The organism is Rossellomorea sp. LJF3, from assembly GCF_037046045.1.
GTDB lineage: Bacteria > Bacillota > Bacilli > Bacillales > Bacillaceae_B > Rossellomorea.
Map to the genome: position 1 here is coordinate 57,672 of NZ_JBANLY010000010.1, position 57,671 is coordinate 115,342.

Annotated in this window: 51 protein-coding genes (2 of these 51 cut by a window edge); 40 read left to right on the forward strand and 11 right to left on the reverse strand. The window is 46.3% G+C overall.

Features of this window, described 5'->3' with window-relative positions; genetic code table 11:
• The 5 genes from leuD to thrB all read left to right on the forward strand — a co-directional run.
• Positions 1 to 223 carry the 3' end of a 3-isopropylmalate dehydratase small subunit gene (gene leuD, locus V8G47_RS11465; protein ID WP_336200224.1) on the forward strand. Its footprint begins 383 nt before the window's first position, so only the last 223 of its 606 coding nucleotides appear in the window; the start codon falls outside the window, past its left edge; the stop codon is at positions 221 to 223.
• Positions 223 to 1,206 carry a threonine ammonia-lyase gene (ilvA, locus tag V8G47_RS11470; RefSeq protein ID WP_336200225.1) on the forward strand — a complete coding sequence of 328 codons (984 nt, stop codon included), beginning with the start codon at positions 223 to 225 and terminating at the stop codon, positions 1,204 to 1,206. Before leuD ends, ilvA begins: the two co-directional genes overlap by 1 nt.
• Positions 1,207 to 1,673: 467 nt before the next feature.
• A complete protein-coding gene (locus V8G47_RS11475; RefSeq protein ID WP_336200226.1) occupies positions 1,674 to 2,972 on the forward strand; it encodes a homoserine dehydrogenase in 1,299 nt (432 codons plus the stop codon).
• A complete protein-coding gene (gene thrC, locus V8G47_RS11480; protein WP_336200227.1) occupies positions 2,969 to 4,030 on the forward strand; it encodes a threonine synthase in 1,062 nt (353 codons plus the stop codon). Before V8G47_RS11475 ends, thrC begins: the two co-directional genes overlap by 4 nt.
• Positions 4,027 to 4,962 carry a homoserine kinase gene (thrB, locus tag V8G47_RS11485; RefSeq protein WP_336200228.1) on the forward strand — a complete coding sequence of 312 codons (936 nt, stop codon included), beginning with the start codon at positions 4,027 to 4,029 and terminating at the stop codon, positions 4,960 to 4,962. The genes thrC and thrB overlap by 4 nt, the downstream gene beginning before the upstream one ends.
• Before the next feature lie 23 nt (positions 4,963 to 4,985).
• Here thrB and V8G47_RS11490 read toward each other — a convergent pair whose 3' ends face one another.
• Positions 4,986 to 5,294 carry an AbrB/MazE/SpoVT family DNA-binding domain-containing protein gene (locus tag V8G47_RS11490; protein WP_336200229.1) on the reverse strand — a complete coding sequence of 103 codons (309 nt, stop codon included), beginning with the start codon at positions 5,292 to 5,294 and terminating at the stop codon, positions 4,986 to 4,988.
• Positions 5,295 to 5,676: 382 nt separating this feature from the next.
• Here V8G47_RS11490 and V8G47_RS11495 point away from each other — a divergent pair, with 382 nt between their 5' ends.
• Positions 5,677 to 6,993, forward strand: coding sequence for an ATP-binding protein (locus tag V8G47_RS11495; protein WP_336200230.1), 1,317 nt, complete (start codon positions 5,677 to 5,679; stop codon positions 6,991 to 6,993).
• A 15-nt stretch (positions 6,994 to 7,008) separates the two neighbouring features.
• Positions 7,009 to 8,142: a DEAD/DEAH box helicase gene (locus V8G47_RS11500; protein WP_336200231.1), complete on the forward strand. Its 1,134-nt coding sequence runs from the start codon at positions 7,009 to 7,011 to the stop codon at positions 8,140 to 8,142.
• 58 nt (positions 8,143 to 8,200) lie between these two features.
• Here V8G47_RS11500 and V8G47_RS11505 read toward each other — a convergent pair whose 3' ends face one another.
• Positions 8,201 to 9,808, reverse strand: coding sequence for an amidohydrolase (locus V8G47_RS11505; protein WP_336200232.1), 1,608 nt, complete (start codon positions 9,806 to 9,808; stop codon positions 8,201 to 8,203).
• Between the two features lie 155 nt (positions 9,809 to 9,963).
• Here V8G47_RS11505 and V8G47_RS11510 point away from each other — a divergent pair, with 155 nt between their 5' ends.
• Positions 9,964 to 10,509 carry a GNAT family N-acetyltransferase gene (locus V8G47_RS11510; RefSeq protein ID WP_336200233.1) on the forward strand — a complete coding sequence of 182 codons (546 nt, stop codon included), beginning with the start codon at positions 9,964 to 9,966 and terminating at the stop codon, positions 10,507 to 10,509.
• Positions 10,510 to 11,498: 989 nt separating this feature from the next.
• Here V8G47_RS11510 and V8G47_RS11515 read toward each other — a convergent pair.
• Positions 11,499 to 11,732: a hypothetical protein gene (locus V8G47_RS11515; protein ID WP_336200234.1), complete on the reverse strand. Its 234-nt coding sequence runs from the start codon at positions 11,730 to 11,732 to the stop codon at positions 11,499 to 11,501.
• Positions 11,733 to 11,989: 257 nt separating this feature from the next.
• Between V8G47_RS11515 and V8G47_RS11520 the strand changes: the two genes are divergently transcribed.
• The gene (locus V8G47_RS11520; protein ID WP_336200235.1) at positions 11,990 to 14,239 is read left to right on the forward strand and encodes a UvrD-helicase domain-containing protein; all 2,250 of its coding nucleotides are present in this window, start codon (positions 11,990 to 11,992) and stop codon (positions 14,237 to 14,239) included.
• Positions 14,240 to 14,338: 99 nt separating this feature from the next.
• Here the strand turns inward: V8G47_RS11520 and V8G47_RS11525 are convergent, their stop codons facing one another.
• The 3 genes from V8G47_RS11525 to kynU all read right to left on the reverse strand — a co-directional run bounded on the left by V8G47_RS11525 (position 14,339) and on the right by kynU (position 16,509).
• On the reverse strand, positions 14,339 to 14,476 hold the full coding sequence (locus V8G47_RS11525; protein WP_179884835.1) for a hypothetical protein: 138 nt from the start codon (positions 14,474 to 14,476) through the stop codon (positions 14,339 to 14,341).
• Positions 14,477 to 14,586: 110 nt separating this feature from the next.
• A complete protein-coding gene (kynB, locus tag V8G47_RS11530; protein ID WP_336200237.1) occupies positions 14,587 to 15,210 on the reverse strand; it encodes an arylformamidase in 624 nt (207 codons plus the stop codon).
• Positions 15,211 to 15,231: 21 nt separating this feature from the next.
• A complete protein-coding gene (gene kynU, locus V8G47_RS11535) occupies positions 15,232 to 16,509 on the reverse strand; it encodes a kynureninase (protein ID WP_336200238.1) in 1,278 nt (425 codons plus the stop codon).
• 221 nt (positions 16,510 to 16,730) lie between these two features.
• Here kynU and V8G47_RS11540 point away from each other — a divergent pair, with 221 nt between their 5' ends.
• From V8G47_RS11540 to V8G47_RS11550, 3 genes are all read left to right on the forward strand, one after another.
• A complete protein-coding gene (locus V8G47_RS11540) occupies positions 16,731 to 18,110 on the forward strand; it encodes a sigma-54 interaction domain-containing protein (RefSeq protein WP_442970831.1) in 1,380 nt (459 codons plus the stop codon).
• 74 nt (positions 18,111 to 18,184) lie between these two features.
• Positions 18,185 to 19,570: a YjiH family protein gene (locus tag V8G47_RS11545; RefSeq protein ID WP_336200239.1), complete on the forward strand. Its 1,386-nt coding sequence runs from the start codon at positions 18,185 to 18,187 to the stop codon at positions 19,568 to 19,570.
• Between the two features lie 172 nt (positions 19,571 to 19,742).
• Complete coding sequence (locus V8G47_RS11550) at positions 19,743 to 21,065, forward strand: aspartate aminotransferase family protein (protein ID WP_336200240.1); 1,323 nt, start codon at positions 19,743 to 19,745, stop codon at positions 21,063 to 21,065.
• 41 nt (positions 21,066 to 21,106) lie between these two features.
• On the opposite strand, the gene V8G47_RS11555 is transcribed toward V8G47_RS11550, so the two are convergent.
• A complete protein-coding gene (locus tag V8G47_RS11555) occupies positions 21,107 to 21,958 on the reverse strand; it encodes a MurR/RpiR family transcriptional regulator (protein ID WP_336200241.1) in 852 nt (283 codons plus the stop codon).
• Between the two features lie 305 nt (positions 21,959 to 22,263).
• On the opposite strand from V8G47_RS11555, the gene V8G47_RS11560 reads away from it, so the two are divergent.
• The 8 genes from V8G47_RS11560 to V8G47_RS11595 all read left to right on the forward strand — a co-directional run bounded on the left by V8G47_RS11560 (position 22,264) and on the right by V8G47_RS11595 (position 30,198).
• Positions 22,264 to 23,607: a GntP family permease gene (locus V8G47_RS11560; protein ID WP_336200242.1), complete on the forward strand. Its 1,344-nt coding sequence runs from the start codon at positions 22,264 to 22,266 to the stop codon at positions 23,605 to 23,607.
• Between the two features lie 90 nt (positions 23,608 to 23,697).
• Positions 23,698 to 25,209, forward strand: a complete 1,512-nt coding sequence (gene gntK, locus V8G47_RS11565; protein WP_336200291.1) for a gluconokinase — start codon at positions 23,698 to 23,700, stop codon at positions 25,207 to 25,209.
• Between the two features lie 141 nt (positions 25,210 to 25,350).
• Entirely contained in the window at positions 25,351 to 26,070 is a 720-nt protein-coding gene (locus V8G47_RS11570; RefSeq protein WP_034761095.1) for a YebC/PmpR family DNA-binding transcriptional regulator, read from the forward strand.
• 181 nt (positions 26,071 to 26,251) lie between these two features.
• Positions 26,252 to 27,517: an ATP-grasp domain-containing protein gene (locus V8G47_RS11575; protein ID WP_336200243.1), complete on the forward strand. Its 1,266-nt coding sequence runs from the start codon at positions 26,252 to 26,254 to the stop codon at positions 27,515 to 27,517.
• A 60-nt stretch (positions 27,518 to 27,577) separates the two neighbouring features.
• On the forward strand, positions 27,578 to 29,542 hold the full coding sequence (locus V8G47_RS11580) for a hypothetical protein (RefSeq protein ID WP_336200244.1): 1,965 nt from the start codon (positions 27,578 to 27,580) through the stop codon (positions 29,540 to 29,542).
• A gap of 100 nt (positions 29,543 to 29,642) precedes the next feature.
• A complete protein-coding gene (locus V8G47_RS11585) occupies positions 29,643 to 29,837 on the forward strand; it encodes a hypothetical protein (protein WP_336200245.1) in 195 nt (64 codons plus the stop codon).
• A 12-nt stretch (positions 29,838 to 29,849) separates the two neighbouring features.
• Positions 29,850 to 29,996 (forward strand): hypothetical protein, encoded by a 147-nt coding sequence (locus V8G47_RS11590; RefSeq protein WP_336200246.1) that lies wholly within the window; start codon positions 29,850 to 29,852, stop codon positions 29,994 to 29,996.
• Position 29,997: 1 nt separating this feature from the next.
• The gene (locus tag V8G47_RS11595; RefSeq protein WP_336200247.1) at positions 29,998 to 30,198 is read left to right on the forward strand and encodes a hypothetical protein; all 201 of its coding nucleotides are present in this window, start codon (positions 29,998 to 30,000) and stop codon (positions 30,196 to 30,198) included.
• A gap of 50 nt (positions 30,199 to 30,248) precedes the next feature.
• Here the strand turns inward: V8G47_RS11595 and V8G47_RS11600 are convergent, their stop codons facing one another.
• The gene (locus tag V8G47_RS11600; RefSeq protein ID WP_336200248.1) at positions 30,249 to 31,775 is read right to left on the reverse strand and encodes a BCCT family transporter; all 1,527 of its coding nucleotides are present in this window, start codon (positions 31,773 to 31,775) and stop codon (positions 30,249 to 30,251) included.
• A gap of 319 nt (positions 31,776 to 32,094) precedes the next feature.
• Here V8G47_RS11600 and V8G47_RS11605 point away from each other — a divergent pair, with 319 nt between their 5' ends.
• Entirely contained in the window at positions 32,095 to 32,748 is a 654-nt protein-coding gene (locus tag V8G47_RS11605; protein WP_336200249.1) for an NAD-dependent epimerase/dehydratase family protein, read from the forward strand.
• Between the two features lie 47 nt (positions 32,749 to 32,795).
• On the opposite strand, the gene V8G47_RS11610 is transcribed toward V8G47_RS11605, so the two are convergent.
• Entirely contained in the window at positions 32,796 to 33,656 is an 861-nt protein-coding gene (locus V8G47_RS11610; protein WP_336200250.1) for a TetR/AcrR family transcriptional regulator, read from the reverse strand.
• A gap of 162 nt (positions 33,657 to 33,818) precedes the next feature.
• On the opposite strand from V8G47_RS11610, the gene V8G47_RS11615 reads away from it, so the two are divergent.
• The 9 genes from V8G47_RS11615 (at position 33,819) to V8G47_RS11655 (ending at position 47,869) form a co-directional block, all read left to right on the forward strand.
• Positions 33,819 to 36,950: an efflux RND transporter permease subunit gene (locus tag V8G47_RS11615; protein WP_336200251.1), complete on the forward strand. Its 3,132-nt coding sequence runs from the start codon at positions 33,819 to 33,821 to the stop codon at positions 36,948 to 36,950.
• A gap of 393 nt (positions 36,951 to 37,343) precedes the next feature.
• The gene (locus V8G47_RS11620) at positions 37,344 to 38,369 is read left to right on the forward strand and encodes a LacI family DNA-binding transcriptional regulator (protein ID WP_336200252.1); all 1,026 of its coding nucleotides are present in this window, start codon (positions 37,344 to 37,346) and stop codon (positions 38,367 to 38,369) included.
• Positions 38,370 to 38,474: 105 nt separating this feature from the next.
• Complete coding sequence (locus tag V8G47_RS11625; RefSeq protein ID WP_336200253.1) at positions 38,475 to 39,788, forward strand: ABC transporter substrate-binding protein; 1,314 nt, start codon at positions 38,475 to 38,477, stop codon at positions 39,786 to 39,788.
• An 80-nt stretch (positions 39,789 to 39,868) separates the two neighbouring features.
• Positions 39,869 to 40,768 (forward strand): carbohydrate ABC transporter permease, encoded by a 900-nt coding sequence (locus V8G47_RS11630; RefSeq protein WP_336200254.1) that lies wholly within the window; start codon positions 39,869 to 39,871, stop codon positions 40,766 to 40,768.
• A 144-nt stretch (positions 40,769 to 40,912) separates the two neighbouring features.
• Entirely contained in the window at positions 40,913 to 41,689 is a 777-nt protein-coding gene (locus tag V8G47_RS11635) for a carbohydrate ABC transporter permease (protein WP_336200292.1), read from the forward strand.
• 15 nt (positions 41,690 to 41,704) lie between these two features.
• Entirely contained in the window at positions 41,705 to 43,072 is a 1,368-nt protein-coding gene (locus V8G47_RS11640) for a GH1 family beta-glucosidase (protein WP_336200255.1), read from the forward strand.
• Positions 43,069 to 44,397, forward strand: coding sequence for a glycoside hydrolase family 30 protein (locus V8G47_RS11645; protein WP_336200256.1), 1,329 nt, complete (start codon positions 43,069 to 43,071; stop codon positions 44,395 to 44,397). The genes V8G47_RS11640 and V8G47_RS11645 overlap by 4 nt, the downstream gene beginning before the upstream one ends.
• A gap of 134 nt (positions 44,398 to 44,531) precedes the next feature.
• Positions 44,532 to 45,848: an oligosaccharide flippase family protein gene (locus V8G47_RS11650; protein WP_336200257.1), complete on the forward strand. Its 1,317-nt coding sequence runs from the start codon at positions 44,532 to 44,534 to the stop codon at positions 45,846 to 45,848.
• Positions 45,849 to 45,991: 143 nt separating this feature from the next.
• Complete coding sequence (locus tag V8G47_RS11655; RefSeq protein ID WP_336200258.1) at positions 45,992 to 47,869, forward strand: cation:proton antiporter; 1,878 nt, start codon at positions 45,992 to 45,994, stop codon at positions 47,867 to 47,869.
• A gap of 14 nt (positions 47,870 to 47,883) precedes the next feature.
• Here the strand turns inward: V8G47_RS11655 and V8G47_RS11660 are convergent, their stop codons facing one another.
• The gene (locus V8G47_RS11660; RefSeq protein WP_256503964.1) at positions 47,884 to 48,018 is read right to left on the reverse strand and encodes a hypothetical protein; all 135 of its coding nucleotides are present in this window, start codon (positions 48,016 to 48,018) and stop codon (positions 47,884 to 47,886) included.
• Between the two features lie 94 nt (positions 48,019 to 48,112).
• Positions 48,113 to 48,832: a TspO/MBR family protein gene (locus V8G47_RS11665; protein WP_336200259.1), complete on the reverse strand. Its 720-nt coding sequence runs from the start codon at positions 48,830 to 48,832 to the stop codon at positions 48,113 to 48,115.
• Positions 48,833 to 49,045: 213 nt separating this feature from the next.
• On the opposite strand from V8G47_RS11665, the gene V8G47_RS11670 reads away from it, so the two are divergent.
• From V8G47_RS11670 to V8G47_RS11715, 10 genes are all read left to right on the forward strand, one after another.
• Entirely contained in the window at positions 49,046 to 50,833 is a 1,788-nt protein-coding gene (locus V8G47_RS11670; RefSeq protein ID WP_336200260.1) for a M3 family oligoendopeptidase, read from the forward strand.
• A gap of 206 nt (positions 50,834 to 51,039) precedes the next feature.
• The gene (locus V8G47_RS11675; RefSeq protein ID WP_336200261.1) at positions 51,040 to 51,384 is read left to right on the forward strand and encodes a lmo0954 family membrane protein; all 345 of its coding nucleotides are present in this window, start codon (positions 51,040 to 51,042) and stop codon (positions 51,382 to 51,384) included.
• A 15-nt stretch (positions 51,385 to 51,399) separates the two neighbouring features.
• Positions 51,400 to 52,053: a PspA/IM30 family protein gene (locus V8G47_RS11680; RefSeq protein WP_336200262.1), complete on the forward strand. Its 654-nt coding sequence runs from the start codon at positions 51,400 to 51,402 to the stop codon at positions 52,051 to 52,053.
• A 134-nt stretch (positions 52,054 to 52,187) separates the two neighbouring features.
• A complete protein-coding gene (gene liaF / locus V8G47_RS11685; RefSeq protein ID WP_336200263.1) occupies positions 52,188 to 52,919 on the forward strand; it encodes a cell wall-active antibiotics response protein LiaF in 732 nt (243 codons plus the stop codon).
• On the forward strand, positions 52,916 to 53,965 hold the full coding sequence (locus V8G47_RS11690) for a sensor histidine kinase (protein ID WP_336200264.1): 1,050 nt from the start codon (positions 52,916 to 52,918) through the stop codon (positions 53,963 to 53,965). The genes liaF and V8G47_RS11690 overlap by 4 nt, the downstream gene beginning before the upstream one ends.
• Positions 53,958 to 54,590, forward strand: coding sequence for a response regulator transcription factor (locus tag V8G47_RS11695; protein ID WP_336200265.1), 633 nt, complete (start codon positions 53,958 to 53,960; stop codon positions 54,588 to 54,590). The genes V8G47_RS11690 and V8G47_RS11695 overlap by 8 nt, the downstream gene beginning before the upstream one ends.
• 225 nt (positions 54,591 to 54,815) lie before the next feature.
• On the forward strand, positions 54,816 to 55,742 hold the full coding sequence (locus tag V8G47_RS11700; RefSeq protein WP_336200266.1) for a hypothetical protein: 927 nt from the start codon (positions 54,816 to 54,818) through the stop codon (positions 55,740 to 55,742).
• A gap of 63 nt (positions 55,743 to 55,805) precedes the next feature.
• Positions 55,806 to 56,435: a DUF4129 domain-containing protein gene (locus tag V8G47_RS11705; RefSeq protein ID WP_336200267.1), complete on the forward strand. Its 630-nt coding sequence runs from the start codon at positions 55,806 to 55,808 to the stop codon at positions 56,433 to 56,435.
• Positions 56,436 to 56,467: 32 nt separating this feature from the next.
• Positions 56,468 to 57,595, forward strand: coding sequence for a DUF4350 domain-containing protein (locus tag V8G47_RS11710; protein ID WP_336200268.1), 1,128 nt, complete (start codon positions 56,468 to 56,470; stop codon positions 57,593 to 57,595).
• Positions 57,592 to 57,671, forward strand: the start of a protein-coding gene (locus V8G47_RS11715) for an AAA family ATPase (RefSeq protein WP_336200269.1). Its footprint extends 850 nt past the window's final position; only the first 80 of its 930 coding nucleotides appear in the window; it begins with the start codon at positions 57,592 to 57,594; the stop codon falls past the right edge of the window. The genes V8G47_RS11710 and V8G47_RS11715 overlap by 4 nt, the downstream gene beginning before the upstream one ends.

Genomic DNA, 57,671 nt, shown 5'->3' on the forward strand with positions numbered 1-57,671 from the left:
CCTCATGAAGAATGAGAGTCAAGTTGATTTATATAAAATTGAAGTGTCCCTTGAGCACCAGACCATTTGTGATTCTGAGGGGCTGCGTGTCTCCTTTGACATTGATCCTTATTGGAAAACGATGCTTCTGAAGGGTCTGGATGAAATCGATTTAACGTTGCATTACGGTAACCATATCGAAGACTACGAAAAAAAATATGAGGTGAGTGACTTGGGAATTTAATGGATAACACTGAAGTGGTAGAAGCAATGGAAAGAATCAGTCATCAGGTGCATCGAACACCGTTAAAGCAATCATCGACGCTGAATGCGTTCACTGGTGGAGAAGTCTATTTGAAAATGGAGAATCTGCAGCGGACAGGTTCCTTCAAAGTAAGGGGTGCCATGAATAAAATCATGTCATTGTCTGAAGAAGAAGCAGGGAAGGGGATCATTGCCGCTTCGGCAGGTAATCATGCCCAAGGGGTGGCGCTGGCTGCCTCCAAGCGAGGAGTCCCTTCAAAAATCTTCATGCCAAAGCGGACGCCTTCTACTAAAGTTGCGGCAACGAAACATTACGGAGCTGAAATCGTTTTGACTGGAGACACCTATCAGGAAGCCTACGGGGCAGCACTTGAGGAGAAAATCAAAAAAGGCTCGACGTATGTTCATGCATTTGATGATCATAAAGTGATGGCTGGACAAGGGACAGTCGCACTGGAAATGCTTCAACAGCTCAGTGATTTAGACATGATTCTCGTCCCCGTCGGTGGAGGCGGACTGCTGGCAGGGATGGCACTGGCCGTGAAAGCCTTTAATCCCCGCGTACAGATTGTTGGCGTGCAGGCTTTGGGAGCGCCGGCTACGTATAATTTTTTTACAGGAAGCAATAAGGGTTCCCTTGAGCATGTTCATACCATTGCTGACGGGATCCTCGTCAAGAAGCCTGGAGAGCTCACGTTTCCGATCATCCGGAAGTATGTGGACGACATGGTCACCGTGACCGATGAAGAAATCTCCTATAGCATCATGTTCATGCTTCAACGGGAGAAAACCCTCGTCGAAGGAGCGGGAGCCGCATCCTTGGCGGCAGCCATGTGTCAAAAAGTCAAGGTACAGGGTAAAAAGGTAGGCTGCGTCATCAGTGGCGGGAACGCCGACCCGAGTAAAATCCCTGTTTATCGGGATTTGTCCAAAATGGCCAGACAGCTGCATCATATTGTGTAAAGATGGGACGGCTCTAAACTGCGTGAGTAGTTGGGAGCGGTCCTCTGTTTTTACCGTTTGGTACAGGGTTTTGGTGAAATTCCTATAAATGGTAAAAAGCGCAATTACTATGTGAAATGACGCAATTATCGAGAAAATGACGCAATAAACATAATAATGACGCAATCCCCCCCCCTATAATGACGCAATTATCTACAAGTTGGGGTTGGGAGTGCCGTGATAATAGACAAAAGCACCACAACAATCCGAAAAAAAGATCAACAAATCATAGGTGATCCTTGAAAAGTACAAATCCAGCATGATTTTTCGTGGAGATAACTAGAACGATCATATTCAATTAAACTTGTAAGCTCTTACATTCTGAAAATACGCAAAAACCTATTGTAATAGGTAATTTTTTCAACTATAATGTCCACTATACAAATACAAATGTACACCAGAAATAAACAAATGGAGGTTTTCGGCTTATGGAATCAATTTCAATCGGACTTTTAGGACTCGGAACGGTGGGAGCCGGAGTGGTGAAGATAGTAGAGAATCATCAGGATAAATTGTCTCATCAGATCGGCTGCCCGGTGACGGTGAAAAGAGCCCTCGTTCAGGATTTAGAGAAAGACAGGGGACTGGAAATCGAAAACAGCATATTAACCTTAAATCCTGAGGAAGTCCTGTTTGACCCTGAAATTGATATTGTGGTCGAGGTCATGGGTGGAATCGAAGCAACGAAGGAGCATCTCCTGCATGCATTAAACGAAGGTAAGCATGTCGTCACTGCAAACAAAGATCTCATGGCCCTCCATGGACCTGAATTATTAAGAGCTGCCTCGGAAAATGGCTGTGACTTATTCTACGAAGCAAGCGTCGCAGGAGGCATCCCGATATTAAGAAGTTTAGTAGATGGCCTTGCCTCGGACCGCATCACGAAAATGATGGGAATCGTCAACGGGACAACGAACTTCATTTTGACAAAGATGACGAAAGAGGGACGGACCTTCGATGATGTCCTAAAGGAAGCCCAGGATCTCGGCTATGCTGAATCGGATCCTACGGCAGATGTCGGTGGATTGGATGCAGCAAGGAAGATGGCGATCCTGTCCACTCTGGGGTTCTCCATGAATGTGGACCTGGCGGATGTGAAAGTGAAGGGCATCACGGAAGTAACGGGAGATGACATCCAATATGCCGAACAATTCGGTTACACGATGAAGCTCATCGGTTACGCCCACCGGGAAGGGGAAAAGGTAGAGGTGAGCGTGGAGCCGACCCTGCTGCAAAATGAACACCCCCTCGCGTCTGTACATGATGAATATAACGCCGTGTACGTGTACGGCGAAGCAGTGGGGGAAACGATGTTTTACGGTCCAGGTGCAGGGAGTCTTCCGACAGCGACCGCTGTCGTATCCGATATGGTGGGAATCATGAAGAATATGAGACTGGGCGTGAATGGGAAGAGTGCCGTGAATCCTCAGTTCCCGAAGAAACTAAAAGAACCTGATGAAATTCATTCAAAATATTTCTTACGGCTGCACGTTCGTGACGAAGTGGGTGTATTGGCCAAACTGACGTCCATCTTCTCGAATCACGGAGTCAGTTTCGAGAAAATACTTCAGAATCCCCTGGACAGTGATGAGTTTGCTGAAATCGTCCTGGTGACTCATAAGGCATCCCTGGAGCATTACGAAGATATCCTGATGGAGCTGAAGGATTATGAAGCGGTTCATTCGATCGAAAGCTCATACCGCGTAGAAGGAGGAGAAAAAGGATGAGATGGAAAGGACTACTGGAACAGTACGGAGAACAGCTTCCATTAAATGCAGATACTCCCCTTTTAAGCTTGAACGAAGGCAACACTCCATTGATCGAGCTGAAGTCGTTATCCGAGGAATGGGGCATCGAGCTTTATGCAAAGGTTGAGGGGGCGAACCCGACAGGTTCCTTTAAGGACCGGGGGATGGTCCTGGCCGTTGCAAAAGCGGTGGAATCAGGCAGCCGGACGGTCATTTGCGCTTCGACAGGCAATACTTCCGCCTCAGCTGCAGCATATGCGGCAAGGGCGGGGATCAAATGCATCGTCGTCATTCCGGAGGGGAAAATCGCTCAAGGGAAATTGGCTCAAGCCGTCATGTACGGGGCCGAGATCATTTCAATCGAAGGGAATTTCGATGAAGCCCTGGAGATTGTCCGGGAGCTGAGTAAAACGGAATCCGTCACGCTTGTGAATTCGGTGAATCCATATCGACTGGAAGGACAGAAAACAGCTGCCTTCGAAGTCATCGAAGGATTAGGGGAAGCCCCGGATGTGCTCGCGATACCTGTCGGGAATGCAGGCAATATATCAGCATACTGGAAAGGATTCAAGGAATATTCAGAACGCAGCTCTTCATCCCTTCCCCGCATGTTCGGCTTTGAGGCATCGGGGGCAGCGGCTCTCGTCCACGACCGCGTGTTTCCCCAGCCCGAAACGATTGCCACTGCCATCCGCATCGGGAACCCGGCGAGCTGGACATTGGCCGTCGACGCACTGAAGGAATCCAACGGCCATATTGATGAAGTGACGGATGAGGAAATCCTGGAAGCCTATCAGCTGATGGCAAGGAAAGAAGGGATCTTCGCAGAGCCGGCTTCATGCGCTTCCATCGCAGGGATCAAGAAGTCATTGGAGAAAGGGCTCCTTGAACAAGGGTCGAAGGTTGTCGCGGTATTGACGGGGAATGGATTGAAAGATCCGGTTACGGCGATGGAGTGCAGCCCGGTGACACCGGTGAAGCTGCCAAACGATCGTGAACTGGTGAAGGATTACATCAAGGGAACGATCGGGGTATGAAAGGCCGGGAACCGCGCTCGTGGAAAATCATCGTCCCGGGAAGCACAGCCAATTTAGGAGCCGGATTTGACTCACTTGGTTTGGCTTTGGATGTTTTTTTAAGGATAGATGCATATGAAGCAGATGACTGGCAGGTGATACCTTTGTCAGCGGCCCTTGAGGTATTCCCTGCAGATGAGTCGCATTTCATCGTAGAAGTGGTCAAGGAAGTGGCGGGTGAATATGGCAGGAAGCCTGTTCCATGTCATTTATACGTATCAAGTGATATCCCTTTGACCAGGGGTCTCGGATCCAGTGCAGCGGCTGTCGTGGCAGGGGTCGAGCTCGCCAATGCTTTATGCGACCTCAACTTGACCCAGGAAATGAAGCTGGTTTTGGCAAATCGTTTCGAAGGTCATCCCGATAACGTCGGGGCATCGCTCTACGGAGGGTTTGTCGTCAGCTGTCAGGATGAAAAAGGCGTCAACCTGATAACGGTGCCTGACCTTCCAATCGATGTGGTATGTGTCATTCCGAAAGCGGAGCTGAAAACGTCGGATTCGAGAAATGTCCTCCCATCATCTCTATCATTTTCAGAATCCGTGGGTGCAGGAGCGGTATCCAATGTTTTAGTGGCGGCGTTCCTGACCGGTGATTGGGAAATGGTGGGGAAGATGATGAAGCGGGATCGTTACCATCAGCCTCACCGGAGAAAGCTTCTTCCCCATTACGATGCCGTTGAAAAAGTGGCGGATCGATTCGGTGCTTTCGGCGTCGCTTTAAGCGGGGCCGGCCCCACGGTTGCCTGCTTTGTGGAACGGGAAGCTAGCGAATGGCTCTTCCGCCAGCTCGAACAATCCTTCCCGACCATGGACGTCCGCAAACTATCCATCTCCCAAACGGGAAGCAGCATCACCACCCAACAACCAAAGGTCCGTCCCTCATCGCTTTAAAGCAGCGAGGGACGGACCTCATTTTATTGTTTCTCCGTTGTGATCATAAAACAGTTGTCTTTTTCGTTGACGTGCAAGCAGTAGGAGGATGGATACGTCATGCCCATTTCTTCCCGGAGTTCCTTCGGGATGTGGACCGTTCCTTTTTCTGAGATGTAGCGTTTGTTATGGGTTGAGTCCCGCGTGGCCTGCTTAATATAGAGGCAATTGTTTTGATAGACGAGCTCTGCAAGCTTTCCCGGCAGCAGTCCAAACTGCTCCCTCCATTTATGGGGGAGAGTGATTGTACCGCTTTTACTGAAAGGTTTGCTCCCATACATCATACTTAACATTCGCATCACCTGCCTTCACTATCATATTGTTCTCTTTTTACCTTCCCTGAGAAAAATAAACACCAATTTGAAAAATTAGGAAAAAGGGCGGGGTTTCTTTGAAGAGATAGGGGGATATTGAAGGATGAAAAAGATATGGAATTCAAGATGAATGGGTGGAGGTGGTTTATGGATGAAAAGAATCCTTTGAAATCCGTAGGTTCAACTTATTATTTATTCTCTTCATACAGGCTCCCTATGTTATTATTATGTGTGTTGTAAAAGTAAATGAAACGGATGAAGATACTCTCGTATTTCAGTCTTATGAGTATTTTTGATAAATGGATAAGAACTGAGAAATCATAGGGGAAAGACTATTTGGAATTTAGGTGAATTTCACAACATGAAACAAGCTAAAGATATTGCCTTGAGAATATCCGTCACCTATGTATTGTTAGGCGCATTATGGATTGTATTTTCTGATTATGTTTCCATGATCATCGCACATGAAAAGCTTAGTATGTATATTTATTTTCAGCGCTATAAGGGCTGGTTATTTACGTTTGTAACAGGTATCATCATATTCTTCCTGGTATACCGCAGGACCAATGAACTGATTCTCTCCAACGATAAACTGTCCAAAAAAGAGAAACAGCTTCAGATAAGGAATCAGCATTATCATTCGTTGTTCGAGCAGAATCCCGATGCTGTCTTAGAGCTGAGCTTAGATGGACATGTTACTTCTGTGAATGCAGAAGCCGAGGGATTGCTTGAATTCACTCATGAAGAGTTAAAGGAAGTGAAATTCAGTAAGTTCCTGGATGAAGAAGAAATGAAGCGGGTGACAGACTACTTTTTCGCTGCGATCAAAGGCATCGCATCCACCTTTGAAACGAAGATCCATATCGGGGATAATAAAGGAAAGATCCTCAGGTGCTCCCTCGTTCCGATTATCATCAATCGTGAGGTGACAGGAATGTTCGCAATCGCAAGGGATATCACATTGATTCGGGAAAACGAAGAAATGGTCGTCGCATCGGAAAAGCTTTCCGTCATTGGTCAATTAGCAGCTGCCGTTGCCCATGAAATCCGCAACCCGCTTACTTCTCTCAAGGGATTTATCCAACTTATGCAAACGACGAATACCATTAATCACGATCATCTGGACATTATGCTCTCTGAAGTGGATCGAATTGATTTGATCTCAGGTGAGATGCTGATCCTTGGGAAACAACAGGAAACCCACTTCCGTCATGAAAGACTCGATGATATCCTCCAGCAGGTCCTCGTCCTGATGGAAGCACAGGCTAATCTTGATAATGTGTCCATTACATATGAGAACCTGTCTGAAACACCTTTGTATGTGTCAGGAGAGTCAAATCAGCTTAAACAGGTTTTCATCAATATCATAAAAAATGCCGTGGAAGCTATCCCCGCATCCAGGGATGGGAAGGTCTCCATCACGTTGGAAGAGCAGGGGACGAACGCCCAGGTAATCGTGAAGGATAATGGAGTCGGCATGGAGCCTGGAAGAATCGAACATCTGGGAGAACCGTTTTATTCGACAAAAGAAAAAGGCACGGGCCTCGGTCTTGCCGTATGCAAAAAAATCATCCAGCGCCATAAAGGACATATATACTTTCAAAGTGTAAAAGAAAAAGGAACGGCAGTGGAAATCAGCTTGCCCATTGAGGAAAAGCCTTCTGCCTTTGCCGATTAAGAAAGGACGAAACGAATGAATTCAATCTCAAGCATCATCCATTCGCCAAAACTACAGAAAAACTGGGAAGAATCAGGGTTTACGGCATTCACTCCTGTACAGGAAAAAGTCGTGCCCCTTATCATGGAAGGGAAAGATGTCGTATGTGAATCTCCAACGGGGACCGGAAAAACCCTGACATATTTACTCCCGATCATCCAGGCCATCGATCCATCAAGAAAACAGGCACAGGCTGTCATCCTTGCACCATCAAGAGAGCTGGTCATGCAGATCCACCAGGAAATCCAGAAATGGGCTAAGGGGACGGACATTACGAGTGCTGCCTTGATCGGTGGGGCGAACGTCAAGAAACAAGTCGAGAAGCTGAAGAAAAAGCCTCATATCGTAGTCGGAACAACAGGTCGCCTGATCGAACTGATGAAAATGAAAAAACTGAAGATGCATGAAGTGAAAACGATCGTCGTCGATGAGTTTGACTTAATGATTTCATCAGAGCATATCCGGGAAGTGAAGGATATCATCAAATCGACTTTGAAAGAGCGTCAGGTGCTTTTCTTCTCTGCAACTTTATCAGATGAAACGGAACAAGTAGCCGAATCTCTCTTACAAAACCATGAAATTGTCAAAATGGAAGCCAACCTTGATAATCCGAAAGTCGACCATGTCTTTGTATATAGTGAATTGAGGGATAAGATGGAAGCCCTCAGAAGTATCTCTTATTTCAAAGGGATCAAGGCACTTGTATTCTTCAATCAACTGGAGAAACTCTCTGAAATGGAAGAGAAGCTTAAATATAAGGGAGTCGAGCTCGAAGTACTCGCAGGAGAATCGAATAAGATGGAGCGTAAGCAATCCCTGGACCGTTTCCGCTCCGGGAAGGTGTCCATGCTTCTGACAACCGATGTCGCGGCACGCGGTCTCGATATCACCGATGTTACACACGTCATCCATTTCGATTTTCCGAGTGACACAAAGCAATACATTCACCGTTCAGGAAGAACCGGCCGCATGGGAGCAGAAGGAACCGTCATCTGCCTCGTATCCAAGCGTGAACTGAGCTTCCTTGAAAAACTAAGCAAAGAACTCAACCTCCCATTCCAGGAAAAAACCATCCGCGGCGGCGGACTGCAACAACCGGAAACAAAATAAAAATAGAGGTCCGTCCCCGGATATGAGGGACGGACCTCTATTTAGTTATACACTTCCGCTATTTTTCATACACAATCCTGCCGTCCATCAGTGTCATCCATACACTCGTCTCAAGGAGTTCCTCCGCATCAACTTGGAAAGGATTCCGGTCCAAAACGGCTAAATCAGCTTTCTTTCCGACTTCGATCGTTCCTAAATCATGTTCCCTGAAGTTTCCGTAAGCAGGGGATTTCGTGTAATGGATCAGGGCATGGGCCAACGGAATTTTCTCATGAGGGTTCCATCCGCCTTGAGGAGAACCGTCTTCGTGCTTCCGTGTGACGGCCCTGTACAGGCCGAGCATCGGATTCAAGTCCACAATCGGAAAGTCCGTTCCGAATGCAATGGCTGCGTCATGCTTCTCCAATGAACCGATCGGCCACGTATAGCGTGCCCGCTCCATCCCGAGTCTGTCCAGATAAGCATGGGAATCCATCGAACCCGACGTGAGATGCTCGGGCTGGATGGATGCGATGACTCCGAGCTTCCGGAAACGCTCGAAATCCTGTGGGTCGCATACTTCAATATGTTCGATCGTATGTCTTGAGTCCCTTGCACCATTGACCTTCCTCGCATGCTCATACACATCCAGGCCCAACCGGACAGCGGCGTCCCCGCAAGCGTGCAGGCGGATCCGGAACCCTTCCCGGTCAGCATCCTCGATCCACTTTTGATAAACATGTGGTTCATAAATGGTCCCGCCATTTTCAGTGGGCCGGTCAGAGTATGGCTGAAGCAAATACCCCGTATACGTCAGGGGGACCCCATCCAGGAACTGCTTCAAACCTGAAAACTGAAGCTTATCCGATTGATACTTCTCCCTGAATTGAATGCCACGCCCGAGGTCACCATCCAGCACATCCAGGAAGTGAATGCGTGTCGTCAGCTCCCCTTTATCTTCAAATTCGCGATAAAATCCGGGATCTCCCAATGTATAGCCGGGAAGAGGCAGCATGTCCGCAACGGAAGTGATCCCGTAGGAAGCCGTCTTCTTCAGCATTCCGTTCATCAATCTGTCCTTTACTTTCTTCTCGAATGTAAAAGCTTCCTTCACATACTGTACGGCCGTCTCATATAAAAATCCGGTTGGTTCACCGTCGGCATCTTTTTCAATCTTACCGAAAGGAGGTGCGGGAGTATCCCGGTGAATCCCTAATTTCTCAAGGGCAGCCGTATTCAGCCATGCGCTATGAGCTTCTTCATTGAGCAAAATCACAGGGCGGTGGGGCAGGTACCGATCCAATGAATGGCGGGTGGGGGTGATCTGGTCCGGCCAGCGGACATGATGCCATCCGAATCCAAGCACCCATTCCTCATCGGGATGTTCCCGGGCATACTCCGCAACCATTTTCGCCGTCATATCCTCTGTGGTCCCGAAAGTCAGTTGACAAAACCCCTCAAACATCGCTCCTAAAAACCAATGAAGATGAAAGTCATGGAACCCTGCCGTCACCAGGCGGTTTCCTGCATCCCTGACGTCCGTAGAGGGTCCTATGAAACTTTCCATCTCCGAACGGGGACCGACCCCGATGATCGCGTCATCCTTTATTGCAACGAAGCCATCGATGGGAGCAGTTGCATTCCCTGTGAATAGGGCAGTGCTTACCAGTATTTTCTCGGCCTTCATCGTAATCCCCATCCTTTTTCATCAATTACTTCGATTGTAACCAGATAAAGGAAAGAACACAAACGGTTCATTTATAAAAAATTACTCTGACAAGGAGGCATTGGAAAATCCCATGTTGAATACATAAGGAGAACAAGAAGAAAAGGAGAATGAAAATGTTGACACGAACCTTTCCGGCACTTGAAACAGATAGATTTCGCTTACGGCAGATGAAAGAAGGGGATGCTCCCCGTGTTTTTGATTATTTCTCAAAAGATGAAGTCACCCGATATTATGATCTGGAATCGTTTCATGAGGAAAAACAGGCACTTAAGATCATCGAGAAGTGGAACGAAAGGTTTCACCTGAATGAAGGAATCCGATGGGGAATCGCCTTAAAAGAATCCGGCGAGATCATTGGCAGCTGCGGGTTTCATCAATGGGAAAAAGAACATTTTAAAGCCGAGGTGGGGTTTGAGGTTCATCCATCCTATTGGAGACAAGGGGTCATCACAGAAGTATTACAGCCGATCCTGAGGTACGGCTTTGAAGAAATGAATCTTAATCGGATCGAGGCCTATTACGACCCGGAAAATGTGGCATCGAAGAATAGTCTCGAAAAAGCCGGCTTTACATTTGAAGGCGTATTGCGAAAAGCGGCATTTGAAAAAGGCGTCTTTTGTGATGCGGCTGTCTGCTCTCTATTAAAAGAAGAATATTGACCACAAATTTAAGACGCTGCTTATGTCTATACCACATAAACAGCGCCTTAACTTAAGTAAACCTTATTCAATTAACTTTACTATCCTTTCTTACTAATACACATACGTAACATTCATTTAACATTAAATTAATGGTCTTGCATGGTTTATTAGTTTATTTTCATTTGCCGCTGATTTTCCCACACGCCCACATGTTACGAAGATAGTTTTCACGGGCTATCTTCTTGCGTACCATGATGTTAGCATGCTTCGCTTACATTCTTCATTGGAATCATCTCCTGAAATAAGATTGCGCATTCCCGCATATCCACACATCTTGAAATCAGTTTTCACGGGCCGATCTCAAAAGCGAGATGTGATGCTGACATGCTTTGCTAACTCACTTCATTGGAATCACGCCTTCCTTTAAAGATTGTGTTTGTTAATCATTTATTAATTATATATTAACAAATTATAAAATTAATGCAAATGTTCAGAATAATCAATATAGTGCGATTTTGGGTGGTTTTTGAATTGAAATGGGTGGTTATCTTGGTTTATCTTATTTTTTCTTGGTTTTTTAAAAAATTTATTAGTCCTAATGAGTAATTTCAATATAACGGAGACCGTTCCTTTCCGCTGCAGGTGCTCGCTTTCCGCGGGGCGTGAGTTGAGCCTCCTCGGGCTTGCGTGATGTCCTACCCTTGTCCAGCTCCGGCGGCTAGCCCCTCGAGGTCATAAGCTAAATGGTCCAAGAAGGCAAAAAACGCCTTCCCGGCCCATTCATCTTATGCTTGTCGGGGCTGAGCAAGCCGCCTCCGCTTTTCGTTGTTCCCCGCAGGAGTCGAGGACCTTCCGCTTCAATCCACTCTGTGCTTTTTCATAATATTTTCTTTGGATCAAAGATCAAACAGTAAAAACCATTTAACAACAGTATTGAACTTTACTTCAAAATCAGACATCTACATTGGAACAGCGCTAATTTCATTATATGAACAAAAAAGCCAGCGTTAATCCAACCTCCTATTAAGGTAATTCTCCTCCAGATCCATTTCCCTGTTGACCAACAGTTCCATTTGTTCTAGATGATGGGTTTCGACGACGGGGTCGAGATGGGACCAGTGGACTTTGTTGACGAAGTAGTAGTTTCTGATTTTCTTTAGGATGACAAGGGAGTGGGGGAAGTGGTCGAATTCTGCTTTTATGCTGTTGAAGCGGGTGTAGCCCCATTTTGTCAGTTTCATTGTTTATCACCTAATGTTCTATTACCTTTTCTTTCAATATATTAATCCTCCGGGAGCATATCTGATTTAAACAAACGTTTGATTAGTGTTTCAAAACATTTATTCTACTAGGGTTCGGGGGATTAAACAATCGTTTAACAGTATTTACATATCCAGTCGTGCATCTCTTTCGTCCTGAGATTGTCATTGCTATTCACAAAGGGCTCTTGTTATGATGAGAAGGTTATGAATCGAAAGAAAAGCTAGGAGAATGAGCTTTGAACAAAGTAGTATCCAACTATTCCATTTATCCATATGAAGCAGATAAGAAGGAGATCCCCGTGGCCCCGCTCCATAAGGGGGAAACCACGAAGCAGCTGATATCCTCCCATGACGAGGATGCTTTTTTCTTTCGGACGATGGAGGAAGCGGGCATTCATTTGAATGCGGCTCAGATTGAAGCGGTCCGTCATGTGAAAGGACCATGCTTGACACTTGCCGGTGCGGGAACGGGAAAAACAACGGTGCTCGTCTGCCGTGCAGGCTATTTGATGGCCGTGAAAGGCATTCAGCCAAGAAATATTTTGCTTGTCACATTTACCAAGAAAGCATCGGAAGAGATGAAGCAGCGGATTTCAAGGCTTCCGGGAGCAGAACATGGTGGACAGGTACATGCCAGCACGTTTCATGCCCTATTCCTTTACTTGCTCAGATCCCGTCATTACACACAGGAAGTAATCGGGAACGAGCGCTATAAACAAATCATTTTGAAACAGATCCAGAGAGAAATGAATATATATGATCCGTATGACGCCGAGACGCTCCTTGCCAAGCTTTCTCATTATAAGCTTAATCAGAAAGATTTACGGGAGCTCCCTGAGAAGTCCAAGTCAGAAAAAGAAGTGCGAAGCATCCTCTTAAAATATGAAGAGTGGAAGCGCATGAATCATAAGATGGATTTTGATGATATTTTGACAGAGGCGTATCAACTACTATTGGGAAACCCGAATCTGCTGACGTCCCTTCAGCACCGTTTCCAATATGTGATGGTCGATGAATTCCAGGATACGAATCTGGTTCAATATGAGCTGATCAAATTGATTGCGGCTCATCGTAATCTTTTCGTGGTCGGAGATGATGATCAAACGATTTACACCTTTAACGGCGCCCGGAACGAATTCATTTTGGATTTTGATGAGGAGTTTCCGGATGCCAAAGTCGTGACCTTAAAAGAAAATTACCGGTCAGACGCTTATATCATCGGACTCGGGAATGAAGTCATCGGGCGGAATGAACACCGGCGGAAAAAAGAGCTGATCGCAACAAAAGTGGAGGGACAGAAGCCTCTCTATTCAAGACCCGCCACAGCCGATGAAGAAGCGGTCTGGATCACAGAAGAGATTCAGAGATTACGAGATGAAGGCTATGGTTACGGAGATATGACGATTCTCCACCGTACCATGAGCAGTGGGCGTGCCGTCTTTGAGCAGCTCCTGTTAAAGGAGATTCCCTTCACACCATACAATCAGAAAGATTCCCTCTTCTATGATAACTGGACCGTGAAGCCCGTGGTGGATTACTTGCGATTATCGATCGTCCCAAGAAATTTCGCAGCCATGGAATCGCTGCTGCCCACACTTTTTATCCGAAGAGACCGGGGAATGGCTCATATCCTGGAAGAAGAACAGAAGGAGCGGAAGAAGTATCCCCTCATTCACTTAACGACTTTATCCGGGCTGAAGCCTTTCCAGGTGAAGAATGTGAAAGAACGGATGAAGTTCCTGAAGGCGATTGGTGACCAATCACCGGAAAGTGCCATCAAGCGTATCCGGAAGGAATTCTATCACCAGTATATCGATGCCCAGGAATCTCACGTGGTGACGGAACAGAAGGAGCTCATTAAAGAGATGCTGGACGAGCTTGAAGGCTCGGCAAAGCGCTTTGATACGATTTCAAGCTTCATTACCTTCATTGATGAGATGAAGGCGAAGTATGAGGAAATCTATTCGAATCAAAGGGGGAGCAGGGACACGGACAGTGTGTCCCTCATGACGATTCACCGGTCAAAGGGCCTTGAGTTCCCCGTCGTGTTTTTAATCGGGGCCATTGAAGGGAATCTTCCCCACAGTTCAGCCCTCAATGCCAATAAGCTCGAGGATAAGGTCTACAAGGATCCGAGCCAAAAAGAGAAGACTTCGGGGGCAGTGGAGGAAGAAAGGCGCCTTGCCTATGTAGCCATCACGAGGGCAAAAGAGAAATTGTTCATTTCTTCCCCGGCCTATTATCAAGGCGAACAGCGTAAGTCCTCGCGCTTTATTGCGGATTTATTCAAACAGACGCCACACGCTGAACAGAAGCCCCCTAAAAAAGCGAGAAGCGGAAAGGTGAGTAAGATTCTTGCCTGGGTGTGCACAAGCTCTGAGTGCATTGCCTGGCAGAGGCCCGAAACCCATGAAGATATCGAATCCAAGGTTTGTCCCCTTTGTTCAAGCCCTATGAAACTGGGAGAAAAGGACATTATCGAATAAAAAAAGCCCCGGCGTCCTGGAAAGTGAAGGACACCGGGGCTTTATTGCGGTTTATCGACCGTTCTATAAAATGCAAACGAGCATCAATAAACCGACCCCTCACTGCGAAAAATGGTCATCACGTGAATCAACCTTCTTCGAATCATTCGAATCCAAAGCCTGTCTTAAAAAATAAATAAGAATACCCATGATTATCCCAAGTATCACGATAAAACCGATGGTAATGGTGATTCCCATAAACCCCACTCCTTTTTATGGCTATATGATTTCAGCCGTCTACTATCAGTCTATGAAAAAGGAGGGGAGATATATTCGACCCTATGGACAAAAAAGGTTCACGAATAATGTTACGTTCGGTCGATCAAAACGGCACGAACCGGAGAACCGTCCCCTTCTTTAAGAGGAAGGGGGAGAGCCACAAGCTCATATAGCCCAGGGGTTACATGGGTAAGGTCGATCCCCTCGAGAATCCCGATATCATGTTCCCGCAGAGAATGATGGGCGTCCAATTCCTTGCTGTCCAATGGATCAACCGAAGGAAGGTCCACCCCGATCAAATCAATGCCCTTTTCCTTTAAAAAAGGGGCAAGTTCTTTCGTGATAGGGGGAATGTGCCCGGGGAATCGGTTTGGATCACTCCAGGCATTGGTTTTAAACAGAACTTTTTTAACATCAGTAAAGTCGATCTTCATTAATCTTTCAGGACTGATTTCAGGCTCTCCTTCCAACGAAACCACGATGGCCGGTCCCATAAAACGTTCTGGGGCCATATCGAGGATCCGGTTCCCGTCACTGTCGAAGTGGAACGGGGCATCCACGTGGGTCCCGGTATGGGAACTCATGGTCAGCTGGCCGACATTGACGGATCCCGTTTCTTCCTTCGTCCAGTTCAAGGAAAAGGAAAAAGGGGTGTCTCCCGGCCAAACAGGGGTTTCATCATGCAGGGGTCTTGAAATATCGATCATTTTCATGATTGCCTCACCCTTTCTGTGTTAAGCGACAACGTTCCGTGTATTTTCAAACTGCTTGTATTCTTCTTTTTCCATGATGTTTTTCAAGATGTGAATCGTCTCCCATACATCTTCATACGACGAATAAAGAGCCACAGGTGCCAGCCGGATCACGTTCGGAGCCCTGAAATCAGGTGTCACCCTGTTTGCTTTCAAGGCTTTACAGATCCTCGCTGCTTCCTCATGCTTCAGGCTGATATGTCCGCCCCGGCGTTCATCTTCAAAGGGGTTACAGATGGTAAATCCATAGCCGTTAAGCTCCTGATGGAATAAATCCATCATGAACCTTGTAAGAGAAAGGGATTTCTGTCTCAGATTCTCAATCCCGGCTTCTTCAAATAACTGAAGGGAGCCGAGGAGGGGGGCACTGCTCAAAATATGGGGGGTCCCGATTTGGAAAGCACCGGCAGAATCAGCATGAGTGAGCGTATGATCCATATCGAACTGCGCATCCTTCCGTGAACTGAACCAGCCGGAAAGACCGGGCTTCTTCCCTCTGTGGCGGTTGTGAACGAATAATCCCCCGACACCACCAGGACCGCTATTTAAGTATTTGTAATTGCACCACACCGCAAAGTCCACACCGTCTTCGTGCAGCTGATGAGGGAGGGCTCCGATCGAATGGGCGAGGTCGAATCCGATGACAATACCACGTTTGTGGGCTTCATCCGTCAAGCGCTTGATATCCAGCAGCTGCCCGCTTCGGTAAAGGACCGACGGTAAGAGGATAAGGGCGATCTCATCGGTCATTTGAAGAATGATGTCTTCCTCACGCAGGGTAAACCCATCCCTGCTTTTCACCTGGACCAGATGCTCGTCAGGGGAATACCCTTTTAATTCAAGCTGACTTTGAACCGCGTAAATATCCGAAGGGAAAGTGAGTTCATCTGCCAGAATCCTCGTTCGTTTTCCGTGAGGTTGATAGAAGGTGGCCAATAACTGATGAAGATTCGTCGTGATGGAGCCCGTCACGATGACTTCTTCCTTTTCTGCACCCACTAAAGGAGCCGTCATTCCTCCAAGCTTCTCAGAATAATAGAACCACGGCTCCTGCCCGTCCATCCAGCCATCGATTCCATGTTCCTTCCAATCATTCAATGAGGTCAAAAGCGACTCCTCGGCTCGCTTCGATAGTAGTCCCAAGGAGTTCCCATCCATATAATAGTGATTTTCCTTTATGTAGAATTCCTTCCGGAAATGGGCAAGTGTATCCTGTTTATCCATCTCTTTGGCGTGTTCCATCGTTAATGCATGTGTCATCCCTATCCCACCTTTAACAGTCTTACCAAAATGATAATCGAAATGATTTGAATAGTAAAATAATTGTTTTGTAAGAGGGTTGGTTATTATGCATTATTAAATAAATTATTCAAAAATGTATAAAAAGTCAAAATAGTCTGGTATAAATGGATTAATATAATAAAATTCAGTGGAATTATTCATAATTGAATAATCCGGTGAAGATGAAAGGGGTGACCAGGGTGACTGAGACGAAAAAAAGTTGGAATGAAAACGAAGCAATCCTTCACTCATTGCAGGACGATATTCTAGTAACGAATACAGATGGAATCATTTTGAAAGTCAGTGAGGCGACTGGTGGTATTTATAATGTTAAATCAGAGGATATGGTAGGGAAATCCGTCTATGATCTTGAGAGGGAGGGAATCTTCACCCCGATTTTAACTCCATTGGTATTAAAGGAAAAAAAGAAAATTACGCTGGTTCAGACAAGTAAAGAAGGAAAAAAGCTCCTGGTTACAGGGATCCCGGTTTTCCATGAAAATGGAGAGCTTGTGCGGGTCGTCAGCTATTCACATGACGTAACGGAATTATTGAATATGAAGAAATACTTAGAGGACATGGAAGATGAGATGGAAAGGGTGAAAAGTGAACTCGAAATCCTCAGGAGCCGTCATTATTATTCGGAAGGGATCATTGCCACAAGCGATGAGATGAAGAGGGTTCTCCAGATTGCCCTGCAGGTGGCAGAAGTGGATGTGAATGTCCTATTGTTAGGGGAATCCGGTGTCGGGAAGTCCCATATTGCGAAGTTCGTTCATAATAAAAGCCAAAGAAAAGGGGGACCTTTCATTGAGGTCAATTGCGGTGCCATACCGGAATCCTTATTTGAAGCTGAGTTCTTCGGTTATGAACCTGGCTCGTTCACTGGGGCCGATCGCAAGGGGAAGGTAGGGTTGGCTGAACTTGCAGAAGGCGGTACTCTTTTTCTTGATGAAATCGGGGAGCTGTCACAACCTAATCAAGTGAAAATCTTGAAATTCATCCAAGAGAAACAATTTTACCGGGTCGGCGGTACGAAGCAAAGGAAGGTGGACTTTCGGGTCCTGGCAGCGACGAACAGGGATTTGGAGATGGCCGTGGAGAACAGGGAATTCAGGCAGGATCTATTCTTTCGTCTGAATGTCGTTCCCATTACCATCCCGCCTTTAAGGGAACGAACATCGGATATTATTACAATGATCGATTATTTTGTAGGCTATTTTTGTGAAAAATATCAGCGCCGGAGGACATTGGATGAAGGGGTGATCCATCAGCTTCTCATTCAGGAATGGAAAGGGAATGTCAGGGAGTTGATGAACCTGATTGAGAGACTGATTGTCACATCTTCGAGGCAGATCATTGAAATGGAGAACCTGCCGGGGCGATACATAAAACATAGTGGGGATCTTTCAGAGTTTGACCGTGAAGGACAATCACTGAAGGATATTCTTGAAACGGTTGAAAAGCAGGTGCTGAAGAAAGCGAGGCAGCAGTATAAAACAACGACTGTAATGGCACAAAATCTTGGGATCAGTCAGCCGTCAGTAGTCAGAAAAATGAAAAAATACAGCATTGGATAAAAGGTTGGCATGATACTTGCAAGTTCTTTAGTGAATAGAAGGATAAATGAATCATTTCAAAGGGGTGTTTGACAATGGAGGTTGGAAAACAGAATGTCAGTCAGTTACAAACCCGGTCAGGGAGATCAGCTAAGGAATCAATGAAGTTTATCATTCCTTCCTTATTAGGAGTTTTGCTGTTTTTGGTCCCTGTGACTTACGAAGGGAATATGACCATCGGGGTCGGGATCTTTGCTTCATATTTTCAGGGGATGTTAGAAGGAGTATTGCCATTATTCATGACGATCATATTTGGGATATCCGCTCTCATGGCCATTTATACAAAATTTCTTCAACCTAAGTGGATCGTCACCCAGCCATTTCTAAAAGGGCTGTTCGATGTAGGTACGTTCTGGATCGCCATCCGTGTCATCGGTTCAGTCTTTGCCATCATGACCGTAAACGGGATCGGACCGGAATGGATCATATCCGACTATACGGGCGGTACGGTTCTGTATTCGTTAGTCCCTGTTTTGACAACCTGGTTCTTGTTTGCAGGTTTATTGATGCCTCTTCTATTAGACTTTGGACTGATGGATTTCTTCGGGACCCTGCTTCAGAAGATCATGAAGCCTTTATTCCAGCTGCCGGGACGGTCTTCCATTGATGCCCTCGCTTCCTGGATGGGGAGTGGGACAGTCGGGGTCCTCATTACAACGAAACAATTTGAAGAAGGCTACTACACAAAACGGGAAGCTGCGGTCATTGCGACCAACTTCTCTGTTGCTTCCATCGCTTTCAGTCTCGTGATCGTCAGTTTCATAGGTTTGGAGTCCATGTTTGTGCAATTATACGGAACCGTCGTCATTGCAGGGATCGCAGCAGCGGTGATTTGCCCGCGCATCCCGCCACTTTCCAGAAAAAAAGACACATACTATGAGCCCGTCGGCATGCAAATTTCTGAAACGGTACCTGAAGATGTTTCCCGTCTTCAATGGGGCTTCGAAAAAGCTGTTGAAAAAGCATCTGAGGTGAAAAGTGTCGGTGAAGTGACCAAAAAAGGACTGCAAAACGTATTTGATATCTGGTTCGGACTCATTCCACTCGTCATGGCCCTTGGAACGCTTGCTTTAGTCGTGGCAGAATATACACCGGTGTTTGATGTGCTGGCTTACCCGGTCGTACCACTCCTTGAACTATTGCAAATCCCGCAGGCTGCTGATGCTGCCCCTGCCATGATCGTCGGGTTTGCCGATATGTTCCTGCCTGCAGTGGTGGGGAGCGGGATCGAAAGTGAGTTAACGAGATTTGTGATCGCGGCCATGTCTTTGACTCAATTAATCTATATGTCTGAAATCGGGATCCTGCTGATTAAATCCAAGATTCCCATCAGCTTCCTGGATCTCTTCATCATCTTCATCCAACGAACCATCATCACACTGCCAATCGTCGCATTACTGGCGCACTTTTTCTTTATGTAGTAGACCTTTCGCAGATGTTATTACATCTAAATCAGCATAGTCCTAAGGAAAGCGAGCACCTGCAGCGGAAATCAACCAGCACTTTCCCTTTAACAACCAAGTTATGACAACTGCTTTATGTAAAACCTCGACAATTTAGCATTATACAATAAGAATATCTGGGGGTACTGAAATGGAACGAACGTTTGAACAGCTTATCGAGCGGATGCCGGACCGGCTGGCACCGAGCATGGCAAAAGATCATCCGAATTTGCCGGTAGTGAAAGAAGAAGGGTGCTACTACTATGGGCTTGACGGAAGGAAGTATCTTGACTTCACCTCTGGCATCGCCGTGACAAACGTGGGCCATCGTCATCCGAAAATCGTCCAGGCGATCAAAGATGCAGCGGACGGTCTGATGCACGGTCCTTCAGGTGTCATCATGTATGAATCGATCCTTCGCCTGGCTGATGAACTGGCAGAGATCCTTCCGGGTGACCTTGATAGTTTCTTCTTTGCCAACAGCGGTACGGAAGCCATCGAAGGGGCGATCAAGCTTGCTAAATATGTAACGAAGCGTCCTTATGTCATATCCTTTACGGGGTGTTTTCATGGCCGCTCATTGGGTGCACTCAGTGTCACGACTTCAAAGAGCAAGTATCGGAAGTTCATGCAGCCTTCAGGTTTGACGTATCAGATACCGTATGCGAATGAACGGGAGTGTCCGGAGGGAGAGGATTCAGCACGGTATGTTGTCAATAAGCTTGAAAAGGATTTTGAAACGCTTTTCGATCACCAGGTCACCCCGGAAGAAGTGGCGTGTGTCATTTTAGAACCGGTGTTGGGGGAAGGGGGATATATCGTCCCTCCGAAAGCCTGGCTTAAGAAGGTAAGGGAGATTTGCAACAGGCATGATATTTTACTGATTTTCGATGAAGTCCAAACGGGCTTCGGACGTACGGGCAATTGGTTTGCGGCACAAACCTTCGATGTGACGCCGGATATCATGGCGATCGCGAAAGGTATAGCGTCGGGTCTTCCCCTGAGCGCGACGGTGGCGTCCAATGAGCTGATGAAACAGTGGCCCCTCGGAAGCCATGGCACGACGTTCGGCGGGAACCCGATCGCCTGCTCTGTCGGTCTTGCCACCCTGGAAGTCATGAAGGAGGAAAGGCTCCTTGATAATACGAAGACGATGGGTGCATACGCCGTTTCAAGGCTCGAGAGGTTGAAAGAGAAACATCCTGTAATCGGAAGCATCCGGGCGGTGGGCTTAATGATCGGGATAGAAATCGTCCATCCAAAGACGCGTAAACCGAATCAGGAAGGCTTGATGGACATCCTTGACCGGGCTCTTGAGAAAGGGGTTTTATTTTATCTGTGCGGAAATCACTCCGAAGTGATCCGCATGATTCCACCCCTTACGGTTACAAAAGAGCAGATCGACGCCGGTCTTCACATGCTGGATGAAGCGGTGACGGAGTATGAGGCAACACTGATGACTCATCTGGATTAAAATAAAAAAAGCTGATCAGTTCTGAACTGATCAGCCTTTTTTTATAGCCTTTTAACCGAAATGGCCTTCCTCATCTTCCGGAGGGCATCCTGTCCTTCTGTTTCCCTTCTCATCATTAAGTTCACATAGAGAGCATCAATCAGTGTTAACTGAGCAATGCGGGAGGACAGAGCTTCTGAACGGTAGTCGGTTTCCTCTGAAACGGTGAAGAGGGGTGTGTCGACCCTCTGGCTCAATGGCGATTTGGCGAAATTGGTGATGCAGATGGTCTTGGCCCCCGTTTCTTTGACGATGTCGAGCACTTGAAGAATATCTTTCGTCGATCCTGAGTGGGATATGAACACGGCGCAATCGTCACTCGTCATCTGGGAAGCGGTCATTAGCTGAATGTGACTGTCACTTGCAGCATGCACGCGCAGACCGGTCCGGATGAATTTATGGTAAGCATCAAGGGCGATGACACCCGACCCGCCGCTTCCGAAGAACTCGATGGAACGGGCGCTAGTCATCATGTCCACGGCTTTCATCAGCTTTTTCTCATCCACCACCATCAAAGTGTCTTCGATGGTTTTGATATTGGACCTGAATACTTTTGTGGCGATCGTTTGTGCCGTATCGCCTTCATTGATGCGTTCATGAATGTCCTTAAGTCCAGTCACGATTTCTGAGGCAAGGGCGATTTTCATCGCCTGATAGCCTTTAAAGCCGATTCGTTTACAAAAGCGGAAGACAGTAGAGTCGGCCACTCCTAAATCTTCCGCCAGACCGTTGATCGTTGAATGGATGATCTCGTTTGGATTTTCGAGTATATAGTCGGCAATTTTTTTCTCCGTCACACTGAATTGGGGATAGTGAGAACGGATACTTGCTAAACAATGTTGATGTTGACTCATTGACACCACTCCTGTAAGGGTTTTCATAGTTTCATTATACAAGATTCAAAGAAAAATAAAAATAATTTCTGTAAACGGTTGCAAAAAGAAAAATATTTTTTATAATAGAGATAGACAGAAAATAATTTTCCTGCTTAATTTGTTCACTCGAAAAGGCAATTCTCTTACCGAAATGGGAGAGTCATAGTTACATAGAGTGTTTTGCAAACGCTTCACTCGTCCGTCGGGAACGAATTAGCAGGATCATATGGTATAAAAAATTTGGCAGCAGAGCTGCCGTGAGGAAAGAAAGGCAGGGATACACAATGTCAGATCAAATGCTCATTTTAGTGGCACTGGCCGGAATTTTTCTTTTATTATTTTTAGTTATTAGAACAAAGCTTCACGCTTTTGTTGCCCTATTATTGGTAAGTTTAATCGTAGGGATCGCGGCCGGCATGCCGCTTCAGGAAGTAGTGGCATCGATACAGAGCGGTATGGGCGGGACCCTCGGGTTTGTGGCCGTTGTCGTTGGTTTAGGTGCGATGTTCGGACGCATGCTTGAAGTATCAGGGGGAGCGGAACGACTGGCTCAGACACTGATTAACAAATTTGGGGAAGATAAGGCACAATGGTCCCTTGGGATCACAGGTTTCCTCGTTGCCATTCCCGTATTCTTTGATGTAGGATTCATCATTCTTGTACCGATTGTGTACGGATTGGCAAGAAAAACAGGCAAGTCACTCCTTTACTATGGAATTCCATTGCTTGCAGGTCTTGCCGTAACACACAGCTTCATCCCTCCGACTCCGGGACCGATTGCGGTTGCTGACTTGATCGGGGCGGACCTTGGATGGGTCATCCTGTTTGGTACGATTGCCGGTGTTCCATCCATGATCATCGCTGGTCCACTTTTTGCAAAATGGATTTCAAAACGAATTCATGCAGTGGTTCCTGACTATATGCAGGCAGAAGAAATGGAGTACGATAAAGAGCTTCCGAGTTTCGCTCTGATTGCTTCTCTTATCTCGATTCCATTAGTATTGATCTTATTGAATACGCTTTCGGGTGTTGTGTTAGATGAAGGGAATATCATTCGTTCCATCCTGACATTCTTGGGACATCCTTTCGTGGCCTTGACGATTGCGACACTGTTGACGTTCGTTCTATTAGGCACGAAGCGCGGATACTCCCGCCAGGAAGTTCAGGACATTGCAACGAAAGCACTTGAGCCTGCAGGGATCATCATCCTTGTAACAGGTGCAGGTGGAGTTTTCAAGCAAGTATTGATAGACTCCGGTGTTGGGGAAGTATTAGGAAATATGATGGCTGGTTCAAGCCTGCCACCGATCGCCCTTGCTTTCTTGATTGCCATGGTCGTTCGTGTTGCTCAAGGATCTGCGACTGTTTCCATGGTAACAGCTGCAGGATTGATGAGCCCGCTGATCGACACTCTTGGTATGCAAGGTCCCGTTCTTGGTTTGATGGTTATTGCCATCGCTTCAGGGGCGACAGTTTTCTCCCATGTGAATGATAGTGGTTTCTGGCTCGTTAACCGTTATTTTGGATTAGATGTGAAAGATACGTTAAAATCATGGACCGTGATGGAGACACTCATCGGTTTTGTAGGATTTGCCGTTGTGTTCATTTTAGGGATATTCATTAGCTAAAATAGGATAGAATAATAGCAGAAGAGGGAAGAGCCATGTCGCTTCTTCCTTTTCTCTATTTATTTAGGAGGAACGAAGATGTCAGAATTCATGATTGGTGTCGATATCGGGACCACCAGTACAAAGGCGGTACTTTTTAATAAAGAAGGAAAGGCGATCGAGCGTCACGGGATCGAATATCCATTACATACACCATCACCGGGGACGGCTGAACAGGATCCTGAAGAAATTTTTCAGGCTGTCCTTAGATGCGTCAAGGAAGTGGCTTCAAGTACGAAAGAAACGATTTCATTTGTGGCGTTCAGTTCTGCCATGCACAGTTTGATCCTTGTGGATGAAAATGACCAGCCGCTGACCCCTTCCATTACATGGGCGGATAACCGTAGTGCTGCATGGGCGGAGAAGATCAAGAAAGAAATGAACGGGATGGAGATTTATAGAAGGACCGGTACACCGATCCATCCGATGTCTCCCCTTGTGAAGCTTGCCTGGCTGAAGGATGAAAAACCGGAATTGTTCGGAAAAGCAGCAAAGTTCATCTCCATTAAAGAATTTGTTTTCCATCGTTTGTTTGGGAAATATGTAGTTGATTATTCCATTGCTTCTGCTACAGGGATGTTCCATTTGGAAAACCTGGCTTGGGATGAGGAAGCCATGAAAGTGGCCGGCGTCTCGAAGGATAAGTTGTCGACTCCGGTATCTACAACGGATAGCCTCGTCGGGTTGAAGTCGGAATATACGGAAATGCTGGGCTTACCTGCCGACACGCCATTTGTCGTAGGCGCAAGCGACGGGGTTCTATCGAATCTTGGCGTCAATGCCATCGAGCCCGGAGTAGTCGCCGTGACGATCGGCACAAGTGGCGCGATCCGTGCCGTGACGGACCGGCCGGTGACAGATCCAAAGGGCCGGATCTTCTGCTATGCCTTAACGGAAAAGCACTGGGTGATCGGCGGACCCGTGAATAATGGCGGAATGATCTTCAGATGGGTCCGGGACGAACTTGCTTCCGGCGAAGTGGAAGTGGCGAAACGATTAGGGAAGGATCCCTATGAAGTGCTTACGGATATTGCAGCAAAAGTAGAACCGGGATCAGAAGGGCTCCTGTTCCATCCATATATGGCCGGTGAACGTGCCCCCCTTTGGAATGCAAAAGCCCGCGGTTCTTTCTTCGGTCTCGGGATGCACCACAAAAAAGAGCATATGATCCGTGCCGTCCTTGAAGGGATCGTCATGAACTTGTACAGTGTACTTCTTGCCCTCGAGGAATTGATCGGTACGCCGAAACGGGTGCAGGCAACCGGTGGATTTGCCCGCTCTGAGCTGTGGCGCCAGATGCTTGCCGACGTGTTCGACCAGGAAGTGGAAGTACCGGAAAGCTTCGAAAGCTCATGCCTTGGCGCCGTCGTACTCGGGATGTACGGCAGCGGAATGATCGACTCTTTGGAAGCAGTAAGTGAAATGGTAGGGTCCGTTCATTCTCATCAGCCTGTTCCGAAAGCGACGGAAGCTTATACCAGGTTGATGCCGATTTTCATCCGGGTTCCACGCTTGCTGGAAGAGGAATACGAAGCCATCAGTGCTTACCAGGAAAAAAGCTGACTCACCTGAGTCGGCTTTTTTTCGAGGTGGGATGGAAGGGAATCACTTAGCCAAAAGGTGGCCTTTTCATGTATAATAGAAACGAATATACCTTTTATTATCAGAAACTATCCATAGATAAATGAAAGAGAGTGAAACGATATGGGACGTAAGTGGAATAATATTAAAGAAAAGAAAGCGTCTAAGGATGCCAATACGAGTCGTATATATGCCAAGTTCGGCCGCGAGATTTATGTTGCAGCGAAGCAGGGAGAGCCGGATCCTGAACTTAACCAAACGTTGAAATTCGTTCTTGAACGTGCGAAAACGTATAGCGTACCGAAACACATCGTCGATCGTGCCATCGAAAAGGCAAAGGGCGGTTCAGAAGAAAATTATGACGAACTGCGCTATGAAGGCTTCGGACCGAATGGATCCATGGTCATCGTGGATGCATTGACGAACAATGTCAACCGTACAGCTTCCGAAGTACGTGCCGCTTTCGGTAAGAATGGCGGTAATATGGGCGTGAGTGGATCTGTAGCGTATATGTTCGATGCGACAGCCGTCATCGGCATCGAAGGGAAATCTGAAGAAGACGTAATGGAAATCCTCATGGAAGCGGACGTGGACGCACGTGACATCATCGAAGAAGATGATTCCGTGATCGTTTATGCCGAGCCGGATCAATTCCACGCTGTTCAAGAAGCATTTAAAGGTGCCGGTATCACTGAGTTTACTGTGGCAGAACTAACGATGCTTGCTCAGAATGATGTGGAGCTTTCTGAAGACGATCAAGCTCAATTCGAGAAAATGATTGATGCGATTGAAGACCTTGAAGATGTGCAGCAGGTATATCATAACGTTGATCTAGGTGAATAATAGAGTAGAAGTGACCCCCGATGCTGGATGCGTCGGGGGTTTTGAATATCATTAATTTTGTCAAATAATCACTTTATTTGTCGAAAAGACTGAAAATTCAGCATAATACTTCAATATCATTAGGTGCTTTGTTATGCTAGGGGAGAATCTGAATAAATACGTGAAAGAGGGAGAGGAAACTATGGGACTAGATCAACTTGAAAGGCAGCAAGCAGAACAGGGCGTGAAGGATGAAACCAAACCTTATCTGACGGCACTCATCGGCTGGAGCCTGCCGGCGATCGAGGCGTGTACCAAACTGAACAGACCCTTCGTCGTCGTTGGACCGCCTGATTTCGAATCATATGCTGAGAAGCATGATATCGCTTTTATCGGCTGGGACTTCGACCGCTTGAATGAAGGTTCAGATCATCTTTATAAACAACTGAAGTCACTCGGTGCTGAAGTGGCCATCCCACTTTACGAGGAATGTGTGGAGTGGGCAGGTGCTTTGAATTCCCGTTTCCGCAGTGAACCGCGTGTCTTTAATCGCTCTCTCCTCTTAAGGGATAAAGGGATGATGAAGCGTAAAGCGCAAATCGCCGGAATCAAGGTGGGTGTATTTGAAGAGGCACGGGATAAGGATGACGTGAGACGTTTCTTGAAACGGGTGAATGAAGCCTTATTGAAGGTCGAAGGAGATAAGAACGATCCGATCCACGTCAAACCGCTGGATAAAGCAGGATCGGTCGGCCACCGGGCAATCGAAAACCCTGAAGATATCGATGCTCTAACGGAGTCGGAATTTCCCCTGCTGATGGAGAGTCATTTAGACGGGCAGGAATTCTCTTGTGAAGTGTTCATTCATAAAGGAAAGATCCAGTTTTTAAATATAACGGAATACGTGCGATTGGGTTATTCCAATTTCGTACCGGCTTCTCCCACACTTGAAGAAAAGCGCCCGATCATCCGGGAGGCCATTCAACAACTCATCGATGCGTTTGAAATAGAATATGGAGTCATCCATCCTGAATATTTCATCACGTCCGACGGTACACTTCATTTCGGTGAAGTCGCGGCCAGGGTGCCTGGCGGGCATATCTTTGATCTGATTGAGCGGGCATACGGTTTTAATGCGTACCAGGCACAGATCCTTTGTGGAGATCCGAACACAACGGAAGAGGAGTTGAGAGAATTCTTCCCTTCTACAGGAGAGAAAGCCGAGGCACACGCAGGATGTTTAATGGTTCACCCTCATGTCAATTATGTAGAAAAGCTCGAGGTGCCTGACGAGCTGGAGAATCATCCTTATTTCGAGAAACATGACATGTTCAGCCCGGCCCAGGGAAAAGTGGCCCAGAGAATCGGATTCGGGAACCATTACGGGACCATCTTCTTCTACGGGGAAGACAGCGAAGTGATGAGGGACCTCTTAAAGGAATACGAACAATTTAATTTCTATATTTAGACCGTTCCTCTTTTGCCTGAACCACCTATCCGATATTCTGATCGATAAAGGAGTTTTGAAATGGCTTTTGAATTAACCTCCAAGCTGGAAGAGAGATTTTTGCAGGCGCTGAATGAATTGGAGAGTGCAGCTTCATTTGCGAAATCAATGTATCAAACGGACGTCTATCAGGAAGCTCAACGATTACTGGACACTGACGAAGGGCTGGGGATTTTATACCAAAGTGCAAGCCGCTTTGAAAAAGCCGGGGTATTCCAGGACGGTCCTTGGGAAAAAGCATCCAAGCTTCAACCGCCTCTTGTGGCGGGATCCCTGCAGGCAAAGGGTCTGCCTTCGATTATTGAAATCCTGAGCGAGCTCAGGATGCTTTCCATTGCAGAAGCTCAATATGAACATTCCGATGTCACGGCAGAGATGGCGCAGGATTTCCTGAACGAAGTAATGGTGCTGAACCTGAACCTGCTTTTCCCAGAAGCGACGGAAGCGGCGCGGATTGAAGGTGGGGAGCAGAGTGAAAGGGCTACAGAGTTGTTTCATTTTCTTTCAGATAAGTTGTCTTACCAAGCCCTTACCACTACGCTGATTAAAGAGATCGAACGGTTGACGGCACAACGTCCCATCATGGTGAAACGAACCGTTTCCATGATCGAGACCGCTAAGAAAATGCTTCATTCCGATCTTAGTGCAGCGGAACGACTGGTGCTGGAGAAATACGTATCGGCGGTTGAAGGCCCGACCCCGTTGAGTAAAAGTATTGTCAAACCGGGGGAATATCGCAAGAAGCTGTTGGAACTATCTCAAGGGGAGCTTGAGAAGGAGGCGGTTCATTTTGCTGCGTCCATGCGTGAAACCGGATTGGTGGCTCCACAGCACGCCATTCTTCTGAGATATTTATGCAGGAAGTTTCCGGAGCTTGTACCGACAGCCCTTCATTTGAATGATAAAGGTAAAGCAAATCTGGATGAAAACGCCGAGCTTGTATTTCAACTTGTGAAAGTGGCGATCTACCCGGCTACTAAGCAGTCTGTATACGGACTTGCCCTTATGCTTGAACGAGGGGTTCTATCCTATCCCCCTGTCTCCCCGGGACTCAAAAGACTGATTGAACTTGATATCAGGGCGGAAGTAAGAAAGACGCTTCTGAATTCATGTAAAACGGGAGATGGCATTACAGCAAACTCCGTACTCCTTGCAGGTGTCATCAATGTCCTCGGGCAGCCCATCGGCATCGGACAAGGCCTGAACCCAACCTGTCAAACAGCGCGGGGAATCAGCCTTTGGGCGCAGCATGCCCCGGGGTATCTCCTTGAACTGATCCCGAGGGCTGCAAGGGACGGGGACATCGATATCATGTTTGAAGGTACACCCGTTCATTCCAAGGACTTGAGCGGAGGACTCGCACCTGAGCTTCATCAGGAGCTTGATCCGGTTTCACTCGTTCTCGTCCCCCATCTTGATCGTATCTATAGTGAAATGATGAGAAGAGTTTCTCTCAGAGGGGAGGATGGACACCGTTGGGTGAATCCTGAGTTTTATGGAGATTGGGTCCAGAAGGGATTCAGCACGGTCATCGATCCGTTGACCGGACTCATTGCTGACTATCCGGGTTTTGTCAGACTGTTTTACGCCACCCATCATCCGGAATACAATGATGACTACGGATTGATCTATCCGAATCCGGTGGGGATTTTCATCACGAATGTCCACGGGAAGCTCCTTGGATTCCACGCCGTATCCATTCTCCGGATCACACAGGATCCGAAGGGTGAGTATCGGATTTATTTCTATAATCCGAACAACGACGGTTCGCAAAATTGGGGCCAGGGAATCGAACCTTCCGTTATGGATAACGGGGAGCTGGAAGGCGAATGCTCCCTTCCGTTCCATGAGTTCGTCTCCCGGCTCTATGCCTTCCACTACAATCCGTATGAGCAGGGGGATGCATTTGCGGTGGAGAATGAAATAGTCGACGAAATCAAGGTCCTTGCCAGGGAAAGCTGGGGAAAGGATTATACATGGGTTTAACAGGATGAAAGGCGCCTGAGCGACGGTCGTTGCTCAGGCGCTTTTTTAATTGGAATGATTCTCCTGCCACGAGACATACTAAATGGTGGAGGTGGTACAGATGAGTAACGACAAGAAATCGGAACATGTACTTATGGACACCCCGTTGAATCCTGAATTCACCATGAATGACCGGCGACGCAATCCGAGCCAGGTGTACGTTCCAGGAGAATCGTTGGAAGAACATCATGCAGTTGAAGAAGGTAATGGCGTCATTGCAGAGAAAGTCATCGGTCAATCAAATGAGAATGGATAGGAGGGGTCGGCTATGAAAGAATATCCCGTAGCGGATTTGTCTGAAGATGCCTTGAATAAAGTGAAGAGTATGGAAAATGAACTTTGTCAGCAGTCTGCGGATGACATCGTTTTGATTGCTTATAAAAATACGGATAGAAGCAGGAAAGGAGCAAGATAGGATGGAAAAAGGAAATAAAGATATGCCGGACTTCAACGAGTTGAATGACCGTGTCATTGCCGAAGAACCAAAAGGACCATTTTTCGCCATCAAAACAAATATGGATACACAAGGTGTAAAAGATAATCCTTATGCGACAGAAAAAGCGAGTCCTGAGCAAGAAGAGAAATTACAGCAGTTTTTTGAGGATGAAGAGTTATAAAGGATTACATAAGGAAGCGCCCATCTTCATCGATGGACGCTTCTTTGATTTTATTTCGTACGGGACTGCTCATCAAGTAATTCCTTTGACACTTTCGGTGCCACCCAGAGCATGGGAAGTAACAGAAGCGAGACGGGAACGGCCGTGACGACGATGAAGTTCTGCAACGCAGTGACACTGCCGTCTCCTATATATAAAAGAATCGCTGCGATGGATCCCATCAGGATGGACCAAAAGACTCGTAAAGACACTTTGGGGTCTCCTTCACCCGAAACCGCCATGGCAATTGTATAAGACATGGAGTCTCCTGTCGTGACAACGAAAAGAATTGTCAATAATAAAAACAGCGGTGAAATGATCCCGGAAAGCGGCAGCTGGTTGGTTATGGCAATCATAGCTGCAGGCATTCCGCCACTCGTTAATTCTTGTGACACACTTCCTGGATTCTGCAGTTCATAAAAGATACCTGAACCACCGACAACGGTAAACCAGAAGGTAGTGACGATGGGAGCGATGATCGCGATGGCCAGTATGATCTGTCGGATGGTCCTGCCTCGCGAAATCCGGCTGACAAGTATCGCCATCATTGGGCCATATCCAATGAACCATCCCCAGAAGAACACGGTCCAACTACCCAGCCAGCTTTTATCTGACCGGAATGTACTGATCTGGATAAAGTGATCCACATAGAATCCAAAAGAAGAAATAAAGGAATCAATAATGAAACCTCCAGGACCGAATAATAGAACGAATAGGATCAATCCCAAGGCCAATCGTACATTGAAGTTACTCAGGATTTGGATTCCTTTATGCAGGCCGGTGGCAGCCGAAATCGTCGAGACGATCACTAGACAGATAATGATCCCAAGCTGGGTTGAGAATTGATCAGGGATCCCGAAAAGGGCAGACAGACCGTAACTTGCCTGTAAACCGAGAAACCCGATCGGTCCGATCGTACCAGCTGCGACCGCAATGATGGCAAATGCATCTATAAGGGTCCCGAGGGCACTGTTTTTAAGCTTTTCCCCGAAAATGGGATAAAGTAGAGTGCGGGGTTTCATCGGCATTCCCCTGTGATAATGGCCATACATCATGACGACGGCACACAATGTACCCAGGATGGCCCATGCAAGAAAACCCCAATGCATGAAGCTTTGGGACAACGCCGGCATGATAGCCCCGGCGGACATGGGATCGACTCCTTTGTGCATCGGTGGTACCGTCATAAAGTGGTACATGGGCTCTGCGGCAGCCCAGAACACTCCGCCACCGGCAAGCAGGGTAGCCATGATGATCGATAACCATTTAAATGTTCCGATCTCCGGTTTTTCCATATACCCTAACCGGACGCCCCCGTATTTAGAGAATGCAAGATACAGGGCTACGATGAAATGAACCAGCATTAACACTTGCCAGAAGGCCCCGAAGTACGTCGAAGACCAGGTGAAGCTTTTGTTAACAAAGGCAGTCACAAGATCGAGACGAATGAATGCCGCGACAACGAAAAGAATGAGTAATCCGCCACTGATGGCAAATACGGGCCAATCAATCTTGGATGTGTGATGCTTATTAGACATATAAAATAAAAGCTCCTTTAATATTCATTGGAAAACACAAGGTCCTACTATCTCACAGGTAGAAAAGGGTTGTAAAGAGAACGAAAAGAATTCATAAAAGACAATTTTTGTCACAGTTTAAAATTGGAAAATACTATCTGTTCAACGGTGAAAAAAGGACTATACTAAAGAGGAAGAGTAAAAGAAATACTGAAAAAAGCAACTTATTGAAAAACAAGGACGCAAAGCAGATTCTTCCTTTAAAGGAATAGCGGTTCATCTTTATTGGAACTGGAAGTCCCTGGCTGAATGGAGATAAAGAAGAAATGAGGAATGAAAAATGTCGAGAGTAGCCTTGGTTACAGGGGCGACCGGCCTGGTCGGTTCCAACCTGATGAATATCCTCCTAAAGAGTCCTGAATATACAAGAGTGATTTCCTTTGTAAGAAGAGAAAGTGGAGTGAAACATGAGAAGTTGGACGAACGGATCATTTCATTTGATGGGATGAAGCTTCTGCCCCATGAGGAAATTGATGATGTGTTTTGCTGCCTCGGGACCACGATCAAGAAAGCCAAGACGAAACATGCTTTTAAGAAAGTGGACTACGAGTATCCGATTCAACTTGGCAAGCTCGGGAAATCACACGGAGCTAAACAGTTTCTCGTCATCTCCTCAATTGGTGCAAAGCCGGAATCGCGGTTCTTTTATAGTCAGGTGAAAGGGAATTTGGAGAACGAATTGAAGGAGCTTCATTATCCTTCCCTTCATATATTCAGGCCATCCCTTTTATTGGGGGAGAGGCAGGAGTTCCGATTGTGTGAAAAAGCGGGAGAAATCTTCTCGAGAGCGATCCGGCCCGTTATGGTGGGCAGGTTGAAACGATACAGGAGCATTCCAGGCAAACAGGTTGCCTATGCCATGTACCGGGCGGCTGTAGGGACGTTCAGGGAAGGGGTTACCATACATGAATCGGAACAGATTCAAGAGTTTTAGAAAATAAGGGAAACGATGAAAGACCCGCTTCAGATGCGGGTCTTTCATTATGATTGTATCTGATAGAAATGTCTCAAGGCATTCACCAGATGTTTCAATGAAGGGTCCTCTTCAACGTTTACAAGCATGCCTTTGATGACGACGGACCGGGTTTCGGCTTTTTGAATCTCTTCTTTCATGACTTCGAGTGAAATCCGGCTGTTTTCATCCTCTGCCACTTCAAGGGCATCCTCTATCATATGAACAAGGGTAGACTCATTGATTCTGTTAGAAGATGTAAAATCCTTCACCAAATCATCCAGTTTTTCAAAAGAAAGAACCGGCTCATCTCCACTCCTTAGCAAACCTTCCACTAAATCATCCGTCCGTTTCAATATGAAATGGGATAAATAAGAAAAGTCCAGATTGATTTTATCCAGCATCACTAATTCTAAATAAGAATGGAAAAAGCCTTGAATCATCATCGTGATATCCCAGAAATAGGGCTCGATCTTTTTACCGTAAATCCCGAATAGTCTTCTTTTATAATAGCGGTGTGTATTCATCTTCATTTCATTGAGGAGATCATGGATTTCATCGTTAAACGGCATGGCGTTCTCCCTGATCTGCATAATGATGAACTCTTTATGCTTGCAGATTTCAATGAGCTGGCATTCTAATTGCTTTTGGAATTTCTCATAAGGAGGAAGATCCTCGTTTTCAATCTCGTTCACTTTGTCGGTGATCATTCTGAAATAGTAGTTCATGATGGCGAGCAGCAGGGCTTCCTTTGATTTGAAATACAAATAAAAGGCACCTTTCGATATATCACATTCATTCACGATTTCCTGAACGGAGGTGGCGTTGAAGCCTTTCGTGGCGAACAGTTTAATGGATGTCTCTATGATTAATTTTTCTTTTTCCTTCATACGTTCCTCTCCTTGATAAACTCCTTCTCTATATTATGACCGATTGGTCACAAAAAATAAACCTTTTCTTATTATGTTCATTGACTTGTGACTGTTCGGTCAGTTATATTAGAATATGTTATGACTAGTCGGTCAGAAAAAGAGAGAAGGGATGAATACGACGTGAACAGTATTATCAATTTCGTACTGAAGAATAAGTTTGCTGTGTGGCTGATGACGATCATCGTCATTATTGCAGGACTATATTCAGGATTTAATATGAAGCTCGAAACACTGCCTAACATCAACACCCCGATTGTCAGTGTGACAACTGTGTATCCCGGGGCCACTCCTGAAGATGTAGCGGACAAGGTATCAGAACCAATTGAGAAACGGTTGCAGAATTTAAATGGGGTCAATGTCGTCAGTTCGACTTCCTACCAGAATGCTTCAGCCGTTCAGATAGAATACAAGTTTTCGAAAGATATGGATGAAGCCAAAACCGAAGTAGAAGAGGCTCTTTCGGATCTCACTTTTCCAGACGGGGTGAACGAGCCGGAAGTATCACGACTGAGCTTTAACGCCTTTCCGGTCATCGCTCTCAGTGTAGCGAATGATGACCAATCTTTAGCCCAGCTGACGTCAACGGTGGAAGATACGATCATTCCACAGCTTGAGGGAGTGGACGGGGTGGCTTCTGTCCAGGCATCAGGCCAGCAGGTGCAAGAAGCCCAGTTGATCTTTGATCAGGACAAGCTTGCACAATATGGATTGACGGAAGAAACGGTTCAGAACATCATCAAAGGCTCGGATGTGACTGCTCCGTTAGGATTGTATACGTTTAAAGATAGTCAGAAATCCGTAGTGGTAGATGGGAACATCACAACGATTGAAGATTTGAAAGAAATGAAGATACCTGTAACACCGAGTGGGGCACCGGCACAGGAACAGCAAGGACAGGGACAGACACCTCAGGCTCCTGCTGCTGGACAAGCACCAGCCGATATGAAGATCCCGACGATTCAACTTTCGGACATTGCCGATATTGAACTGATCGGGAAAGCGGAATCGATTTCAAGAACGAATGGAAAAGAATCCATCGGGCTTCAAGTGGTGAAGACAGCGGATGCCAATACGGTGGACGTTGTCAATGCGGTAAAAGAAGAAGTCAAAACGTTTGAGAAAGACATCGATGGAGTAGAAATCATTTCTACTTTTGACCAGGGTGAGCCGATTGAGGAATCAGTCAGCACGATGCTGAACAAGGCATTATTCGGTGCCGTGTTCGCGGTCATCATCATTCTCCTGTTCTTACGGGATATCAAATCGACGCTGATTTCTGTCGTTTCGATTCCGTTATCACTATTAATCGCGATTTTACTTTTAAAACAAATGGATATCACCTTGAATATCATGACCCTTGGAGCGATGACCGTGGCCATCGGGCGGGTCATCGATGATTCCATTGTCGTCGTGGAAAACATTTATAGAAGGATGTCACTGAAAGGTGAATTGCTGAAAGGGAAAGACTTGATCCGGGAAGCAACGAAAGAAATGTTCGTCCCGATCGCGTCTTCAACGATCGTCACGATTGCCGTGTTCCTTCCATTAGGATTGGTACAAGGAATGATCGGGGAGCTATTCCTTCCTTTCGCCCTGACAATCGTGTTCGCTCTATTGGCTTCCCTTCTTGTGGCGGTCACAATCGTACCGATGCTTGCCCACTCCATGTTTAAAAAGGGTGTAGGGAAGAAGCACGTAGAAAAGAAAAGCCGTTTGGCAGAATGGTATAAGGGTGTATTGAATTGGACACTGAATCACAAGATCATCACATCGATCCTTGCCATCGCCATGTTGGTCGGAAGTCTCTTCTTAGTGCCACTGATTGGCGTGAGTTTCCTTCCATCCGATGAAGAAAAGATGGTCATGGCGACATATAAACCAGAACCTGGTCAAACGGAAGAAGATGTCGAGAAAATCGCAGAGAATGCAGAGGAATACTTCCAGGGACGTAAAGATGCTGATACGATTCAATACTCTGTCGGCGGGGAAAATCCCATGAGTCCTGGAAGCACGAACAATGCAATTTTCTTTGTCCAATACAATGACGATACAGAAAATTTCTCTGAAGAAAAAGAAAAGGTCATCAAAGACTTACAGAAATCAACCGACAAAGGCGAATGGGCATCACAGGACTTCTCCGCAAGTGCCGGCAGCAATGAAATTGTCGTGTACGTGTACGGGGAAACCCTGAAAGACATCGAACCTGTTGTCAACGATATAGAAGACATGATGGAAGATAAGAAAGACTTCAAAAAAGTCGGATCAAGCATATCCGAATCCTACGACGAATACTCGTTCATCGCCGATCAGGAAAAGCTGAGCGAGCTTGGCCTCTCAGCGGGTCAAATTGCCATGGAGCTTGGTCAGACACGTCAGCGTCCTGTCCTCACGACCATTGAAAAAGATGGGGAAGAAGTGAATGTCTACTTGGATGTTGAAAAAGAAAAGTATGAAAACATCAACGACTTAACGGATAAAACCATCCAGTCACCACTGGGCATGGAGGTTCCGATCAAAGACGTCGTTGAGGTTCAACAAGGTGAAACATCCGATACCGTTTCACGACGGGACGGAAAAGTCTTTGCTCAAGTGAGCGGGGAACTGAAGACCGATGATGTGTCGAAAGCATCTCAGGATATCAAGAAAGAAATCGATAAACTCGATGTACCATCAGGTGTGGACGTGAATATGGGTGGAGTGACAGAGGATATTCAGGAATCCTTCACACAACTAGGATTGGCGATGCTTGCAGCGATTGCAATTGTCTACCTGATCCTTGTCATCACATTCGGTGGCGGCCTTGCGCCATTTGCCATCCTGTTCTCACTGCCATTCACGATTATCGGAGCATTGGTAGGGTTATTGATCGCGGGAGAAACAATCAGCATCTCCTCTATGATCGGGGCACTGATGCTGATCGGTATCGTTGTGACCAATGCCATCGTTCTTATCGACCGTGTGATTCATAAGGAAAACGAAGGCCTGTCCACACGTGAAGCATTACTCGAAGCCGGATCTACACGACTCCGCCCGATCCTCATGACAGCCATTGCCACAATCGGGGCCCTGTTCCCACTGGCGCTCGGACTTGAAGGAAGCGGATTGATCTCTAAAGGCCTCGGTGTCACCGTAATCGGAGGATTGACCAGCTCGACACTCTTGACGCTCGTCATCGTACCGATCGTGTATGAAATCCTGATGAAAATCAAAGGGAAGATCGGTAGACGTAAACGGAAAGTAGTGAAAGAATAGTTTTGAGAGAAAGCAGTCCTCCAGGGGGCTGCTTTTTATTATGGGGGCAGGTGGGCGAGAAGATGAGGGCTGTATGTTCCAAAATATGTAAAGTGGCTGGATGATCAGACATTTCGGCTGGATTCTGTCCAATTTCGGCTGGATTTCCCATTATTCCGGCTGGATTTTTACCCAAAACGGCTGGATTAAAACTAATTTCGGCCGGATTCTGTTCACCACCGACTGGAGGCACGTCGAAAAGAGACGATATTTAACGAAAATGCACTCAAGACACTCGGCATGGGGAAACCTTCGAAACTTTTAAAAGTTTTCTAAAAATTTGTATTGATTCCATCAAAAGTCTGGACTATAATAACAATTAACGAAAGCGCTTTCGATGAAGAGGAGACAGCAATGGTTACAATCTATGACTTAGCAAAACGCACTGGGTTTTCCAGTACGACAGTTTCTAAGGCTCTTAACAATTATACAGATGTGAGTCAAAAGACGAAGCAAAAAATCCTCGATGCAGCTGCTGAAATGGGTTATTTACCCAATGCCCATGCCCAGTCCTTATCAACGAAGAAATCCTGGACGATCGGGGTCATGTTTGCAGAGGACAATGAGGTCGGATTGAAACATCCTTTCTTCAGCGCCCTTATTGAAAGTTTCCGCAAATATGTGGAACGGGAAGGATATGATTTGATTTTCGCATCAAGAAATCTGCGAAATCGGGATACGAGTTATCTTGAGCACTTCTTATATCGTGCCGTGGATGGAATCGTCGTGATCTGCTCAGATCCCCACGATCCGCAGGTTCAGGACATGATCAATAGCCATCTGCCGATTGTCGTGATCGATATGAGCAATCAGAACTGCTCTGTTGTTTATTCCGATAATATTGAGGGTGGAAGATTGGCCGTCAAGCATCTGCATTCGCTGGGCCATACCAGAATCGCCCATATTTCAGGGGATCCGTCGATCGACGCGGGAGCACAGCGGATCAAAGGCTTCACGAAGGGCATGGATGAGCAGAATCTCCCCATTCTTGATGGGTATCTTGTTAACGGCGGGATGTTCTCGATTGAAGAGGGAAAGGCTGCAATGGAAAAACTTCTTGCACTGGAAACCATCCCTACGGCAGTCTTCATTGCAGGTGATCACATGGCCATCGGTGCCATGGAAGCCATCAAAGAGAAGGGATTAAGGATTCCTGAGGATATCTCCATCATCGGGTATGATGATATCGAAATGTCTTCCTATCTCACACCGAAGCTGACCACGGTCAGACAGGATACGGACCGGATCGGTGCACGGGCGGGTCAACTACTGATGAAGCAGATCATCCAGAAGAAGAAGCTGTTATCCACAGAAGTCATCCCGGTGGAACTCATTATCAGGGAATCTTGTACAATGGTAAAAAAAGAAAAAAAGAAATAATCTTATATTTTTTTGGGAATTTCGAAACCGGTTTCGAAATTTTTAATTGAAGAAAACCGAAACCGCTTTCGTATCTATATCTACAAATGTAAAAGGGGGATTAAGATGAAGAAGATTTTGGCAATATTCATGACGGTTGTAATGGTTGCGGGGGTACTTTCGGCCTGTTCGGGAGATTCCAAGTCATCGGGTAGCTCGAAAGATAAAGACGTAGATTTAAAGGTATGGTCCTTCACGGATGAACTGAAGAAACCAATCACGAAATTTGAAGAGAAAAATGGTGTGAAGGTAGAATTGACGATCGTTCCGATTGCCGATTATCCGACGAAATTAAAGCCTGTTCTTGAAAGTGGCGTTGGGGCACCTGATGTATTCACAGGAGAAATCGCGTTCCTTAAGCAGTGGGTAGACGCAGGTTACTGGGAAAACTTATCAGAGAAACCATACAATGTAGATGAAATCAAAGATAAATATGTACCTTATGTATTCGACTTAGGTAAAGATAAAGACGGAAATGTCAGAGCGTTATCATGGCAAACGACTCCTGGTGGAATCTTCTACAGAAGAAGCATCGCGAAAGAAGTACTTGGTACAGATGATCCAACTGAAGTAGGAAACATGATGAACTCAATGGACAATGTATTCAAAGTGGCTGACAAGATGAAGGAAAAAGGTTACAGCATGTTCCCGGATGAGGGCTCAATCCGCTGGTTCTCTCAAGGAGATAATCCACAACCTTGGGTAAACGACAAGAATGAGCTTCAACTGACAGATGAAAAGATCGAGTATATGGAATCAGCGAAGAAACTTCGTGAAAACAACTATACAGCTCTTGCTGCAGAATGGTCTCCATCATGGTTCGAAGCGATGGATAAGCCGATCAAAATGAAAGAAAACGGTAAAGAGAAAGAAACACAAGTATTCTCTTATGTTCTTCCTACTTGGGGACTTCACAGCGTTCTGAAAACGAATGTAAAGGAAACAACAGGTGACTGGGCCGTGACAAGTGGACCAAGCCCGTACTTCTGGGGTGGAACATGGTTAGGGGTTTACAACAAATCAGAAAACAAAGAACTTGCCTATGACTTTGTGAAAATGATGACTCAGGATGACGAATTCCTGACAGACTGGGCGAAAGAAACGGGCGATGTCCTTGCCTACAATCCTGTAACAAATGCGATCAAGGACGACTTCAGCAGTGAATTCCTTGGCGGACAGAACAACTATCAGTTCTTCCTTGAGCAGGCGAAAGAGATCGAGCCTGGTATCGTAACGAAATACGACCAACAGCTTGATACGTTCTATGGAAATGCCGTTCAACAGTATGTGGACGGAAAGAAATCCAAAGACGATGCCATTAAAGATTTCTATAAAAAAGTACAAAACGCATATCCGGACATAAAAGTACCAAAAAACTAAGCGAGTGAACATTTAATGGCAGGCGGCGTGGCTTCATGTCGCCTGCCGATAATCTATTAAACAACTAGGGGGGCTGGGGAATGAAGAAAGTAGATCGATTTGGTTATCTGTTTATCGCCCCGTTTTGGATCATCTTTTTAATATTCAGTATTTATCCTGTTGCTCTTACATTCTATTACAGCTTTACAAACTATTCAGGAAGCGGGACAGCGGAAGTAATCGGTCTTGCCAACTATACCCGTTTACTCACGGACAGCTATTTTGTGGAAGCATTTTTCAACACGTGGAAAATATGGGGAATCAACTTTGCCCTGCAAATTGGTCTTGCCCTTGTACTCGCATTAATCTTCTCTGATATGAGAATGAAGTTGAGAGGTTTGGCGTTTTTCAGATCAATCTTTTATTTACCTAATTTAATCACGATTAGTTCGGTCGCCCTGTTGTTTGGTATCTTACTGGACTGGCAGCATGGATCATTAAATATGATTCTATTAAATATAGGTCTTATATCAGAACCGATTAATTGGCTGAACGAGCCTGCGACTGCACAGTTGTCAGTATCCCTGATCCTTACCTGGATGTGGTTCGGTCATTCGTTCATCGTCGTCATGGCGGGGGTTTCCGGAATTTCGAAGGACTACTATGAGGCAGCTTTGATCGATGGTGCAAACAGATGGCAGACGTTTACGAAAATCACGATTCCTTTATTAAAACCGATCTTGCTTTATATCATGATCACATCCCTGATCGGCGGTCTTCAATTATTTGATCTGCCAATGCTTCTGACAGATGGTATCGGTTCTCCGGATGGATCACTGAATACGATGGTACTGTATCTGTACAATCAGGCATTCAAGTTTAATAACTATGGATATGCTTCAGCTGTCGCATATGGATTGTTCGTCATTACCTTGATCTTCTCGGCGATTGTCTTCAAAGGGATGTATGGAAATGAACGCAAACAAGCAAGGAAGGTGTAAAGCATGTTGGGAAAAACAGCGGTAGAAAAAAATGTACCGACTCAAAAGGTAGAAAAGTCAAAGCCTGAACTTTTGCCACATGAGTCCAAACTGAAAACCAGAAACACCATTGTGAAGAGCATCATCTACATCGTACTTGTGTTGATGGCGATTGTCTGCTTCATTCCATTCCTGATGATGCTTGTGAATGCGACAAGGTCAAATGAAGCGATCCTGTCCGGATTCACCTTGCTACCGGGGAGCTCTTTAGTTGAAAACTACACGACGATGATGGAGTACGTAAACATCTGGTCGGGGTTCAAGAATAGCCTGATCATCTCTGTCCTTACGACTTTATTATCAGGTTATTTCTCAGCATTGACTGCCTATGGATTTGCCTTTTACACATTCAAGGGGAAGAATTTCCTGTTCGTCTTCATGCTTGTGATGATGATGGTTCCAGGACAATTGGGGCTGATCGGCTTCTACGAACTGAGTAAGAATCTGGGGATCCTCGATTCTTTCATTCCACTGATCGTTCCGGCCATCGCAAGTCCGTTCGTCGTATTTTTCTTAAGACAATACATCCAGACGACGCTTCATCCAAGTTTAATCGAAGCTGCCCGCATCGATGGGGCAAGTGAGTTCAAGATTTTCCATACAGTGGCGATTCCAATCATGATGCCGGCAGTTGCGACAATGTCGATCTTCACGTTCATCGGATCATGGAATAACTACATCATGCCACTCGTCATCCTGTTCTCACCTGAGAAATATACGCTGCCTGTATTGATGGGATTCTTGAAGGGATCTCAAGTAGCGCAAAATTTAGGTTCAATGTACTTAGGGATCGCGATTTCAGTCGTACCAATCATGATTGCCTTCCTATTCCTGTCTAAATATATCGTCAACAGCATTTCAGCAGGATCAATCAAAGAATAGAGGAGAGAATGACCGATGAAATTTGATAAAACATTTACCTTTGGAACCGCCACATCATCGTATCAAATCGAAGGTGCACATAATGAAGGAGGAAGAACTCCATCCATCTGGGATATGTTCTGTGACATTCCAGGGAAAGTATATAAGCAGCATAATGGTGATGTCGCTTGTGATCACTACCACCGATTTGAAGAAGACATCCAGCATATCAAGCGTCTTGGTGTAGACACCTATCGTTTTTCCATTGCCTGGCCTCGCATCTTTCCTGAGAAGGGGAAGTACAATCAGGAAGGCATGGACTTTTATAAAAAATTGGCGGCAAGACTTCAAGAAGAAGGCATCAAGCCTGCCGTGACATTGTATCACTGGGACCTGCCGATGTGGGCCCATGAAGAAGGTGGATGGGTCAATCGTGAGTCTGTAGAATGGTTCATGGACTATGCAAGAGCGTGCTTCACGGAACTTGATGCGGTCGTTGATTCATGGATCACCCATAATGAACCTTGGTGTGCAGGGTTCCTTGGCTATCACCAAGGCGTCCATGCACCGGGTCACACCAATCTGGATGAAGCAGTGAAAGCGGTCCACCATATGCTTCTCTCCCACGGAAAAGCGGTTGAGCTGCTGAAGAAAGAATTCAAATCTCAAACCGACATCGGCATCACGTTGAACCTGTCACCTGTTTATCCAAACACGGATTCAGTGAATGATCTTCTTGCTGCGAACAACGCGGACGGTTACTCAAATCGTTGGTTCCTTGATCCGGTATTCAAGGGAGAATACCCAAAAGACATGATGAACTTATTCTCAAAATATGTCCATTCCTATGACTTTATTAAAGAAGGGGATATGGAACTGATTTCAACGAAATGTGATTTCTTCGGGATCAACTATTACAGCCGGGGGATCGTCGAGTTCAGTGCAGCCAATGATTTCATGCATAAGGGAGCTTATTCCGATTATGATAAAACGGGCATGGGCTGGGACATCGCGCCGAATGAATTCAAAGACCTTATCCGCCGTCTGAGACAGGAGTATACGGATCTGCCGATCTATATCACGGAAAACGGAGCGGCCTATGACGATGTGCTGGAAAATGGAAGAGTGCATGATCACGAACGGGTCACCTATTTGAATCTGCATCTTCAAGCAGTTTCTGATCTTAATGAAGAAGGCATGAACATTCAAGGCTATTATCTATGGTCACTGATGGATAACTTTGAGTGGAGCTTCGGGTATGATAAGCGTTTCGGTATCCTTTATATCGACTTCGATACGCAGGAGCGAATCTGGAAAGACAGTGCCTTCCGTTATGCTGAAGTCATCCGGGATCATAAACAGAAGCATGGCCTTCATACCAATGCCGAGGAAGTCGCCCAATGAATATGAAGGTGATTTTGACAGCCAAAGAAACAGGAGATCGGTTCTCAGAAAAAGAACCGGTTTCTTTTTCTGAAGGCCGTGCTTCTACCCACATCCAACTCGATCGGGAGCTTAAATATCAGGAAATATTGGGATTTGGCGGTGCATTCACCGAAGCAGCAGCTCCCAGCCTTTCCCTCATCAGTCCGGAAAAAAGGGAAGAAATCATCCACCGTTATTTCGATCCGTCAGAAGGACTTGGTTACCGCTTCGGCCGGACCCATATCAACAGCTGTGACTTTTCATTAGGGAACTATACCTATGTGGAAGATGGAGATGCTTCGTTAGAAAGCTTCTCCATCGATCGGGAGAAGAAGCTCGTGATTCCCCTTATCCAGGAAGCAAAGGAAGTGGCCGGAGGGGAACTTTCCATCGTGGCTTCTCCGTGGAGTCCTCCTTCATGGATGAAAACGAACGGTGAAATGAACAACGGAGGGAAACTATTGCCCGAGTTTCAATCCGTATGGGCAGACTACTACTCGAAGTACATAGAGGCGATGGAAGAAGAGGGGATCGGAATCTGGGGATTGACGATCCAGAATGAACCGGAAGCGAAGCAGGTGTGGGATTCATGCCTGTACACAGGGGAAGAAGAACGGGACTTCATTAAAAATCATCTGGGTCCGTCCCTCGTTGGACATGGTCACGGGGATGTGAAGGTCATCATCTGGGATCATAATCGTGATGTGATTCATGAACGTGCGAAGGCGGTCCTGTCCGATCCAGAAGCGGCCAAGTATGTGTGGGGGACAGGTGTCCACTGGTATGTATCAGAGGAGTTTGAAAATCTCTCCAAAGTGCATCACGACTTCCCTGATAAGCATTTGATCTTTACAGAAGGATGCATCGAAGGCGGGGTCAGACCCGGCGCCTGGGATACGGGTGAACGCTATGGCCGGAATATCATGGGTGATTTGAACAATTACCTTGAAGCCTGGATCGACTGGAATATCGTACTGAACGAAGAAGGCGGACCGAACCATGTAGGGAATTACTGCGATGCACCGGTGATTGTCGACACGGTGAATGACGAGGTCCGGTACAATAGCTCGTACTATTACATCGGGCATTTCAGCAAATACATCAAAGTCGGAGCAAGACGTATCGGATGTCAGATTTCCAATGACACTGTATCGGCTACTTCCTTTGAAAATCCAGACGGGGAGATCGTCGTCATTGTGATGAATGCGAATGACCGTGAGGAAGAGATTTCCCTTGCATGCGGTGAAGGGAATTTCACTACGACTCTTCCACTGCATTCGATTGCCACTTTTATAATCCGTTAGTTGGAAAGCAGTCCTTTTGGGGCTGCTTTTTATGTAATAAGCATACCTCCCATCCTCCATCCACACCCCTCCTCATATTCCCCGGACAACCATCATAGAATAGACCATCTTACATAAAGGCAGGGTACAAGCATATGAGTCTGTTTTTAAGGGGTACATTGGTGTTGGTGCTGACGGCATTCTTAGGGGAATGCCTGGAATTTATCATTAATATGATCCTTGCCAGGGAGCTTGGGGAAGCAGGGCTTGGCACATACATGTCGATTCTCCCGACGGTATTTTTGATTGTCATATTATCGAGTATGGAACTGCCGATCAGCCTTTCCAAGTTCTTTGCAGAAAAGGAAGAACGATACCACAGGGGGATGCTGCACTATGCTTTCAGGTTTGCGGTGATCACAACGTGCATTCTTTTATTGATCATGGTGATGGTGTACGCCTGGACTCCTTTATTTCAAGGGTATCACTCTGGGATTCGCTGGCTCGTCCTGATCGTGATCCCGATTGTGGCCTTCACTTCCATTACAAGAGGATATTTCATGGGGATCCAGCAGATGGGGAAAATTGCGGCCGCAAATTTTCTTCGTAAAGGAATCCAGTTATTTTTATTAGTGTCAATCTATCAATTTTTATCCTTTGGCATCGATACATCCATCTTCATTGCCCTTGGGACATTAATTGCCAGTGAAGTGGTGGTTTTTGTATATCTGATTCATGCTTACGTTCTTGAAATTAAGGGTAAAAGAAAGAACAGCCATTCTACACTATCAACAGGTGAAATGAGAAAGTCAGTGCTATCTGTTTCGATTCCGACCACGGTCCTTCGCATCTTTCATGCACTGACCCATGCCATACAGCCTTTTTTGATCAAATGGGCCCTGGTCCTTTCGGGGATGGGGGCGGTTGATGCGAATGAACATTTCGGGATGCTGGCGGGGATTGCCCTCACCATCGGGTTCTTTCCTTCATTCATCGCTTTTTCGATGTTGATCGTTTTGATCCCGACCGTATCGGAAAAAGTATCATCGAAGGATTTTGATGGGATCCTGACCCATCTCAAGCAGGTGATGTGGCTCACCTTGGGCTACGGTGTACCGGCCGTGATTATTTACTATACGCTCGGGGACTACATTACAGGGACTTTTTTTCACTCTGTTTTCTCCGCTTACTATTTAAAGCTTCTCTGGCCGTACTTCCTGTTTCATTTTCTGGTGTTTCCGCTCCAGGCCTTCTTGATCGGGCTTGGACTGGTGAAGGATGCTCTCCTTCATACCATCTGGTCGAGTGTCTTTTCGTTTTCACTCATTTACCTGCTTGGCTCCCGTTTTGGAATGGAAGGCGTCATCCTGGGTATGAATGCAGGAGCCGTCTTGATCACCATGCTCCACTATGTGACCATCTGCAGGGAATTGGAAACGACTCTTTGGTTAAAATCAGCCATAAAAATGTAAACTATACAAAACAAATGTGCGAGGGTGAGGCATTTGTTTTGCAATAGGAGGGACACTCCTTTTATTCTATTTGTAATCTGTAACACTTACATACCAATCTTTTGTTATGATGGCTGATTTCATAACCTTTAAAGGAGAAATCTATGATCGAATCTATTTTATTCAACATCATGTTAGTCGGAGTACTGGGGATCGCTTCCCAATGGGTTGCCTGGAGATTCAGGCTGCCGGCCATCGTCGTCATGTCGATTGCCGGACTGCTCGTAGGTCCGATTTTCGGCCTCATCAATCCTAAGGACGATTTCGGGGAAATGTTTAAACCAATCATATCGATGGCTGTTGCCATCATCCTCTTTGAGGGAAGCTTGAATCTTGATTTCCGGGAAGTGAGGGGACTCGGGAAACCGCTCTTCAGGATCGTGACGTTCGGAGCCCTCCTCGCCTGGATCCTCGGTTCCCTCGGAGCCCATTTTGTTGCAGGATTATCATGGGCTGTAGCCTTCGTGATAGGTGGACTATTCATCGTTACGGGTCCTACGGTCATCCTGCCGCTTTTAAGGCAGGCGAAGCTTAAGCCGAGACCTGCAGCGATCCTGAAGTGGGAAGGGATCGTCGTCGACCCATTCGGCGCATTGATTGCGGTATTTGCCTTTGAAATCATCAACTTCTTGATCAGTGAAGATGTAACCGGACTTTCGTTATTGCTTTTCTTTGCTGCTTCCCTGTTTGCTGCCGTCTTCGGCTGGGCACTCGGGAAGTTCACGGGCTTTATCTTTGAAAATGGACATGTTCCTGAATTCCTTAAGTCGCCTGTAGTGTTTTCATTGGTCCTAGCCTGTTTCACGATATCAGATCAGATCACACATGAAACCGGCCTCCTTGCTGTAACGGCCATGGGGATGACGCTGGCGAATATGCATATCTCATCCATCGGCGATATGCGTCACTTTAAGGAAAATATTTCGGTGCTGCTCATATCGACCATATTCGTGATGCTGACGGCTTCCTTGACCGTCGATACCCTATTCCAGATCTTCAATTGGAATATCATCGCATTCGTCCTGCTCATGCTATTCATCGTACGGCCGATTTCAATTTGGCTTTCCACGATAGGGACGGACCTTTCCGTCAGGGAGAAGATCCTTGTGGGATGGATCGCACCTCGGGGAATCGTCGCCTTGACCGTGTCGAGCTACTTTGCGTCGGTATTGTTGGAGAAGGGGTTCGAGGATGCGAAAATTTTGACATCCCTCACATTCGCCCTTGTATTCTCAACCGTATGCGCACACGGATTTTCAATTAAATGGCTGGCTAAGAAATTGGATCTCGCCATCAGCGATCAGCCGGGTGTCATGATTGTCGGAGGAAGCAAGTTCAGTACCGAATTGGCCAAAACCCTTCAGAATATGAAGATTCCGGTCCTGATCACGGATTCCTCCTGGCAGCGATTGTTTTCGGTCAGAAAAGCCGGGATCCCATTTTACAGGGGAGAGATTTTATCCGAGCAGACCGAGTATTATCTGGATATGACCCCTTATGAATATATGATCGCAGCAACGGAACTCGATTCCTATAACGCCCTCGTCTGTACGACATTCGTACCTGAGGTCGGACGTAACAACCTCTTCCAGCTGAGCCTCAGGAGCAAGCGTGATGATGATCTGGAAGATATGGTCCACACGATTGGAGGTCGCATTCTCTTTCAAAATCATGTCACGTGGGAAGAGTTGAATAAACGTGTCGAGCGTGGAGACGTATTCAGGAAAACGAGTATTACGGAAAAATACACCTTTGAAGAATATTTACAGGAGCGGGATGAAAATACCCTGTTGATGTTTGCCCATAAACCGACTGGAAGAATCGAATTCTTTACGGAAGGCGCATCACCGAAGATCGAGCAGGGAGACGTGATTGTCAGCCTGACTCAGCCTTGTAAGGAGATCAATAAGATACAAGAGAAGCTTACGGTTCAGAGGGAAACAAAAGCAAAAGAAGACCAACAGAAAGAAAGCGCCGACTGAGTCGGCGCTTTCTTTTACTTTTTACCAGTATACTGTTCACCTAACAGCTGCTTGACTTGATTGTACGTCAGGCCGGATTGTGCGTTCTGCCGTTTGACCTCATCAATATCCGTCCCTGCTTTCGAAACATTCCTCTTCTGCTGATCCATCCAAACACCCCCTAAACATTAATGTCAGTCACAGGGCGGGATTCTATACAGGAAGAAAGGTCCGTCCCTCAACCAGAGGGACGGACCTTCCATATTATCTGCGTGTGCGCTTGTAGACAAGGTCAAAGATCAGGATGATGACGGCAAGGGCATAGGCCGTATACGAATAGGTGGAGTGATCCGCCATATTCTTCACGCCGATACCGATAAAGGCCCATACAAATACGAGTGGGTACAGGAGATCATGCTGGGTGATACGGAACCAGAAGACAAGGGCAGTCGCGACAATCAATCCCAGATACGCCCAAACAAGCTCGGAAATCCCGAATCCATTCCAGCCGATATCCGTTAAATAATAAGTGATATTCACAATCGTCGCAATCGAAATCCACCCTAAATAGATCGAAAAAGGGGCGGAATCCAGGAGGGACGGACCTGTGCTTTTAATGCGCTTATAAAGGGCAATCAGGGTGATTAATAATCCGAGCATAATAAACACGGAAACAAGGAAGTAGTTATAATGCCAAGCCAGGATCCACGCTGAGTTCAACAGGCAGCTCAGTACGAATAATCCGCTTGTTTCCTGATAAAGAGGGAGCTCCCTTCTTGCTTTGGGGAACTGGCGGATGATCCAGATGGCGAGCAGAAGGTAAATGAGGCTCCAAATGGAAAAAACGTAGCCGGCAGGAGTGATCATGATATCCAGCCGGTCACTGATTTCGCTCGTGGATTGATTGTTCAAAGGCAGTGTGACAGCCAGCGTATTCATGACGATCACCAATGCGAAGGCTAAAATATTTAAAATCAACTTCATAATGTATCCCCCTTGAAAAATAATGATGCTGCAGGAAAGGATCCCTTTCGAGACCTGTTGTTTGCTATATACTATTCCACTTTTATCCGTTTAAAAACCAAATGAAGAGAGTTTAGGTATAAGGAATTGTAAAAGATCATGAAGGATTTAGAGGTTTTATCGAGAATTAAAAATAGGATAGGGACAATTTACATATTAAATTAGGGGGACATTATGGACCATACAACTCATACATATTCAACGGTTTGGAATTTAGATGTTTTTTTCAAAGGCGGAAGTGAATCACAGGAATTCAGGAATCATCTCGATATTTTGGAAAAGAAGAAAAATGATTTCGCAGAGAATGCACTTGCCTTTCATCCGCCTCAATCGGCGAAGGATGCGGAGCTAGTGTGGAAGCTCATTGATGAAGCGAAGGACGTGATGTTGTATTTGCGCCAGGCAGGTGCATTTGTCAGCTGTCTGGAAGCTCAAAACATGCATGATCGGAAGGCAGACTCTCTTCGGAGCGAAGTGACAACTCTGAGCGCTGATTTCTCATCAACCTTCACGAAATTCCAGCAGCAGCTTTCGGATTGCAGGGAAGAAGTGTGGGAAGAACTGCTGAAGCACGAAAAATTGAATGAGATCACGTTTGTGCTGAATGAGTGGAGACAAAAAGCGAAGGACAAGCTTTCAAGCAGTGAGGAATCCTTGATCCAGGCTTTGGCCGTCGACGGGTATCACGGCTGGGGACAGATGTACGACACGATCGTCGGTGCGATGGACATTACTCATGACGGCAAAAGCCTCTCGGTGGGACAGGCCAATAATCTACTATCAAGTCCCGATCCGAAAACCCGTAAACAGGTTTTTGATAAACTGGAGGACGCATGGGAACAGAATGAAGAGCTCTTTGCCCGTACCCTTAATCATCTTGGCGGATTCCGCTTGAATGTGTATAAAAAGCGGGGCTGGGACGAGTTGATGAAGGAGCCCCTTGAGTACAACCGAATGAAGCAGGAAACCCTGGACGCCATGTGGGGGGCGATCAGCAAAAATAAAAAGCCTTTCGTCCAGTATCTGGACCGGAAAGCGAAAATGATCGGCAAGGACAAACTGGACTGGTATGACCTGGACGCTCCGGTAGCGGAATCGACGAGCACGATGTCATACGATGAAGGAGCGAAATTCATCCTGAAACAGTTCGCCCGTTTTGGAAGTGAAATGGCACAGTTTGCAGAAAAAGCCTTCGAGGATGAGTGGATCGAAGCAGAGGACCGTTCAGGAAAACGTCCCGGTGGATTCTGTACATCATTCCCGTTAAGTGATCAATCACGGATCTTTATGACATATTCAGGCTCGATGTCGAATGTTTCGACACTTGCCCATGAATTGGGCCATGCATTTCATTCCTATGCGTTAAAGCCAATGCACACGTTGAATCGCAATTATGCCATGAATGTCGCAGAAACGGCCTCGACTTTTGCCGAAATGATTGTGGCGGATGCAGCCGTGAAGGAAGCGGAAACGAAGGAAGAAAAGATTGCCCTTGTCGAAGATAAACTTCAGAGGAGCGTTGCGTTCTTCATGAACATCCATGCCCGCTTCTTATTCGAAACCCGTTTCTACGAAGCACGGAAAAAAGGAATCGTGTCTGTCGATACGTTGAACGACCTGATGGTGGAAGCACAGAAAGAAGCGTTCGCTGATTCACTGGGAGAGGTCCACCCACGATTCTGGGCATCGAAGCTCCATTTCTATATCACAGGAGTGCCGTTCTATAACTTCCCGTATACATTCGGCTACCTGTTCTCACTGAGCATTTACGCGAAGGCACTGGAGTCCGGCGAAAGCTATGAAGAGAAATACATGGCCCTCCTCCGCGACACCGCCGTCATGAACGTAGAAGACCTTGCCATGAAGCATCTGGGAGAAGACATCACCAAAGAAGCCTTCTGGCAAAAAGGAATCAACCTATGCATCGCCGATGTAGAAGAATTCCTCGAACTGACGAACTAAAAAAACGTTTTGAGGTCCGTCCCTTGTATTGAGGGACGGATCTTTATTTTTAGCCCACCCCCGTCACCTTCGATTCCCCTTCAAAACCCCTTAGTCCCACCCCTCCTAAGCCTCAAGTCTGATTCGAAAATAAAGCTCCGGCTCGTTATGGGAAATCCGGAAACCAGGTAGGATAGAGACATGAAGAAGAAAGGAGGCAACAACATATGAAGAAAGTTGGATTGCTTTTAGCCGGAGGAATTGCAGCAATCGTACTGCTGGCCAATTTAGGACCGATTGTGGGGCTTGCGATCTCTTTATTGATCATGTACTACAGCTTCAAAAGTTTCGTCAAGACAGACTCCACAGGAAAGAAAATCCTCTGGGCACTGATCGGTCTTGCCGCATTCAGTGCAACCGTATCGAACTTCCCGGCAATCATCGGGCTCGTTGCTCTGTATGTCCTGTATGTAATCTATAAGAACTGGAAGAAAGAAGAAGTCATCGTGGAAGAGTCATCATCTGATCCCTTCACGAACTTTGAAAGAGAATGGTCTCAATTAAAAAACTAAAGGAGAGATTTAACAATGGCAAATTTATTTCAACGATTGAAGAATACCGTCATGTCAGACCTTCACGAAGCAATTGATAAAAAGGAAAAGAAAAATCCGATTGCCGTTCTGAATCATTACTTAAGACAATGTGAGCAGGAAGTGGAAAAGGTAAGAAAACTTGTCGAAAGGCAGTATCTATTAAAAGAAGAGTTTCAGAAAGAGTATCAACAGGCTTCCGTTTTAGCCGACAAACGCAAGTATCAGGCAGAGGTAGCGTCCAAAGCAAGCGAAGAAGGCTTGTATGAATTTGCCCTGCAGGAACAAAAATACTATGAAGAACGTGCCGTGCGGATCCAGGAATCCAAGCTGCAAGCGACAAAAGAGCTTGAAGAGCTTGAGCGTAAATATGAAGAAATGAAGCACAAGCTAAAGGATATGTACATCAAGAGGATGGAGCTGATGGGCAGGGAAAATATCGCCCGCGCTCATAACAAAATGAACTCTGTCCTGGAATCATCTTCAGGGTATAACAATCAGGCATTTTCTAAGTTTGATGAAATTGAAACGTACTTAGACCAACTGGAGCATGGAGTGAATTCCTCGTATTACCGAAACACGATCGACGCCAAGATTGCCAAATTGGAAAAAGACATGAAAAATGAGGAAACAGAAGCCATTCCGTCCTGAAACATGGTATTCTAAATGAAGAAAAACATGATAACGTAAAAAAGGGGGAGCCCATGATGGGTTCACCCCGTTTTATCTTAGGATTTGAGCCGGTTGCGGGACGTTACATACATAACCGGAAAGGAGGGACCCCCATGTTCAATCGCTTACGCTCTGACGGAATCAGTTGGATAATTTTAATCGGGACATTGCTTATACTGCTGGAAGTCTCCTTTTATGATGGGGGGGTTCTTGTCTTTCTATCGATAGCTGCATTCTGTATTTATATCGGACGCAAAAAACTGCCGAGGACGTCGGGGAAGATTCTGCTGTGGTTCGGGATCATCAGTTTAGCAATCAATATTTTCAATACGGTCGCATTTAAATTCCTGTTATTTGGCATTCTTCTCTTTATCATTGTACGTTTTGCCGATTCAAAGAAGCATCCGAAATACATCACGCCGTCCATCAAGGAAACGTTTACCCAAAGCCATGAACCGCTCATGATGAAAAGAGCGGCTCTTCAGAATGAGTGGTTCGGTCCGAAGCGGACGCCGGATGACGTGTACGAATGGAATGATATCAACATCCAGGGAGTCATCGGGGACTCGGTCATCGACATCGGGAATACGGTCCTCCCAAAGGGTACTTCCGTTGTATCCATCCGGAATATACTCGGGAATATCGAGATTCTGATTCCATATGACGTGGAAGTGAGTGTTCATCATTCGGTCCTGGCGGGATCCATCGAGATTTTTGATGAAGTGGAGCCGAAAGCGATCAATCAGTCCCTTTATTATCAAACACCGGGATACGATGAGGCTGTCCAGCGGGTGAAGATCATCACCTCCATGTGGATCGGGGATCTTGAGGTGAAGAGAATATGAGTACGGTCAGTAAGCAGGTCGTTGCAGGTATCCTCTTTTCCCTTGTCATGGTGCTGTTTTTATCTCTTTCCTTCTTTTATTTATATCCGTTACAGGATTGGTCCCTTTTATGGGAAGTGGAAATCATGGATATACCAGGAGCAGGGTTTATTCTCGTGTTCAGTATTGTGATCGGGATTGTTTTCGGCATCCGGAGCGGCTTGAAGGATAAGCGGCAGCTGCGGGAAATGGAAGATGCCCTCCATCACGTGGAACAAGGGCGCACGATCACCATCCCTGAAACGGCAACCTCTGAGGTGCAGCAGGTGTGGAAAAAGGTCGACGCCCTCGGAAAGCATCTCACCGATCAAGCCCGGTACTCCCAGAAACTTGCCAATGAAAAAGCCGAGGAGCAGGAAAAAAGAATACAGGAAATCGTATCTCAGGAGCGAAATCGTTTGGCGAGGGAATTGCATGACTCGGTCAGTCAGCAGCTGTTCGCTGCGTCGATGCTCATGTCGGCGATCACGGAGACACCCTCCCCGCACAGGACCCCCCATGAAGAGAAGCAGCTTGGAATGGTCGAGCAGATGATCCATCAATCGCAGCTTGAAATGAGGGCGCTCCTCCTCCATCTTCGCCCCGTGGCGTTAAAAGGAAAGAATCTTCAAGAAGGAATGAAGGAGCTCTTAGTCGAATTAGCTCAGAAAGTCCCTCTTGATATCGAATGGAAAATCGAGGACATGAGCCTTGATAAAGGAATCGAAGATCATTTGTTCCGGATTTTGCAGGAGTCGGTTTCGAACACACTTCGCCATGCCAAAGCTACAACCCTCGACATCCGCCTCATTAAAAGGGAATCGATCATCATCTTGAGGGTGGCGGACGATGGCCTCGGGTTTGATGTGAATGAGTCGAAGGTGACGAGCTCGTATGGGCTTCAGAATATGAGGGAACGGGCCATTGAAATCGGTGGAACGTTTAAAATCATTAGTGTGCCAAATAAGGGGACGCGCTTGGAAGTGAAGGTTCCCATCGTAGAGAATGAAGGTGAAATGAATGATTAAAGTAGTATTTGTAGATGATCATGAAATGGTGAGGATCGGTGTATCATCTTATTTGTCTGCCCAGGCGGATATCGATGTCGTCGGGGAAGCGTCAGATGGCAAAGAAGGTGTACAATTGGCCCTGGAGCTGCGGCCGGATATCATCCTGATGGACCTTGTGATGAAGGAAATGGATGGGATTCAGGCGACGAAAGAAATCATCCAGGATTGGCCGGATGCGAAAATCATCATTGTGACAAGCTTCCTCGATGATGATAAGGTGTACCCTGCCCTTGAAGCGGGTGCCGTCAGCTATATGCTGAAAACATCGAAGGCCAGCGAAATCGCAGAAGCGGTGCGCAAAACCCATAATGGCCAGTCGATACTCGAACCCGAAGTGACGGGGAAGATGATGACACGGATGAGACAGAAGACGGTCTCCCATCCCCATGAGGAATTGACGAACCGGGAGCTTGAAATCCTCCTTCTCATGACGCAGGGGAAAACGAATCAGGAAATCGCCGATGAATTATTCATCGCCCTGAAAACAGTGAAAACCCACGTGAGCAACATCCTATCGAAGCTCGGAGTACAGGACCGGACCCAGGCCGTCATCTATGCCTTTAAACATGATCTCGCTAAATAATATAAAAAAAGTGACCCGAAATGAAAACTTTTGGGTCACTTTTTCGTATAGAAAGAGGAGGACTGAGAGCATCAAATGCAAATGGAACCATATGAATGGGGATACGATGCTGATAGTAAATTAGTACAGAAAAATGACAAATATTTCATCATATGAAGGAGGAATAATGTTAAAATAAGCGATATATTGTAAAATTTTGAAAAATGAGCAGTGGAGGATCAGAATATGAACGCACAATTCAGTAAACCAAAGCGATTCGGTGAAATACTGGATCATACATTTCGATTAAGTAAGAACCATTTCAAAGATTTTTTCCTGATTGTCCTTGTATTATTGGGACCTGTCTATTTGTTGCAGGCTCTCATTGACCTTGCGTCTGGAGTCAGTTTCTTTAGAACGACAGGATCAGGGGAAACCTGGTTCGAAGGAATTGTCAACAGCTTTTCAGGAGAGTTTTCTACTGAGGAAGGGCCGGCAGTGAATGTGGGAGCGGAACTCGGTGCGGCACTGATTGGTCTTATCACGATGATTCTGTCACCGATTGCCCAAGCCGCGATATTATTCACTCTGAATCATATGAGGAAAAATGAAGACTACTCGGTCAAGCTGGTCATCAAAGAAGGATTCTCCCGTTTTTGGCCGATCATCGGAAGCAGTATCCTATTCGGATTGATCGTGTTTGGTTTCATATTTGTCCCTGTTTTCACAATCGGGATCGCAGGAGTATTCAGTGCTGCTTTGTTTAATACAGGGGTTGGGGTGATCATTACCATCATCGTCTTGTTCCTCCTCATTGCTGCTGTAGTCGCTTATCTCTTGGCACGCTGGAGTTTCTACCTGGGAGCAGCGGCCATTGAGCATGACGCACCTGGACTTGGCAGAAGCTGGAGACTGACGAAAAAGCGCACCTTCACCATCATTGGATTGTATATTGTGTTCGGCCTGATCATCGGGATCGTCAATGCCGCATTTGAATTGACGTTCGGCCTCGTATTGGGAAATAGTGTTTTATACGGGATGATCCTTAATGTGGTGACATTATTTACGACCATGTTGTTCGCTGTTGGTTTCGGAGTGATGTTCTTTGACCTGAAAACAAGACATGACGCCGATGATTTAAATGAAATGATCGATGACTACCATACGATTTAACCAAGGAAGTATCCAGTCTGGCCCGGGGTTCCGGGCTTTTGATCTGAAAGCTAGGTGAAGAAAGTGTTGAATGAAAACAGAGCAAGGGATCAACTCGAAGATATTCTGGAAAGGGAAGAATACCAAGCCTACCTTCAGAATAATCAGGACCTGCTGTCGGGCATGTGGGAAAAGGCAAAGGAATGGATCCGGGGTCTGCTCGGAAACATTGACCCTTCTCTTGAACCGACAGGGGGGGCAGCATCGGGGATCCTGATCACACTCATTGTCCTCGTTGTGGGCATCCTTCTCCTCATCGCATTCAGTGCGGTGCGAAACGGGGTGAGAAGGCGCAGATTCCGTTCGAACAAGCCCCTTCAATCCATGAACGAGATGGAATGGTCCTATACAAGGCATCTTGAGGAAGCCCGTAAGCAGGAGGACCTGGGTGACTATTCGAAAGCCACCCGCCACATGTTCCTGGCATTGCTTCTGTACTTTCACGAAAGGGAGTATCTGGAGGCGCGCGTGTGGAAGACGAACTGGGAGTATTACGATGAACTGCGTAAAGTGAATCAAAGATGGGCGGATCGATTCTACCGGCTTGCCCTTTTATTCGACGAGGTTGCGTATGGTGAACGTGAAGTGGAGAAAGAGGAGTATCTACACTATAAACAGGAAGCCCGCAGCTGGTTGGAAAATGGAGATTCATAGATGGACAGTGTAAGGGAAAGGAGGATCGGGCATTGAAGTTAACTATAAAAAGGTGGATCCCCCTGGTGGGTCTTCTTGGTGTATTCATCGTGATCGGAGTCTTTCTTTCTCCGGAAAAGCTGAAGGAGTATCCGGCCTACGTATCAGAATCCCCCTCGCCAACAGGGGTAAAGGCCCTTTACACCTATTTGGAAAACGAAGGGAATGCCATTTCTAGATGGTCCCTTTCACCTGACCGGTTGTCCAGAAAAGAATCCGGCCAGCTTCTGATCATGGCGGAGCCGTTTACAGTCCCGGATCAGGAAGAAATGGAAGAATACGAGGATTTCATGAGGCGGGGAAATACCATCCTCCTTCTGAAGGATAATCCAAAAGGGATGTTCGATATCAAGACGGAAATGATAGACAGCCCCATTCTTCCCCTCGTACGTGACGGGAAAGGAAATACATATGAAACGGATGCTTTATCAGGCGTCCGCCTTGAAGAAGAGGAGGGAGATAAGGTCCTTCTGGATGATGTGGATGGAACGATCGCCTACAAGACTGACGTGGGTCAGGGGTCACTCATTGTATCCACCACGCCTGCCTGGATGACGAACGGCAGTATCCTGGAAAAGGATCATCTTTCTCTGATCCTTCTTTTGTTAAAAGAAGGTGGTGCAGAAGAGGGGACCATCCTGTTTGATGAATTCCTCCACGGAGGAGAAAGCGGGGCATCCCTTGCGACTCTATACCCGCAATGGCTATTGCTCCTGCTCCTCCATTCAGCCATCTTCATCTTACTCGGGCTATGGATGCAGGGGAAACGGTTCGGGGGAATTCTCACCCCCCGGGAGGAAATGGTCCGGTTCAGCGATGAGCGAATCAAGGCCCTTTCAGCGTGGTACTTGAAAGGGAAACAGTACAGGGCTTCCCTTCTGATCCAGGCTGATTATGTAAGACTCCTGTTCCAGGAGCGGTGGGGGATCCCGACGAGTAAAGAGTGGGGGGACTTGAAAGAACCGTTGGAACGGAGACTCCAAACCGTTTCCGAAAAGGAAATCGCCTCCTTTTTAACGGGGATAAAAGGTGTGCTGAATAAAGAAAGAATCAGCAAACAGGAATATGTCATGTGGTCGAAAAGAATAGAATTATTCAGGAAAGAGGTGGAGGATCGTTGAAACCAGAAATCACATCCTTAATGGAGATATTTGAAGAGCGCATCGTAGGACAGGGGACAAATCTTAAACTCTTGCT

Bases quoted from the DNA above. Each gene is read 5' to 3' on its own strand.
- V8G47_RS11490 (WP_336200229.1), bottom strand. From the start codon at position 5,294: ATGTTAAGTATGATGTATGGGAGCAAACCTTTCAGTAAAAGCGGTACA.
- V8G47_RS11620 (WP_336200252.1), top strand. From the start codon at position 37,344: ATGGTTACAATCTATGACTTAGCAAAACGCACTGGGTTTTCCAGTACG.
- V8G47_RS11640 (WP_336200255.1), top strand. From the start codon at position 41,705: ATGAAATTTGATAAAACATTTACCTTTGGAACCGCCACATCATCGTAT.
- V8G47_RS11660 (WP_256503964.1), bottom strand. From the start codon at position 48,018: ATGGATCAGCAGAAGAGGAATGTTTCGAAAGCAGGGACGGATATTGAT.
- ilvA (WP_336200225.1), top strand. From the start codon at position 223: ATGGATAACACTGAAGTGGTAGAAGCAATGGAAAGAATCAGTCATCAG.
- V8G47_RS11525 (WP_179884835.1), bottom strand. From the start codon at position 14,476: ATGGGAATCACCATTACCATCGGTTTTATCGTGATACTTGGGATAATC.
- V8G47_RS11575 (WP_336200243.1), top strand. From the start codon at position 26,252: ATGGGACTAGATCAACTTGAAAGGCAGCAAGCAGAACAGGGCGTGAAG.
- V8G47_RS11600 (WP_336200248.1), bottom strand. From the start codon at position 31,775: ATGTCTAATAAGCATCACACATCCAAGATTGATTGGCCCGTATTTGCC.
- V8G47_RS11555 (WP_336200241.1), bottom strand. From the start codon at position 21,958: ATGAGTCAACATCAACATTGTTTAGCAAGTATCCGTTCTCACTATCCC.
- V8G47_RS11610 (WP_336200250.1), bottom strand. From the start codon at position 33,656: ATGAAGGAAAAAGAAAAATTAATCATAGAGACATCCATTAAACTGTTC.
- V8G47_RS11590 (WP_336200246.1), top strand. From the start codon at position 29,850: ATGAAAGAATATCCCGTAGCGGATTTGTCTGAAGATGCCTTGAATAAA.
- V8G47_RS11695 (WP_336200265.1), top strand. From the start codon at position 53,958: ATGATTAAAGTAGTATTTGTAGATGATCATGAAATGGTGAGGATCGGT.
- kynU (WP_336200238.1), bottom strand. From the start codon at position 16,509: ATGACACATGCATTAACGATGGAACACGCCAAAGAGATGGATAAACAG.
- V8G47_RS11650 (WP_336200257.1), top strand. From the start codon at position 44,532: ATGAGTCTGTTTTTAAGGGGTACATTGGTGTTGGTGCTGACGGCATTC.
- gntK (WP_336200291.1), top strand. From the start codon at position 23,698: ATGATTGGTGTCGATATCGGGACCACCAGTACAAAGGCGGTACTTTTT.
- V8G47_RS11635 (WP_336200292.1), top strand. From the start codon at position 40,913: ATGGCGATTGTCTGCTTCATTCCATTCCTGATGATGCTTGTGAATGCG.
- V8G47_RS11580 (WP_336200244.1), top strand. From the start codon at position 27,578: ATGGCTTTTGAATTAACCTCCAAGCTGGAAGAGAGATTTTTGCAGGCG.
- V8G47_RS11630 (WP_336200254.1), top strand. From the start codon at position 39,869: ATGAAGAAAGTAGATCGATTTGGTTATCTGTTTATCGCCCCGTTTTGG.
- V8G47_RS11510 (WP_336200233.1), top strand. From the start codon at position 9,964: ATGTTGACACGAACCTTTCCGGCACTTGAAACAGATAGATTTCGCTTA.
- V8G47_RS11515 (WP_336200234.1), bottom strand. From the start codon at position 11,732: ATGAAACTGACAAAATGGGGCTACACCCGCTTCAACAGCATAAAAGCA.
- V8G47_RS11690 (WP_336200264.1), top strand. From the start codon at position 52,916: ATGAGTACGGTCAGTAAGCAGGTCGTTGCAGGTATCCTCTTTTCCCTT.
- V8G47_RS11475 (WP_336200226.1), top strand. From the start codon at position 1,674: ATGGAATCAATTTCAATCGGACTTTTAGGACTCGGAACGGTGGGAGCC.
- V8G47_RS11680 (WP_336200262.1), top strand. From the start codon at position 51,400: ATGGCAAATTTATTTCAACGATTGAAGAATACCGTCATGTCAGACCTT.
- V8G47_RS11665 (WP_336200259.1), bottom strand. From the start codon at position 48,832: ATGAAGTTGATTTTAAATATTTTAGCCTTCGCATTGGTGATCGTCATG.
- liaF (WP_336200263.1), top strand. From the start codon at position 52,188: ATGTTCAATCGCTTACGCTCTGACGGAATCAGTTGGATAATTTTAATC.
- V8G47_RS11595 (WP_336200247.1), top strand. From the start codon at position 29,998: ATGGAAAAAGGAAATAAAGATATGCCGGACTTCAACGAGTTGAATGAC.
- V8G47_RS11585 (WP_336200245.1), top strand. From the start codon at position 29,643: ATGAGTAACGACAAGAAATCGGAACATGTACTTATGGACACCCCGTTG.
- V8G47_RS11700 (WP_336200266.1), top strand. From the start codon at position 54,816: ATGAACGCACAATTCAGTAAACCAAAGCGATTCGGTGAAATACTGGAT.
- V8G47_RS11645 (WP_336200256.1), top strand. From the start codon at position 43,069: ATGAATATGAAGGTGATTTTGACAGCCAAAGAAACAGGAGATCGGTTC.
- thrC (WP_336200227.1), top strand. From the start codon at position 2,969: ATGAGATGGAAAGGACTACTGGAACAGTACGGAGAACAGCTTCCATTA.
- V8G47_RS11495 (WP_336200230.1), top strand. From the start codon at position 5,677: ATGAAACAAGCTAAAGATATTGCCTTGAGAATATCCGTCACCTATGTA.
- V8G47_RS11655 (WP_336200258.1), top strand. From the start codon at position 45,992: ATGATCGAATCTATTTTATTCAACATCATGTTAGTCGGAGTACTGGGG.
- thrB (WP_336200228.1), top strand. From the start codon at position 4,027: ATGAAAGGCCGGGAACCGCGCTCGTGGAAAATCATCGTCCCGGGAAGC.
- V8G47_RS11545 (WP_336200239.1), top strand. From the start codon at position 18,185: ATGGAGGTTGGAAAACAGAATGTCAGTCAGTTACAAACCCGGTCAGGG.
- V8G47_RS11560 (WP_336200242.1), top strand. From the start codon at position 22,264: ATGTCAGATCAAATGCTCATTTTAGTGGCACTGGCCGGAATTTTTCTT.
- V8G47_RS11625 (WP_336200253.1), top strand. From the start codon at position 38,475: ATGAAGAAGATTTTGGCAATATTCATGACGGTTGTAATGGTTGCGGGG.
- V8G47_RS11675 (WP_336200261.1), top strand. From the start codon at position 51,040: ATGAAGAAAGTTGGATTGCTTTTAGCCGGAGGAATTGCAGCAATCGTA.
- V8G47_RS11500 (WP_336200231.1), top strand. From the start codon at position 7,009: ATGAATTCAATCTCAAGCATCATCCATTCGCCAAAACTACAGAAAAAC.
- kynB (WP_336200237.1), bottom strand. From the start codon at position 15,210: ATGAAAATGATCGATATTTCAAGACCCCTGCATGATGAAACCCCTGTT.
- V8G47_RS11550 (WP_336200240.1), top strand. From the start codon at position 19,743: ATGGAACGAACGTTTGAACAGCTTATCGAGCGGATGCCGGACCGGCTG.
- V8G47_RS11605 (WP_336200249.1), top strand. From the start codon at position 32,095: ATGTCGAGAGTAGCCTTGGTTACAGGGGCGACCGGCCTGGTCGGTTCC.
- V8G47_RS11570 (WP_034761095.1), top strand. From the start codon at position 25,351: ATGGGACGTAAGTGGAATAATATTAAAGAAAAGAAAGCGTCTAAGGAT.
- V8G47_RS11670 (WP_336200260.1), top strand. From the start codon at position 49,046: ATGGACCATACAACTCATACATATTCAACGGTTTGGAATTTAGATGTT.
- V8G47_RS11505 (WP_336200232.1), bottom strand. From the start codon at position 9,808: ATGAAGGCCGAGAAAATACTGGTAAGCACTGCCCTATTCACAGGGAAT.